56 protein-coding genes and 4 tRNA genes (1 of these 60 cut by a window edge) are annotated in these 56,464 nt (G+C 63.5%); 55 read left to right on the plus strand and 5 right to left on the minus strand.

Annotated elements, in window-relative coordinates; all coding sequences use genetic code 11:
* The first annotated feature begins 100 nt into the window (after positions 1-100).
* The 50 genes from birA (at position 101) to bfr (ending at position 36,849) form a co-directional block, all read left to right on the plus strand.
* A complete protein-coding gene (gene birA / locus M6E97_RS00005; protein ID WP_033939918.1) occupies positions 101-1,039 on the plus strand; it encodes a bifunctional biotin--[acetyl-CoA-carboxylase] ligase/biotin operon repressor BirA in 939 nt (312 codons plus the stop codon).
* Positions 1,036-1,782, plus strand: coding sequence for a pantothenate kinase (locus M6E97_RS00010; RefSeq protein WP_003093768.1), 747 nt, complete (start codon positions 1,036-1,038; stop codon positions 1,780-1,782). The genes birA and M6E97_RS00010 overlap by 4 nt, the downstream gene beginning before the upstream one ends.
* Before the next feature lie 8 nt (positions 1,783-1,790).
* Entirely contained in the window at positions 1,791-2,495 is a 705-nt protein-coding gene (locus tag M6E97_RS00015) for an SPOR domain-containing protein (protein WP_034005953.1), read from the plus strand.
* Positions 2,496-2,642: 147 nt separating this feature from the next.
* Positions 2,643-2,727, plus strand: a tRNA-Tyr gene (locus tag M6E97_RS00020).
* Positions 2,728-2,753: 26 nt separating this feature from the next.
* Positions 2,754-2,827 (plus strand) — tRNA-Gly (locus tag M6E97_RS00025).
* Positions 2,828-2,846: 19 nt separating this feature from the next.
* Positions 2,847-2,922: transfer RNA gene (locus tag M6E97_RS00030), tRNA-Thr, on the plus strand.
* Positions 2,923-3,006: 84 nt separating this feature from the next.
* Complete coding sequence (tuf, locus tag M6E97_RS00035; protein WP_003115146.1) at positions 3,007-4,200, plus strand: elongation factor Tu; 1,194 nt, start codon at positions 3,007-3,009, stop codon at positions 4,198-4,200.
* A gap of 55 nt (positions 4,201-4,255) precedes the next feature.
* Positions 4,256-4,331 (plus strand) — tRNA-Trp (locus tag M6E97_RS00040).
* Positions 4,332-4,376: 45 nt separating this feature from the next.
* Entirely contained in the window at positions 4,377-4,745 is a 369-nt protein-coding gene (gene secE, locus M6E97_RS00045; RefSeq protein ID WP_003108030.1) for a preprotein translocase subunit SecE, read from the plus strand.
* A 9-nt stretch (positions 4,746-4,754) separates the two neighbouring features.
* On the plus strand, positions 4,755-5,288 hold the full coding sequence (nusG, locus tag M6E97_RS00050) for a transcription termination/antitermination protein NusG (RefSeq protein ID WP_003108028.1): 534 nt from the start codon (positions 4,755-4,757) through the stop codon (positions 5,286-5,288).
* Positions 5,289-5,404: 116 nt separating this feature from the next.
* Positions 5,405-5,836 carry a 50S ribosomal protein L11 gene (gene rplK / locus M6E97_RS00055; protein ID WP_003093751.1) on the plus strand — a complete coding sequence of 144 codons (432 nt, stop codon included), beginning with the start codon at positions 5,405-5,407 and terminating at the stop codon, positions 5,834-5,836.
* Entirely contained in the window at positions 5,836-6,531 is a 696-nt protein-coding gene (rplA, locus tag M6E97_RS00060) for a 50S ribosomal protein L1 (protein WP_003093749.1), read from the plus strand. The genes rplK and rplA overlap by 1 nt, the downstream gene beginning before the upstream one ends.
* Positions 6,532-6,729: 198 nt before the next feature.
* A complete protein-coding gene (gene rplJ / locus M6E97_RS00065) occupies positions 6,730-7,230 on the plus strand; it encodes a 50S ribosomal protein L10 (RefSeq protein WP_003093748.1) in 501 nt (166 codons plus the stop codon).
* Positions 7,231-7,308: 78 nt separating this feature from the next.
* Positions 7,309-7,677, plus strand: coding sequence for a 50S ribosomal protein L7/L12 (rplL, locus tag M6E97_RS00070; protein ID WP_003093747.1), 369 nt, complete (start codon positions 7,309-7,311; stop codon positions 7,675-7,677).
* A 221-nt stretch (positions 7,678-7,898) separates the two neighbouring features.
* Complete coding sequence (gene rpoB / locus M6E97_RS00075; RefSeq protein ID WP_033939783.1) at positions 7,899-11,972, plus strand: DNA-directed RNA polymerase subunit beta; 4,074 nt, start codon at positions 7,899-7,901, stop codon at positions 11,970-11,972.
* Between the two features lie 65 nt (positions 11,973-12,037).
* Complete coding sequence (gene rpoC, locus M6E97_RS00080; protein WP_003093745.1) at positions 12,038-16,237, plus strand: DNA-directed RNA polymerase subunit beta'; 4,200 nt, start codon at positions 12,038-12,040, stop codon at positions 16,235-16,237.
* A gap of 151 nt (positions 16,238-16,388) precedes the next feature.
* Positions 16,389-16,760 (plus strand): 30S ribosomal protein S12, encoded by a 372-nt coding sequence (rpsL, locus tag M6E97_RS00085; RefSeq protein ID WP_003093744.1) that lies wholly within the window; start codon positions 16,389-16,391, stop codon positions 16,758-16,760.
* Between the two features lie 99 nt (positions 16,761-16,859).
* Complete coding sequence (gene rpsG, locus M6E97_RS00090; RefSeq protein WP_003093742.1) at positions 16,860-17,330, plus strand: 30S ribosomal protein S7; 471 nt, start codon at positions 16,860-16,862, stop codon at positions 17,328-17,330.
* A gap of 30 nt (positions 17,331-17,360) precedes the next feature.
* Positions 17,361-19,481 (plus strand): elongation factor G, encoded by a 2,121-nt coding sequence (gene fusA / locus M6E97_RS00095; protein WP_003093741.1) that lies wholly within the window; start codon positions 17,361-17,363, stop codon positions 19,479-19,481.
* A gap of 30 nt (positions 19,482-19,511) precedes the next feature.
* Positions 19,512-20,705 carry an elongation factor Tu gene (gene tuf, locus M6E97_RS00100; protein ID WP_003115146.1) on the plus strand — a complete coding sequence of 398 codons (1,194 nt, stop codon included), beginning with the start codon at positions 19,512-19,514 and terminating at the stop codon, positions 20,703-20,705.
* 155 nt (positions 20,706-20,860) lie between these two features.
* Positions 20,861-21,172, plus strand: a complete 312-nt coding sequence (rpsJ, locus tag M6E97_RS00105) for a 30S ribosomal protein S10 (RefSeq protein ID WP_003103876.1) — start codon at positions 20,861-20,863, stop codon at positions 21,170-21,172.
* A gap of 82 nt (positions 21,173-21,254) precedes the next feature.
* On the plus strand, positions 21,255-21,890 hold the full coding sequence (gene rplC / locus M6E97_RS00110; RefSeq protein WP_003103877.1) for a 50S ribosomal protein L3: 636 nt from the start codon (positions 21,255-21,257) through the stop codon (positions 21,888-21,890).
* A 13-nt stretch (positions 21,891-21,903) separates the two neighbouring features.
* Positions 21,904-22,506 (plus strand): 50S ribosomal protein L4, encoded by a 603-nt coding sequence (gene rplD / locus M6E97_RS00115; RefSeq protein WP_003093737.1) that lies wholly within the window; start codon positions 21,904-21,906, stop codon positions 22,504-22,506.
* Entirely contained in the window at positions 22,503-22,802 is a 300-nt protein-coding gene (gene rplW / locus M6E97_RS00120) for a 50S ribosomal protein L23 (RefSeq protein WP_003093736.1), read from the plus strand. The genes rplD and rplW overlap by 4 nt, the downstream gene beginning before the upstream one ends.
* Positions 22,803-22,813: 11 nt before the next feature.
* Positions 22,814-23,635, plus strand: a complete 822-nt coding sequence (gene rplB, locus M6E97_RS00125) for a 50S ribosomal protein L2 (protein WP_003103878.1) — start codon at positions 22,814-22,816, stop codon at positions 23,633-23,635.
* 16 nt (positions 23,636-23,651) lie between these two features.
* Positions 23,652-23,927 (plus strand): 30S ribosomal protein S19, encoded by a 276-nt coding sequence (rpsS, locus tag M6E97_RS00130; RefSeq protein WP_003093734.1) that lies wholly within the window; start codon positions 23,652-23,654, stop codon positions 23,925-23,927.
* Between the two features lie 12 nt (positions 23,928-23,939).
* On the plus strand, positions 23,940-24,272 hold the full coding sequence (gene rplV, locus M6E97_RS00135) for a 50S ribosomal protein L22 (RefSeq protein WP_003103908.1): 333 nt from the start codon (positions 23,940-23,942) through the stop codon (positions 24,270-24,272).
* Positions 24,273-24,284: 12 nt separating this feature from the next.
* A complete protein-coding gene (gene rpsC, locus M6E97_RS00140) occupies positions 24,285-24,971 on the plus strand; it encodes a 30S ribosomal protein S3 (RefSeq protein WP_003093727.1) in 687 nt (228 codons plus the stop codon).
* An 11-nt stretch (positions 24,972-24,982) separates the two neighbouring features.
* Positions 24,983-25,396, plus strand: coding sequence for a 50S ribosomal protein L16 (rplP, locus tag M6E97_RS00145; protein WP_003093723.1), 414 nt, complete (start codon positions 24,983-24,985; stop codon positions 25,394-25,396).
* Positions 25,396-25,587, plus strand: a complete 192-nt coding sequence (gene rpmC, locus M6E97_RS00150; RefSeq protein WP_003093720.1) for a 50S ribosomal protein L29 — start codon at positions 25,396-25,398, stop codon at positions 25,585-25,587. Before rplP ends, rpmC begins: the two co-directional genes overlap by 1 nt.
* A 2-nt stretch (positions 25,588-25,589) precedes the next feature.
* On the plus strand, positions 25,590-25,856 hold the full coding sequence (rpsQ, locus tag M6E97_RS00155) for a 30S ribosomal protein S17 (protein WP_003093717.1): 267 nt from the start codon (positions 25,590-25,592) through the stop codon (positions 25,854-25,856).
* A gap of 23 nt (positions 25,857-25,879) precedes the next feature.
* The gene (gene rplN, locus M6E97_RS00160) at positions 25,880-26,248 is read left to right on the plus strand and encodes a 50S ribosomal protein L14 (protein WP_003093714.1); all 369 of its coding nucleotides are present in this window, start codon (positions 25,880-25,882) and stop codon (positions 26,246-26,248) included.
* A 12-nt stretch (positions 26,249-26,260) separates the two neighbouring features.
* Complete coding sequence (gene rplX, locus M6E97_RS00165) at positions 26,261-26,575, plus strand: 50S ribosomal protein L24 (RefSeq protein WP_003093711.1); 315 nt, start codon at positions 26,261-26,263, stop codon at positions 26,573-26,575.
* Between the two features lie 19 nt (positions 26,576-26,594).
* Positions 26,595-27,134 carry a 50S ribosomal protein L5 gene (gene rplE / locus M6E97_RS00170; protein WP_003093703.1) on the plus strand — a complete coding sequence of 180 codons (540 nt, stop codon included), beginning with the start codon at positions 26,595-26,597 and terminating at the stop codon, positions 27,132-27,134.
* A 13-nt stretch (positions 27,135-27,147) separates the two neighbouring features.
* Positions 27,148-27,453, plus strand: a complete 306-nt coding sequence (gene rpsN, locus M6E97_RS00175) for a 30S ribosomal protein S14 (RefSeq protein WP_003093701.1) — start codon at positions 27,148-27,150, stop codon at positions 27,451-27,453.
* A 189-nt stretch (positions 27,454-27,642) separates the two neighbouring features.
* A complete protein-coding gene (gene rpsH / locus M6E97_RS00180) occupies positions 27,643-28,035 on the plus strand; it encodes a 30S ribosomal protein S8 (protein WP_003093700.1) in 393 nt (130 codons plus the stop codon).
* An 11-nt stretch (positions 28,036-28,046) separates the two neighbouring features.
* Positions 28,047-28,580 (plus strand): 50S ribosomal protein L6, encoded by a 534-nt coding sequence (gene rplF, locus M6E97_RS00185; protein ID WP_003093699.1) that lies wholly within the window; start codon positions 28,047-28,049, stop codon positions 28,578-28,580.
* A gap of 10 nt (positions 28,581-28,590) precedes the next feature.
* On the plus strand, positions 28,591-28,941 hold the full coding sequence (gene rplR / locus M6E97_RS00190) for a 50S ribosomal protein L18 (RefSeq protein WP_003093698.1): 351 nt from the start codon (positions 28,591-28,593) through the stop codon (positions 28,939-28,941).
* A 3-nt stretch (positions 28,942-28,944) separates the two neighbouring features.
* Positions 28,945-29,445 carry a 30S ribosomal protein S5 gene (gene rpsE, locus M6E97_RS00195; RefSeq protein ID WP_003093697.1) on the plus strand — a complete coding sequence of 167 codons (501 nt, stop codon included), beginning with the start codon at positions 28,945-28,947 and terminating at the stop codon, positions 29,443-29,445.
* A 2-nt stretch (positions 29,446-29,447) separates the two neighbouring features.
* Positions 29,448-29,624 (plus strand): 50S ribosomal protein L30, encoded by a 177-nt coding sequence (gene rpmD / locus M6E97_RS00200; protein ID WP_003093696.1) that lies wholly within the window; start codon positions 29,448-29,450, stop codon positions 29,622-29,624.
* 3 nt (positions 29,625-29,627) lie between these two features.
* Positions 29,628-30,062, plus strand: coding sequence for a 50S ribosomal protein L15 (rplO, locus tag M6E97_RS00205; protein ID WP_003093695.1), 435 nt, complete (start codon positions 29,628-29,630; stop codon positions 30,060-30,062).
* Positions 30,063-31,391, plus strand: coding sequence for a preprotein translocase subunit SecY (secY, locus tag M6E97_RS00210; protein ID WP_003093694.1), 1,329 nt, complete (start codon positions 30,063-30,065; stop codon positions 31,389-31,391).
* A gap of 28 nt (positions 31,392-31,419) precedes the next feature.
* Positions 31,420-31,536, plus strand: coding sequence for a 50S ribosomal protein L36 (rpmJ, locus tag M6E97_RS00215; protein WP_003093693.1), 117 nt, complete (start codon positions 31,420-31,422; stop codon positions 31,534-31,536).
* 130 nt (positions 31,537-31,666) lie between these two features.
* Positions 31,667-32,023, plus strand: a complete 357-nt coding sequence (gene rpsM / locus M6E97_RS00220; protein WP_003093692.1) for a 30S ribosomal protein S13 — start codon at positions 31,667-31,669, stop codon at positions 32,021-32,023.
* 18 nt (positions 32,024-32,041) lie between these two features.
* The gene (gene rpsK / locus M6E97_RS00225; RefSeq protein WP_003093689.1) at positions 32,042-32,431 is read left to right on the plus strand and encodes a 30S ribosomal protein S11; all 390 of its coding nucleotides are present in this window, start codon (positions 32,042-32,044) and stop codon (positions 32,429-32,431) included.
* 16 nt (positions 32,432-32,447) lie between these two features.
* Positions 32,448-33,068, plus strand: a complete 621-nt coding sequence (gene rpsD, locus M6E97_RS00230; RefSeq protein WP_003093678.1) for a 30S ribosomal protein S4 — start codon at positions 32,448-32,450, stop codon at positions 33,066-33,068.
* A 22-nt stretch (positions 33,069-33,090) separates the two neighbouring features.
* Positions 33,091-34,092: a DNA-directed RNA polymerase subunit alpha gene (locus M6E97_RS00235; RefSeq protein WP_003093675.1), complete on the plus strand. Its 1,002-nt coding sequence runs from the start codon at positions 33,091-33,093 to the stop codon at positions 34,090-34,092.
* A 43-nt stretch (positions 34,093-34,135) separates the two neighbouring features.
* A complete protein-coding gene (gene rplQ / locus M6E97_RS00240) occupies positions 34,136-34,525 on the plus strand; it encodes a 50S ribosomal protein L17 (protein WP_003093672.1) in 390 nt (129 codons plus the stop codon).
* Between the two features lie 280 nt (positions 34,526-34,805).
* The gene (gene katA / locus M6E97_RS00245; RefSeq protein WP_003103909.1) at positions 34,806-36,254 is read left to right on the plus strand and encodes a catalase KatA; all 1,449 of its coding nucleotides are present in this window, start codon (positions 34,806-34,808) and stop codon (positions 36,252-36,254) included.
* A 130-nt stretch (positions 36,255-36,384) separates the two neighbouring features.
* Positions 36,385-36,849, plus strand: coding sequence for a bacterioferritin (gene bfr / locus M6E97_RS00250; RefSeq protein ID WP_003093668.1), 465 nt, complete (start codon positions 36,385-36,387; stop codon positions 36,847-36,849).
* Between the two features lie 71 nt (positions 36,850-36,920).
* Here bfr and uvrA read toward each other — a convergent pair whose 3' ends face one another.
* Positions 36,921-39,758 (minus strand): excinuclease ABC subunit UvrA, encoded by a 2,838-nt coding sequence (gene uvrA, locus M6E97_RS00255; RefSeq protein WP_267262498.1) that lies wholly within the window; start codon positions 39,756-39,758, stop codon positions 36,921-36,923.
* Positions 39,759-39,971: 213 nt separating this feature from the next.
* Between uvrA and M6E97_RS00260 the strand changes: the two genes are divergently transcribed.
* Both M6E97_RS00260 and ssb read left to right on the plus strand, forming a co-directional pair.
* Positions 39,972-41,360, plus strand: coding sequence for an MFS transporter (locus M6E97_RS00260; protein ID WP_003103910.1), 1,389 nt, complete (start codon positions 39,972-39,974; stop codon positions 41,358-41,360).
* A gap of 16 nt (positions 41,361-41,376) precedes the next feature.
* Positions 41,377-41,874, plus strand: coding sequence for a single-stranded DNA-binding protein (ssb, locus tag M6E97_RS00265; RefSeq protein WP_003114685.1), 498 nt, complete (start codon positions 41,377-41,379; stop codon positions 41,872-41,874).
* Positions 41,875-41,962: 88 nt separating this feature from the next.
* Here the strand turns inward: ssb and pchA are convergent, their stop codons facing one another.
* The 4 genes from pchA to pchD are packed head-to-tail and all read right to left on the minus strand — an operon-like array spanning position 41,963 to position 46,090.
* Positions 41,963-43,393, minus strand: coding sequence for an isochorismate synthase PchA (pchA, locus tag M6E97_RS00270; protein ID WP_023099164.1), 1,431 nt, complete (start codon positions 43,391-43,393; stop codon positions 41,963-41,965).
* A complete protein-coding gene (gene pchB, locus M6E97_RS00275) occupies positions 43,390-43,695 on the minus strand; it encodes an isochorismate lyase PchB (protein WP_003106950.1) in 306 nt (101 codons plus the stop codon). Before pchB ends, pchA begins: the two co-directional genes overlap by 4 nt.
* Positions 43,695-44,450 (minus strand): pyochelin biosynthesis editing thioesterase PchC, encoded by a 756-nt coding sequence (gene pchC / locus M6E97_RS00280; RefSeq protein ID WP_023091007.1) that lies wholly within the window; start codon positions 44,448-44,450, stop codon positions 43,695-43,697. Before pchC ends, pchB begins: the two co-directional genes overlap by 1 nt.
* Complete coding sequence (gene pchD / locus M6E97_RS00285) at positions 44,447-46,090, minus strand: pyochelin biosynthesis salicyl-AMP ligase PchD (protein WP_023091008.1); 1,644 nt, start codon at positions 46,088-46,090, stop codon at positions 44,447-44,449. Before pchD ends, pchC begins: the two co-directional genes overlap by 4 nt.
* Before the next feature lie 229 nt (positions 46,091-46,319).
* On the opposite strand from pchD, the gene pchR reads away from it, so the two are divergent.
* From pchR to pchF, 3 genes are all read left to right on the plus strand, one after another.
* Complete coding sequence (pchR, locus tag M6E97_RS00290) at positions 46,320-47,210, plus strand: pyochelin biosynthesis transcriptional regulator PchR (RefSeq protein WP_003110567.1); 891 nt, start codon at positions 46,320-46,322, stop codon at positions 47,208-47,210.
* Between the two features lie 193 nt (positions 47,211-47,403).
* Entirely contained in the window at positions 47,404-51,720 is a 4,317-nt protein-coding gene (pchE, locus tag M6E97_RS00295) for a pyochelin non-ribosomal peptide synthetase PchE (RefSeq protein WP_033938963.1), read from the plus strand.
* Positions 51,717-56,464: the 5' portion of a pyochelin non-ribosomal peptide synthetase PchF gene (gene pchF, locus M6E97_RS00300; protein WP_023094437.1), read on the plus strand. It continues 682 nt past the right edge of the window; the window shows 4,748 of its 5,430 coding nt (coding positions 1-4,748); the start codon lies at positions 51,717-51,719; the stop codon falls past the right edge of the window. Before pchE ends, pchF begins: the two co-directional genes overlap by 4 nt.

Below are 56,464 nucleotides of genomic sequence, written 5' to 3' on the forward strand. Positions count from 1 at the left end.
CTGCGAAAATCCGGGGAAAAGGCAGCTATACGGCAGGGCTTTTCGTAGGCAAAGCGCAAGTGCCTCTATATGATGCGTGCCTGGCTAGTGTGGGGCGTCTATGCAGACCTTGCTGAAACTACTTCAAGACGGGCGATTCCACTCCGGTGAGGAGTTGGGGGCGGTACTGGGCATCAGTCGCAGTGCAGTCTGGAAACGCTTGCAGCACCTGGAGGCTGAACATGGCCTGCAGTTCCACAAGGTGCGTGGCCGGGGTTACCGCCTGGCGAGTCCCCTCAGTCTCCTGGATCCGCGGAAGATCGACAGCCTCTGGCCTGTCGAGATCATGCCCACCGTCGATTCGACCAATAGCGAGGCCATGCGCAGGCTCGCGGCTGGAGCCTCGACGCCTTTCGTTATCGTCGCCGAGCAGCAGACTGCCGGGCGTGGACGTCGCGGCCGAGCCTGGGTCAGTCCCTATGGAGAGAACCTCTATTATTCTCTGGCCATTACTGTCAGGGGGGGCGCTCGGGAGCTCGAAGGGTTGAGCCTGGTTGTCGGTCTCGCGGTGCTCCGGGCCCTGGAGTCCTTGGGCGTCCGGGACGCCGGGTTGAAGTGGCCGAACGACGTTCTGCAGGGAGGCAAGAAGATCGCCGGAATTCTCCTGGAGCTGAGTGGCGACCCCGCGGATCTGTGTCATGTCGTTATCGGCATAGGGATCAACGTCAACATGAAGACCGTCACTGATATCGGCCAGCCTTGGACCTCCCTGCGCGAAGCGCTGGGGGAGCTGGTGGATCGTTCGCGGCTGCTTTCTGCTCTCAATCGGCAGCTGGCCGATTATCTCGATAGGCATTCGCGCGAAGGCTTTGCTGCAAGTCGCGAGGAGTGGGAGTCCTGCAATCTCTGGCAGGGTGCCCAGGTCATTCTCTCGACTGCCCTGAGTTCCATCGAGGGTCGTGTGCTGGGTGTCGATAGCCGAGGAGCGCTGCGTCTCGAGGTGGATGGCGTGGAGCAAGGGTTCAGTGGAGGGGAGCTTAGTTTGAGGTTGCGTCAATGATTCTTGAGCTCGACTGTGGAAACTCGCTGATCAAGTGGCGGGTCATCGAGGGGGCGGCACGGTCGGTCGCCGGTGGCCTTGCGGAGTCCGATGATGCCCTGGTCGAACAGTTAACGTCGCAGCAAGCGCTGCCAGTGCGAGCCTGTCGCCTGGTGAGCGTTCGCAGCGAGCAGGAAACCTCGCAACTGGTCGCACGGTTGGAGCAGCTGTTCCCGGTTTCGGCGCTGGTTGCATCATCCGGCAAGCAGTTGGCGGGAGTGCGCAACGGCTATCTCGACTACCAGCGCCTGGGGCTCGACCGCTGGTTGGCCCTCGTCGCGGCTCATCACCTGGCTAAGAAGGCCTGCCTGGTCATTGATCTGGGGACCGCGGTCACCTCTGACCTGGTCGCGGCGGATGGAGTGCATCTGGGGGGCTACATATGCCCGGGCATGACCCTGATGAGAAGCCAGTTGCGCACCCATACCCGACGTATCCGCTACGACGATGCAGAGGCCCGGCGGGCGCTTGCCAGTCTCCAGCCAGGGCAGGCCACGGCCGAGGCGGTTGAGCGGGGTTGTCTGCTCATGCTCAGGGGGTTCGTTCGTGAGCAGTACGCCATGGCGTGCGAGCTGCTCGGTCCGGATTGTGAAATATTCCTGACGGGTGGGGATGCCGAACTGGTTCGCGACGAACTGGCTGGCGCCCGGATCATGCCGGACCTGGTTTTCGTAGGGCTGGCACTGGCTTGCCCGATTGAGTGAGAGGATCTATGCGCTGGTTCTTCCTGTTTCTCCTGGCCCTGAACGTCTTCTACTACGTCTGGCACCAGCAGCAATCCCCGCTACGGGCCAAGGAAATCGCACCGCTGGAACTCTATAAGGATGGGCAGAAGAACATTCTGCTGTTGGCCGAGAGCAACCTTGCTTCCAGGGCGCGCTCGGGGTCGCAGGTGCCGGCGCCGAGTGTACCTTCGGCTGCCGAAGAGTCGATCGCATCCGAGTCGGCCTGTCTCTATCTTGGCGGAGGCGGTGAGGAGGCGGATGCCCGAAGGTTGCAGCAGCGCCTGCTGGGCCTGGATATCGAGACGGAGGTCGAGGCCCGTGGGGAGATGAGCGTCGATTACTGGGTCTATCTTCCTCCGCTAGCCTCGCGGGAGGCTGCGCTTCGTCAGTTGAAGGAGCTTCAGGCGCGCAATATCGACAGCTACCTGATTGGCGAGGGAGTGCTGGCCAATGGCATTTCTTTGGGGATGTTTTCCGCGCGGGATTCGGCTGAAAGTGCGCAGGTGCGTCTCAAGACGGCAGGTTACGAGGCGGAGTTGAAGGAATTGCCCCGCGGGCAGCGTGATTTCTGGGTAAGGGTGGCCCCCGGCAGCCGGCGCCTGGTGGATGAGCAACTGCTCCAGGAGCTGGCTCGGGACTTCAAGGGATTGCAGCATCAAATAATGTCGTGCAAAGGTGTTGCATCCCCCTGATGGTTTGCATAGAATGGCGCCCGCTTCGTAGGGGGAAGGCTGAAAGACTCCTACCATGAAGTTGCTGTTGAAACCTAAGTTCAGGTTTTTTAAGAGAAAACTCTTGACAGCAAGGTGGCAGACGTAGAGAATGCCGCCCACCAGTTTGGAGGGATTCCCGAGTGGCCAAAGGGATCAGACTGTAAATCTGACGTCATAGACTTCGAAGGTTCGAATCCTTCTCCCTCCACCAGTTTAAAAGCGTGAGCTTCGGGCTCCGCGGGTATAGTTCAGTGGTAGAACCTCAGCCTTCCAAGCTGATGATGCGGGTTCGATTCCCGCTACCCGCTCCAGTCAAGTTGCTTGTGTTTCGCTCATGTAGCTCAGTTGGTAGAGCACACCCTTGGTAAGGGTGAGGTCAGCGGTTCAAATCCGCTCATGAGCTCCATTTATCCAGGGGCAGATATGAAAATATCTGCCCTTGTTCTAATGGTAGCGTGATCCGCTCAATTCCTTGAAGGGGATGGTCTCCATGGCTAAAGAAAAATTTGAACGGAACAAGCCGCACGTCAACGTCGGCACCATCGGTCACGTTGACCATGGCAAGACCACTCTGACCGCTGCACTGACCAAGGTCTGCTCCGACACCTGGGGTGGTTCCGCTCGTGCTTTCGATCAGATCGACAACGCGCCGGAAGAAAAGGCCCGCGGTATCACCATCAACACCTCGCACGTTGAATACGATTCCGCTGTTCGTCACTACGCCCACGTTGACTGCCCCGGTCACGCCGACTACGTGAAGAACATGATCACCGGTGCTGCCCAGATGGACGGCGCGATCCTGGTTTGCTCGGCTGCCGACGGCCCCATGCCGCAGACCCGCGAGCACATCCTGCTGTCCCGCCAGGTAGGCGTTCCCTACATCGTCGTGTTCCTGAACAAGGCCGACATGGTTGACGACGCCGAGCTGCTGGAACTGGTCGAGATGGAAGTTCGCGATCTGCTGAACACCTACGACTTCCCGGGCGACGACACTCCGATCATCATCGGTTCCGCGCTGATGGCGCTGGAAGGCAAGGATGACAACGGCATCGGCGTAAGCGCCGTGCAGAAGCTGGTAGAGACCCTGGATTCCTACATTCCGGAGCCGGTTCGTGCCATCGACCAGCCGTTCCTGATGCCGATCGAAGACGTGTTCTCGATCTCCGGCCGCGGTACCGTGGTAACCGGTCGTGTAGAGCGCGGCATCATCAAGGTCCAGGAAGAAGTGGAAATCGTCGGCATCAAGGCGACCACCAAGACCACCTGCACCGGCGTTGAAATGTTCCGCAAGCTGCTCGACGAAGGTCGTGCTGGTGAGAACGTTGGTATCCTGCTGCGCGGCACCAAGCGTGAAGACGTAGAGCGTGGCCAGGTTCTGGCCAAGCCGGGCACCATCAAGCCGCACACCAAGTTCGAGTGCGAAGTGTACGTGCTGTCCAAGGAAGAAGGTGGTCGTCACACCCCGTTCTTCAAGGGCTACCGTCCGCAGTTCTACTTCCGTACCACCGACGTGACCGGTAACTGCGAACTGCCGGAAGGCGTAGAGATGGTAATGCCGGGCGACAACATCAAGATGGTTGTCACCCTGATCGCTCCGATCGCCATGGAAGATGGCCTGCGCTTCGCGATCCGCGAAGGCGGCCGTACCGTTGGCGCCGGCGTGGTTGCCAAGATCATCGAATAATATCGGTTGATCTTCCCCTCTCGGGCCGGCATAATGGTCGGCCTGATTTTGCTTCAGGCCAGTAGCTCAATTGGCAGAGCGGCGGTCTCCAAAACCGCAGGTTGGGGGTTCGATTCCCTCCTGGCCTGCCAGATTTCCCAAGTAAATCTGGCTTTTCTTCACGAGATTCCTAACAGATGAATGCCAAGGCAGAAGCCAAAGAATCACGTTTTGATCTCTTGAAATGGCTCTTGGTTGCCGTTCTGGTTGTGGTTGCCGTTGTGGGCAATCAGTACTTTTCGGCTCAACCAATCCTGTATCGCGTTCTCGGTATTCTCGTTCTGGCGGTGATCGCTGCCTTCCTGGCTCTGCAAACGGCCAAGGGGCAGGCCTTCTTTAGTCTTGCTAAGGAAGCGCGCGTCGAGATTCGCAAGGTCGTATGGCCGAGTCGTCAAGAAACAACTCAGACCACGCTGATCGTGGTCGCGGTAGTGCTGGTAATGGCGCTGCTGCTGTGGGGGCTCGATTCCCTGCTGGGTTGGTTGGTTTCCATGATTGTAGGTTAAGGGTGCGCCGTGGCTAAGCGTTGGTACGTTGTGCATGCATACTCGGGCTACGAGAAGCATGTCATGCGCTCGCTGATCGAGCGTGTCAAGCTTGCTGGCATGGAAGAAGAGTTCGGCGAGATTCTGGTTCCCACCGAAGAAGTGGTGGAGATGCGGAACGGCCAGAAGCGCAAGAGCGAGCGCAAATTCTTCCCTGGCTATGTGCTGGTTCAGATGGAAATGAACGAAGGTACCTGGCACCTGGTGAAAGATACCCCGCGTGTCATGGGCTTCATCGGCGGGACTGCCGACAAGCCGGCTCCGATCACCGATCGTGAGGCTGATGCAATCCTGCGTCGCGTGGCCGATAGCGGCGACAAGCCCAAGCCGAAGACCCTGTTCGAGCCGGGCGAGACCGTTCGTGTCATCGATGGTCCTTTCGCCGACTTCAATGGTGTCGTCGAAGAAGTTAACTACGAGAAGAGCCGGATCCAAGTGGCCGTGCTCATCTTTGGCCGCTCTACCCCGGTGGAGCTGGAGTTCAGTCAGGTCGAAAAGGTCTAGCTGAAAACGCATCCCTCACCCCGCAGCCCAAGGCTGCGGGGTTTTGTCGTCACTGGGATAAACGCGAAAGCAACCGGGGAGCCTTCAGGCGCTTGTACCCGAATTTGGAGTAGCAAATGGCTAAGAAAATCCAGGCTTATATCAAGCTGCAAGTAAAGGCCGGTCAGGCCAACCCGTCGCCGCCGGTCGGCCCTGCCCTGGGTCAGCACGGCGTGAACATCATGGAATTCTGCAAGGCGTTCAACGCCAAGACCCAAGGCCAAGAGCCGGGCCTGCCGACTCCTGTGATCATCACCGTTTACAGCGACCGTAGCTTCACCTTCGAAACCAAGAGCACCCCGGCTGCCGTCCTGCTGAAAAAAGCAGCTGGCATCACCAGCGGCTCCGCTCGTCCGAACTCCCAGAAAGTCGGCACCGTTACCCGTGCCCAGCTGGAAGAGATCGCCAAGACCAAGCAGGCTGACCTGACCGCTGCTGATCTGGACGCTGCTGTACGTACCATCGCTGGCTCCGCGCGCAGCATGGGCCTGAACGTGGAGGGTGTGTAATGGCTAAGCTGACCAAGCGCCAGAAGGCGATTGCCGAGAAAGTAGTTGCCGGCAAGCAGTACAGCTTCGAAGAGGCCGCCAAGCTGCTGGCCGAGCTGTCCACCATCAAGTTCAAGGAGTCCGTGGACGTTGCCGTGAACCTCGGCGTCGATCCGCGTAAATCCGACCAGGTCGTTCGTGGCGCCACCGTCCTGCCGAACGGCACCGGCAAGAGCGTCCGCGTTGCCGTCTTCACCCAGGGTCCGGCTGCCGAAGCCGCTCTGGCTGCCGGCGCCGACAAGGTGGGTATGGACGAGCTGGCTGCCGAAATGAAAGGCGGCGACCTGAACTACGACGTCGTCATCGCTTCCCCGGATGCCATGCGTGTCGTCGGTCAGCTGGGCCAGATCCTCGGCCCGCGTGGTCTGATGCCGAACCCGAAAGTCGGCACCGTGACTCCGGACGTCGCTACCGCCGTGAAGAATGCCAAGGCTGGTCAGGTACGTTTCCGTACCGACAAGAACGGCATCATCCACAGCTCCGTCGGTAAGGTCGATTTCGAACCGGCCAAGCTGCAGCAGAACGTTGAAGCACTGCTGGCTGACCTGAAGCGCCTGAAACCGTCCTCGTCGAAAGGCGTGTACGTCAAGCGCGTGACCCTGAGCACCACCATGGGTCCGGGCCTGCAGATCGACCTGGCTTCCCTGGAAGCCTAAGTGAAATCGTGCAGCGGGTTCTGCCCGCTGCACAGGTATTGGGGTCCCTGCCTGGCGGGGGCTATCCAAGACCGTAGGTGGCGCAAGCCTTAAACCACAAGCCTACGCAGATGGTGCTCCCGATTCGGTTACCGAATCAGACACCAAAACGACGTCCGGCCCCGGCTGGACGAAACGGTAACATCCAGGAGTAAACCCGTGGCAATTAAACTCGAAGACAAGAAGGCCATCGTCGCTGAAGTCAACGAGGCTGCCAAAGCTGCCCTGTCCGCTGTCGTGGCCGATGCCCGTGGCGTGACCGTAGGCGCCATGACCGGACTCCGTAAAGAGGCCCGCGAAGCTGGTGTGTACGTGAAAGTCGTACGTAACACCCTGCTCAAGCGCGCCGTTGAAGGCACCCAGTTCGACGTGCTCAACGACGTGTTCAAAGGCCCGACCCTGATCGCTTTCTCCAACGAACATCCGGGCGCTGCCGCTCGTATCTTCCGTGAGTTCGCCAAGGGTCAGGACAAGTTCGAGATCAAGGCGGCTGCCTTCGAGGGTCAGTTCCTCGCAGCCAATCAGATCGACGTACTGGCAAGCCTGCCGACCTACGACGAAGCCGTATCGCAGCTGATGAGCGTGATTCAGGGCGCTACCAGCAAGCTGGCTCGTACTCTGGCGGCCATTCGCGACCAGAAAGAAGCTGCTGCCGCCTAAGTCGGCTCGCAAGCGCTTTCAATCTTATTTGTTTAATACGATGGCCGCAGGCCGTCCCCCAATACAGGAATTAGAGTCATGGCTCTGACCAACGAAGACATCATCAACGCCGTATCCGAAATGTCCGTCATGCAAGTGGTCGAACTGATCAAGGCGATGGAAGAGAAGTTCGGCGTTACCGCTGCTGCCGCTACCGTTGCCGCTGCTGGCCCGGCTGCTGCCGCTGCCGAAGAGCAGACCGAGTTCACCATCGTCCTGGCCGAAGCTGGCGACAAGAAAGTGAACGTGATCAAGGTCGTTCGCGAACTGACCGGTCTGGGTCTGAAAGAAGCCAAGGCTGTCGTAGACGGCGCTCCGGGCGTGGTGAAGGAAGGCGCTTCGAAAGAAGAAGCCGAAGCCGCCAAGAAAGCCCTGGAAGAAGCAGGCGCCAAAGTCGAGCTCAAGTAAGCGACGACCTTGCGTCTACAGCCCGAGCGTCAAGCGAAAGGCTGATGGCTGGTGGCTTTTGCCACCGGCCTTTTTCCGTTCTGGGTGGACTCGCCTCGGGCGTTCCACCCAAGACGTGAAAGTGCCCCGAGTGGGCAATGCAGGCCAAGGGGTCTGCAAGATTTTCCGGCTGCTCCCGTCGGAGACGCCAAACAAGCAGGTGACCAAGCTGGGGAACGCTGATGGCTTACTCATACACTGAGAAAAAACGTATCCGCAAGGACTTTAGCAAGTTGCCGGACGTCATGGATGTGCCGTATTTGCTGGCCATCCAGCTGGATTCCTATCGCGAATTCCTGCAGGCTGGCGCAACCAAGGAGCAGTTCCGCGATATCGGTCTGCACGCGGCCTTCAAGTCCGTTTTCCCGATTATCAGCTATTCCGGCAATGCTGCCCTGGAATACGTCGGCTACCGTCTGGGTGAGCCGGCATTCGATGTCAAGGAGTGCGTGCTGCGCGGCGTGACCTTCGCCGTACCGCTGCGCGTGAAAGTTCGCCTGATCATCTTCGACCGCGAGTCGTCGAACAAGGCGATCAAGGACATCAAGGAACAAGAAGTCTACATGGGGGAAATCCCCCTGATGACCGAGAACGGTACCTTCATCATCAACGGTACCGAGCGTGTCATCGTCTCCCAGCTGCACCGTTCCCCGGGCGTGTTCTTCGACCACGACCGTGGCAAGACCCACAGCTCCGGCAAGCTGCTGTACTCCGCGCGGATCATTCCTTACCGCGGTTCCTGGCTGGACTTCGAGTTCGATCCGAAGGACTGCGTGTTCGTCCGTATCGACCGTCGCCGCAAGCTGCCGGCCTCGGTACTGCTGCGCGCGCTCGGCTACAGCACCGAAGAGATCCTCAACGCCTTCTACGCGACCAACGTCTTCCACATCAAGGGCGAGACCCTGAACCTGGAACTGGTCCCGCAGCGTCTGCGCGGTGAAGTCGCGAGCATCGACATCAAGGATGGCAGCGGCAAGGTGATCGTGGAGCAGGGGCGTCGTATCACTGCCCGCCACATCAACCAGCTGGAAAAGGCTGGCGTGAGCCAGCTGGAAGTGCCGTTCGACTACCTGATCGGCCGTACCATCGCCAAAGCGATCGTGCATCCGGCTACCGGCGAGATCATCGCCGAGTGCAACACCGAGCTGACCCTCGACCTCCTGGCCAAGGTGGCCAAGGCCCAGGTCGTGCGCATCGAGACCCTGTACACCAACGACATCGACTGCGGTCCGTTCATCTCCGACACCCTGAAGATCGACAACACCAGCAATCAACTGGAAGCCCTGGTCGAGATCTACCGGATGATGCGTCCGGGCGAGCCGCCGACCAAGGAAGCTGCCGAGACCCTGTTCGGCAACCTGTTCTTCAGCGCCGAGCGTTACGACCTGTCGGCCGTGGGCCGGATGAAGTTCAACCGCCGTATCGGTCGTACCGAGATCGAAGGTCCGGGCGTCCTGAGCAAGGAAGACATCATCGATGTGCTCAAGACCCTCGTCGACATCCGTAACGGCAAGGGCATCGTCGATGACATCGACCACCTGGGCAACCGTCGTGTCCGTTGCGTCGGCGAAATGGCCGAGAACCAGTTCCGCGTGGGCCTGGTGCGCGTCGAGCGCGCGGTCAAGGAACGCCTGTCCATGGCCGAAAGCGAAGGCCTGATGCCGCAGGACCTGATCAACGCCAAGCCGGTGGCTGCCGCGATCAAGGAGTTCTTCGGTTCGAGCCAGCTGTCGCAGTTCATGGACCAGAACAACCCGCTTTCCGAGATCACCCACAAGCGCCGCGTCTCCGCGCTCGGCCCGGGCGGTCTGACCCGTGAGCGTGCGGGCTTCGAGGTTCGTGACGTACACCCGACCCACTACGGCCGCGTGTGCCCGATCGAAACCCCTGAAGGTCCGAACATCGGTCTGATCAACTCCCTGGCGACCTACGCCCGCACCAACAAGTACGGCTTCCTCGAGAGCCCGTACCGCGTAGTCAAGGACAGCCTGGTAACCGACGAGATCGTGTTCCTGTCGGCGATCGAAGAAGCCGACCACGTCATCGCCCAGGCTTCGGCGACCCTCAACGAGAAGGGTCAACTGGTGGACGAACTGGTGGCCGTGCGTCACCTGAACGAATTCACCGTGAAGGCGCCGGAAGACGTGACCCTGATGGACGTGTCGCCGAAGCAGGTCGTTTCCGTAGCTGCCTCGCTGATTCCGTTCCTCGAGCACGATGACGCCAACCGCGCACTCATGGGCTCGAACATGCAGCGTCAGGCCGTGCCGACCCTGCGTGCCGACAAGCCGCTGGTGGGTACCGGCATGGAGCGCAACGTGGCGCGCGACTCCGGCGTCTGCGTCGTGGCTCGCCGTGGTGGTGTGATCGACTCGGTCGATGCCAGCCGTGTCGTGGTTCGCGTGGCGGATGACGAGGTCGAGACCGGCGAAGCGGGTGTCGACATCTACAACCTGACCAAGTACACCCGTTCCAACCAGAACACCTGCATCAACCAGCGTCCGCTGGTGAGCAAGGGTGACGTGGTTGCGCGCGGCGACATCCTGGCCGACGGTCCGTCCACCGACATGGGCGAACTGGCCCTGGGCCAGAACATGCGCGTAGCGTTCATGCCCTGGAACGGCTTCAACTTCGAAGACTCCATCTGCCTGTCCGAGCGCGTGGTCCAGGAAGATCGTTTCACCACGATCCACATCCAGGAACTGACCTGCGTCGCTCGTGACACCAAGCTCGGCCCAGAGGAAATCACCGCGGACATCCCGAACGTGGGCGAGGCCGCGCTGAACAAGCTGGACGAAGCCGGTATCGTCTACGTCGGCGCCGAAGTGCAGGCCGGCGACATCCTGGTCGGCAAGGTCACTCCGAAAGGCGAGACCCAGCTGACTCCGGAAGAGAAGCTGCTGCGCGCGATCTTCGGTGAGAAGGCGTCCGACGTGAAGGACACCTCCCTGCGTGTGCCGACCGGCACCAAGGGTACCGTCATCGACGTTCAGGTCTTCACCCGCGACGGCGTCGAGCGCGACTCCCGCGCTCTGTCCATCGAGAAGATGCAACTCGACCAGATCCGCAAGGACCTGAACGAAGAGTTCCGCATCGTCGAAGGCGCGACCTTCGAGCGTCTGCGTGCCGCCCTGGTCGGTGCCAAGGCTGAAGGTGGCCCGGCGCTGAAGAAGGGTACGGAGATCACCGACGACTACCTCGACGGCCTCGAGCGCGGCCAGTGGTTCAAGCTGCGCATGGCCGACGACGCCCTGAACGAACAGCTGGAGAAGGCCCAGGCCTACATCAGCGATCGTCGCCAGCTCCTGGACGACAAGTTCGAGGACAAGAAGCGCAAGCTGCAGCAGGGCGACGACTTGGCTCCGGGCGTGCTGAAGATCGTCAAGGTCTACCTGGCGATCAAGCGTCGCATCCAGCCGGGCGACAAGATGGCCGGCCGTCACGGTAACAAGGGTGTGGTCTCGGTGATCATGCCGGTGGAAGACATGCCGCACGATGCCAACGGCACCCCGGTCGACATCGTCCTCAACCCGTTGGGCGTACCGTCGCGTATGAACGTCGGCCAGATCCTCGAAACCCACCTGGGCCTCGCGGCCAAGGGGCTGGGCGAGAAGATCAACCGCATGCTCGAAGAGCAGCGCAAGATCGCCGAACTGCGTAAGTTCCTGCACGAGATCTACAACGAGATCGGCGGTCGCGAGGAAAACCTCGACGAGCTGGGCGACAACGAGATCCTCGCGCTGGCCAAGAACCTGCGCGGTGGCGTACCGATGGCGACCCCGGTGTTCGATGGCGCCAAGGAACGCGAGATCAAGGCCATGCTGAAGCTGGCCGACCTGCCGGAAAGCGGCCAGATGCGTCTGTTCGACGGCCGTACCGGCAACCAGTTCGAGCGTCCGACCACCGTCGGCTACATGTACATGCTCAAGCTGAACCACCTGGTGGACGACAAGATGCACGCCCGTTCCACCGGCTCGTACAGCCTGGTTACCCAGCAGCCGCTGGGTGGTAAGGCACAGTTCGGTGGTCAGCGCTTCGGTGAGATGGAGGTGTGGGCGCTGGAAGCCTATGGCGCGGCGTACACCCTGCAGGAAATGCTGACGGTCAAGTCGGACGACGTGAACGGCCGGACCAAGATGTACAAGAACATCGTGGACGGCGATCACCGCATGGAGGCCGGCATGCCCGAGTCCTTCAACGTTCTGATCAAAGAGATCCGTTCGCTCGGCATCGACATCGAACTGGAAACCGAATAACACGTGACGCTAGACGGTGCGGCTGGTCAAGGCCGGTCGCACCGGGTCCGTGAGGAGGAAAGGCCTTGAAAGACTTGCTTAATCTGTTGAAAAACCAGGGTCAAATCGAAGAGTTCGATGCCATCCGTATTGGCCTGGCTTCGCCCGAGATGATTCGTTCCTGGTCTTTCGGCGAAGTTAAAAAGCCGGAAACCATCAACTACCGTACCTTCAAGCCGGAGCGCGACGGCCTGTTCTGCGCCAAGATCTTCGGCCCGGTGAAGGACTACGAGTGCCTGTGCGGCAAGTACAAGCGCCTCAAGCACCGCGGTGTGATCTGCGAGAAGTGCGGCGTGGAAGTCGCCCTGGCCAAGGTGCGCCGCGAGCGCATGGGCCACATCGAGCTGGCTTCGCCGGTTGCCCACATCTGGTTCCTGAAGTCGCTGCCGTCCCGTATCGGCCTGCTGCTGGACATGACCCTGCGCGATATCGAGCGCGTGCTCTATTTCGAGAGCTACGTGGTGATTGATCCGGGCATGACCACCCTGGAAAAGGGCCAGCTGCTGAACGACGAGCAATACTTCGAGGCCCTCGAAGAGTTCGGTGACGATTTCGATGCTCGCATGGGCGCCGAAGCCGTTCACGAACTTCTCAACGCCATCGACTTGGAGCACGAGATCGGCCGCCTGCGCGAAGAGATTCCGCAGACCAACTCGGAAACCAAGATCAAGAAGCTGTCCAAGCGCCTGAAGCTGATGGAAGCCTTCCAGGGCTCCGGCAACAAGCCTGAGTGGATGGTCCTGACCGTCCTGCCGGTGCTGCCGCCGGACCTGCGTCCGCTGGTTCCGCTGGATGGCGGTCGCTTCGCGACTTCCGACCTGAACGACCTGTATCGTCGGGTGATCAACCGTAACAACCGTCTGAAGCGCCTGCTCGACCTGGCCGCTCCGGACATCATCGTGCGCAACGAAAAGCGCATGCTGCAGGAAGCCGTCGACGCCCTGCTCGACAACGGCCGTCGCGGTCGCGCCATCACCGGCTCGAACAAGCGTCCGCTGAAGTCGCTGGCCGACATGATCAAGGGCAAGCAAGGTCGCTTCCGTCAGAACCTGCTCGGCAAGCGCGTGGACTACTCCGGTCGTTCCGTGATCACCGTGGGCCCGACCCTGCGCCTGCACCAGTGCGGTCTGCCGAAGAAGATGGCCCTGGAGCTGTTCAAGCCGTTCATTTTCGGCAAGCTGGAAGGTCGTGGTATGGCCACCACCATCAAGGCCGCCAAGAAAATGGTCGAGCGCGAGCTGCCCGAGGTCTGGGACGTTCTCGCCGAAGTCATCCGCGAGCATCCGGTTCTCCTGAACCGTGCGCCGACCCTGCACCGTCTGGGCATCCAGGCGTTCGAGCCGGTCCTCATCGAAGGCAAGGCGATCCAGCTGCACCCGCTGGTCTGCGCCGCGTACAACGCCGACTTCGACGGTGACCAGATGGCCGTCCACGTTCCGCTGACCCTCGAGGCCCAGCTGGAAGCGCGCGCGCTGATGATGTCCACCAACAACATCCTGTCGCCCGCCAACGGCGAGCCGATCATCGTTCCGTCGCAGGACGTGGTAATGGGTCTGTACTACATGACCCGTGAAGCGATCAACGCGAAGGGCGAGGGCATGGCCTTCGCCGACCTGCAGGAAGTCGACCGCGCCTACCGCAGCGGCCAGGCGTCCCTGCACGCTCGCGTAAAAGTGCGCATCAACGAAAAGATCAAGGGTGAAGACGGCCAACTGACCGCCAATACCCGTATCGTCGACACCACCGTCGGCCGCGCGCTGCTGTTCCAGGTCGTTCCGGCCGGCCTGCCGTTCGACGTGGTCAACCAGTCGATGAAGAAGAAGGCGATCTCCAAGCTGATCAACCACTGCTATCGCGTGGTGGGTCTGAAGGACACCGTCATCTTCGCCGACCAGCTGATGTACACCGGTTTCGCCTACTCGACCATTTCCGGCGTGTCCATCGGCGTCAACGACTTCGTCATCCCGGACGAGAAGGCGCGGATCATCAACGCCGCCACCGACGAAGTGAAGGAGATCGAGAGCCAGTACGCCTCCGGCCTGGTAACTCAGGGCGAGAAGTACAACAAGGTGATCGACCTGTGGTCGAAGGCCAACGACGAAGTGTCCAAGGCGATGATGGCCAACCTCTCGAAAGAGAAGGTCGTCGATCGCGAGGGCAAGGAAGTCGACCAGGAGTCCTTCAACTCCATGTACATGATGGCTGACTCGGGTGCGCGGGGCTCCGCGGCCCAGATCCGTCAGCTGGCAGGTATGCGTGGCCTGATGGCCAAGCCGGACGGCTCGATCATCGAGACCCCGATCACCGCGAACTTCCGTGAAGGCCTGAACGTACTCCAGTACTTCATCTCCACCCACGGTGCTCGTAAGGGTCTGGCGGATACCGCGCTGAAGACCGCGAACTCCGGTTACCTGACCCGTCGTCTGGTCGACGTGGCCCAGGATCTGGTAGTGACCGAGATCGATTGCGGTACCGAGCACGGCCTGCTGATGTCGCCGCACATCGAAGGCGGCGACGTGGTCGAACCGCTCGGCGAGCGCGTGCTCGGCCGTGTGATCGCGCGCGACGTGTTCAAGCCGGGCAGCGACGAGGTCATCGTGCCGGCCGGCACCCTGATCGACGAGAAGTGGGTCGATTTCCTCGAAGTGATGAGCGTCGACGAAGTGGTGGTGCGTTCCCCGATCACCTGCGAAACCCGTCATGGCATCTGCGCCATGTGCTACGGCCGCGACCTGGCCCGTGGCCATCGCGTCAACATCGGTGAGGCGGTCGGTGTCATCGCTGCCCAGTCCATCGGTGAGCCGGGCACCCAGCTGACCATGCGTACCTTCCACATCGGTGGTGCGGCCAGCCGGACCTCCGCGGCCGACAACGTCCAGGTGAAGAACGGCGGTACCATCCGCCTGCACAACCTGAAGCATGTGGTTCGTGCCGACGGCGCGCTGGTCGCGGTTTCCCGTTCCGGCGAACTGGCGGTTGCCGACGACTTCGGTCGCGAGCGCGAGCGCTACAAGCTGCCGTACGGTGCGGTGATCTCGGTCAAGGAAGGTGACAAGGTCGACCCGGGCGCCATCGTCGCCAAGTGGGACCCGCACACCCACCCGATCGTCACCGAGGTGGACGGTACCGTGGCCTTCGTGGGCATGGAAGAGGGCATCACCGTCAAGCGTCAGACCGACGAACTGACCGGCCTGACCAACATCGAAGTGATGGATCCGAAGGACCGTCCGGCTGCCGGCAAGGACATCCGTCCGGCCGTGAAGCTGATCGATGCCGCGGGCAAGGACCTGCTGCTGCCGGGTACCGACGTACCGGCGCAGTACTTCCTGCCGGCCAACGCCCTGGTCAACCTGACCGACGGCGCCAAGGTGAGCATCGGTGACGTTGTCGCGCGTATCCCGCAGGAAACCTCGAAGACCCGTGACATCACCGGTGGTCTGCCGCGCGTTGCCGACCTGTTCGAGGCTCGTCGTCCGAAAGAGCCTTCGATCCTGGCGGAAATCAGCGGCACCATCTCCTTCGGCAAGGAGACCAAGGGCAAGCGCCGCCTGGTCATCACGCCGAACGATGGCAGCGATCCGTACGAGGAGCTGATTCCGAAGTGGCGTCACCTGAACGTGTTCGAAGGCGAACAGGTGAACCGCGGCGAAGTCATCTCCGACGGTCCGAGCAACCCGCACGACATCCTGCGCCTGCTGGGCGTGAGCTCGCTGGCGAAGTACATCGTCAACGAGATCCAGGACGTCTACCGTCTGCAGGGCGTGAAGATCAACGACAAGCACATCGAGACCATCCTGCGTCAGATGCTGCGCAAGGTCGAAGTCAGTGAGTCCGGCGACTCCAGCTTCATCAAAGGCGACCAGGTGGAACTCACCCAGGTGCTGGAAGAGAACGAACAGCTCGGTACCGAGGACAAGTTCCCGGCCAAGTACGAGCGGGTTCTGCTGGGTATCACCAAGGCCTCCCTGTCGACCGAGTCGTTCATTTCCGCGGCGTCGTTCCAGGAGACCACCCGCGTCCTCACCGAGGCGGCGGTCACCGGCAAGCGCGACTTCCTGCGTGGTCTGAAAGAGAACGTGGTCGTGGGTCGCCTGATCCCGGCCGGTACCGGTCTGGCTTACCACAGCGAGCGCAAGCGTCAGCGCGACCTCGGCAAGCCGCAGCGTGTGAGTGCCAGCGAGGCGGAAGCCGCACTGACCGAAGCGCTGAACTCGAGCGGTAACTAAGCATCAACGACAAGCCCCGGCTATCCCGATAGCCGGGGCTTTGTCTTGACGGTGTACAAGAACCTCTTTACTATTTTGTACCCCGAAAATTGGCAGGGCGCACGCTCTGTCATTTCGTTTGTGTGTCGTAAGACAATCAGTGGAGCTATAGATGGCAACTATCAACCAGCTGGTGCGTAAGCCGCGCAAGCGCATGGTCGACAAGAGCGACGTGCCTGCGCTGCAAAACTGCCCGCAACGTCGTGGCGTATGCACCCGCGTATACACCACCACGCCGAAAAAGCCGAACTCGGCACTGCGTAAGGTATGCCGTGTACGTCTGACCAACGGTTTCGAGGTTTCCTCGTACATCGGTGGTGAAGGTCACAACCTGCAAGAGCACAGCGTAGTGCTGATCCGTGGCGGTCGTGTAAAGGACCTTCCGGGTGTGCGTTACCACACCGTGCGCGGTTCGCTGGACACCTCGGGTGTCAAAGACCGTAAGCAGGGTCGTTCGAAGTACGGCGCCAAGCGTCCGAAGTAATAGCGTTTTTATATTTATCTGAGTCGATAAGAGTAAGGTCGGGCGTAACTTGACTGTTATGGTCCCGGGCTAACCTGAAGACCGTTTGAGGGCTTATCAATGCCAAGACGTCGTGTAGCGGCCAAGCGTGAAGTGCTGGCTGATCCGAAATACGGAAGCCAGATCCTGGCCAAGTTCATGAACCACGTGATGGAAAGCGGCAAGAAAGCCGTAGCCGAGCGTATCGTTTACGGTGCGCTGGACAAGGTGAAGGAACGCGGCAAGGCCGATCCCCTGGAAACCTTCGAAAAAGCTCTCGATGCCATCGCTCCGCTGGTCGAAGTGAAGTCCCGCCGCGTAGGTGGTGCGACTTACCAGGTTCCGGTCGAAGTCCGTCCGTCCCGTCGTAATGCCCTGGCCATGCGTTGGCTGGTGGACTTCGCCCGCAAGCGTGGCGAGAAGTCCATGGCTCTGCGCCTGGCTGGCGAGCTGCTGGATGCCGCTGAAGGCAAGGGCGCAGCAGTCAAGAAGCGTGAAGACGTGCACCGTATGGCAGAGGCCAACAAGGCCTTCTCGCACTACCGGTTCTAATCGCGCTGCCCAACCCCCGAGGACCTTATTGTGGCCCGTACTACACCCATCAACCGCTACCGTAATATCGGTATCTGTGCCCACGTTGACGCGGGCAAGACCACCACCACGGAGCGGGTTCTGTTCTATACCGGCGTCAACCACAAGCTGGGCGAAGTGCATGACGGCGCTGCGACCACCGACTGGATGGTGCAGGAGCAGGAGCGCGGTATCACCATTACCTCCGCTGCCGTTACCACCTTCTGGAAGGGCTCGCGCGGTCAGTACGACAACTATCGCGTAAACGTCATCGACACCCCCGGCCACGTAGACTTCACCATCGAGGTGGAACGTTCCCTGCGTGTGCTGGATGGCGCTGTCGTGGTGTTCTGTGGCACCTCCGGCGTAGAGCCGCAGTCGGAAACCGTATGGCGTCAGGCCAACAAGTACGGCGTACCGCGCATCGTCTACGTCAACAAGATGGACCGCCAGGGCGCGAACTTCCTGCGCGTCGTCGAGCAGATCAAGAAGCGCCTGGGTCATACCCCGGTTCCGGTCCAGCTCGCCATCGGCGCTGAAGAGAACTTCGTCGGTCAGGTCGACCTGATCAAGATGAAGGCCATCTACTGGAACGATGACGACAAGGGCATGACCTACCGCGAGGAAGAAATTCCTGCGGAGCTCAAGGACCTGGCCGAAGAGTGGCGTTCCAGCATGGTCGAGGCTGCGGCCGAAGCCAACGAAGAGCTGATGAACAAGTACCTCGAAGAGGGCGAGCTCTCCGAAGCCGAGATCAAGGAAGGCCTGCGTCTGCGCACCCTGGCGTGCGAGATCGTTCCGGCCGTCTGCGGTTCCTCGTTCAAGAACAAGGGCGTTCCGCTGGTTCTCGATGCCGTCATCGACTACCTCCCGGCTCCGACCGAGATCCCTGCGATCAAAGGCGTCAGCCCGGACGACGAGACCGTCGAAGACGAGCGTCATGCCGACGACAACGAACCGTTCTCGTCCCTGGCGTTCAAGATCGCTACCGACCCGTTCGTCGGTACCCTGACCTTCGCCCGCGTTTACTCCGGCGTCCTGAGTTCCGGCGACTCCGTCCTGAACTCGGTGAAGGGCAAGAAAGAGCGCGTCGGTCGGATGGTGCAGATGCACGCCAACCAGCGTGAAGAGATCAAGGAAGTGCGCGCAGGCGACATCGCTGCCCTGATCGGCATGAAGGACGTCACCACCGGTGACACCCTGTGCTCGATCGAGAAGCCGATCATCCTCGAGCGCATGGACTTCCCCGAGCCGGTAATCTCGGTCGCTGTAGAGCCGAAGACCAAGGCTGACCAGGAGAAGATGGGTATCGCCCTCGGCAAGCTGGCCCAGGAAGACCCGTCGTTCCGTGTCAAGACCGACGAAGAGTCCGGTCAGACCATCATCTCCGGCATGGGCGAGCTGCACCTGGACATCATCGTCGACCGCATGAAGCGCGAGTTCGGCGTCGAGGCCAACATCGGCAAGCCGCAGGTTGCCTACCGTGAGACCATCACCAAGGACAACGTGGAGATCGAAGGCAAGTTCGTTCGCCAGTCCGGTGGTCGCGGTCAGTTCGGTCATTGCTGGATCCGTTTCTCGGCCGCGGACGTGGACGAGAAGGGCAACATCACCGAAGGCCTGGTGTTCGAGAACGAAGTCGTGGGCGGTGTGGTTCCGAAGGAATACATCCCGGCGATCCAGAAGGGTATCGAAGAGCAGATGAAGAACGGCGTCGTTGCCGGCTATCCGCTCATCGGCCTGAAGGCTACCGTTTTCGATGGTTCCTACCATGACGTCGACTCCAACGAGATGGCGTTCAAGATCGCTGCTTCCATGGCGACCAAGCAGCTGGCCCAGAAGGGCGGCGGCAAGGTGCTCGAGCCGATCATGAAGGTAGAGGTGGTGACTCCTGAGGACTACATGGGTGACGTGATGGGCGACCTGAACCGTCGTCGTGGTCTGATTCAGGGGATGGAGGACACGGTTTCCGGTAAGGTTATTCGTGCCGAGGTTCCGCTGGGTGAGATGTTCGGTTATGCGACCGACGTGCGTTCCATGTCCCAGGGTCGCGCGAGCTACTCCATGGAATTCTCCAAATACGCCGAAGCTCCGTCGAACATCGTCGAAGCGCTGGTTAAAAAACAAGGTTGATTCAGCCCTTTAAGTAAGAGGTTTACTGTCGTGGCTAAGGAAAAATTCGAACGTAACAAACCGCACGTCAACGTCGGCACCATCGGTCACGTTGACCATGGCAAGACCACTCTGACCGCTGCACTGACCAAGGTCTGCTCCGACACCTGGGGTGGTTCCGCTCGTGCTTTCGATCAGATCGACAACGCGCCGGAAGAAAAGGCCCGCGGTATCACCATCAACACCTCGCACGTTGAATACGATTCCGCTGTTCGTCACTACGCTCACGTTGACTGCCCCGGTCACGCCGACTACGTGAAGAACATGATCACCGGTGCTGCCCAGATGGACGGCGCGATCCTGGTTTGCTCGGCTGCCGACGGCCCCATGCCGCAGACCCGCGAGCACATCCTGCTGTCCCGTCAGGTGGGCGTTCCCTACATCGTCGTGTTCCTGAACAAGGCTGACATGGTCGACGACGCCGAGCTGCTGGAACTGGTCGAGATGGAAGTTCGCGATCTGCTGAACACCTACGACTTCCCGGGCGACGACACCCCGATCATCATCGGTTCCGCGCTGATGGCGCTGGAAGGCAAGGATGACAACGGCATCGGCGTAAGCGCCGTGCAGAAGCTGGTAGAGACCCTGGACTCCTACATTCCGGAGCCGGTTCGTGCCATCGACCAGCCGTTCCTGATGCCGATCGAAGACGTGTTCTCGATCTCCGGCCGCGGTACCGTGGTAACCGGTCGTGTAGAGCGCGGCATCATCAAGGTCCAGGAAGAAGTGGAAATCGTCGGCATCAAGGCGACCACCAAGACCACCTGCACCGGCGTTGAAATGTTCCGCAAGCTGCTCGACGAAGGTCGTGCTGGTGAGAACGTTGGTATCCTGCTGCGCGGCACCAAGCGTGAAGACGTAGAGCGTGGCCAGGTTCTGGCCAAGCCGGGCACCATCAAGCCGCACACCAAGTTCGAGTGCGAAGTGTACGTGCTGTCCAAGGAAGAAGGTGGTCGTCACACCCCGTTCTTCAAGGGCTACCGTCCGCAGTTCTACTTCCGTACCACCGACGTGACCGGTAACTGCGAACTGCCGGAAGGCGTAGAGATGGTAATGCCGGGCGACAACATCAAGATGGTTGTCACCCTGATCGCTCCGATCGCCATGGAAGATGGCCTGCGCTTCGCGATCCGCGAAGGCGGCCGTACCGTTGGCGCCGGCGTGGTTGCCAAGATCATCGAGTAATCGCTGATCCTGCCATCAGAAAAGGGGCCCTTCGGGGCCCCTTTTTCGTTCGTTGGTTAAATATTGACACCCTGTGGGGGCATCCGTACAATTGCGCCTCCTTTTAACGGGCGTAGTCCGTCCGTTGGGAATGGTAAATTGGAGTCTGAGGTCAAATGCAAAACCAACAAATCCGGATTCGGTTGAAGGCTTTTGACCATCGCCTGATCGATCAATCAACCCAGGAAATCGTGGAAACCGCGAAACGTACTGGTGCTCAGGTGCGTGGTCCAATCCCTCTGCCGACCCGCAAGGAACGTTTCACCGTGCTGATCTCTCCGCACGTCAACAAAGATGCGCGTGATCAGTACGAAATTCGTACACATAAGCGTGTACTGGACATCGTCCAGCCGACGGATAAAACCGTCGATGCGCTGATGAAGCTCGATCTTGCTGCAGGCGTTGAAGTACAGATCAGCCTCGGCTAATGCCTTCGGCATTGGTCGTGTAACGCTCTGAAATGGGCGGCCATAGCGGGTGAAAGCCCCGTACACTCAAGAGGTTTACAACATGACAATTGGTGTTGTCGGTCGTAAATGCGGCATGACCCGCATTTTCACCGAGGAAGGTGTCTCTATTCCGGTTACGGTCATCGAGGTCGAGCCGAATCGCGTCACCCAGTTCAAGACTGAAGAAACCGATGGCTACCGTGCAGTGCAAGTCACCGCCGGCGAGCGTCGTGCTTCTCGCGTTACCAAAGCGCAAGCTGGTCACTTTGCCAAGGCGAATGTCGCCGCCGGTCGCGGCGTATGGGAATTCCGTCTGGGCGAAGAGCAGTATGCCGCTGGTGACCAGATCACTGTCGATCTGTTCCAGGCAGGCCAGATGGTAGACGTTACCGGCGAGTCCAAGGGTAAGGGCTTTGCGGGCACCATCAAGCGCTGGAACTTCCGTGGTCAGGATAACACCCACGGTAACTCCGTTTCCCACCGCGTCCCGGGTTCCATCGGCCAGTGCCAGACTCCTGGTCGAGTGTTCAAGGGCAAGAAAATGTCCGGTCATCTGGGTGCGGAGCGGGTAACCGTTCAATCCCTGGAGATCGTGCGCGTCGATGCTGAACGCAATCTGCTGCTGGTCAAGGGTGCCGTTCCCGGCGCTACTGGCGGTGATGTGATCGTGCGTCCGGCAGCCAAGGCTCGCGGTTAAGGGGGAAGCTGAGATGCAATTGAATGTGAACGGCGCTCAGGCTATCGAAGTCTCCGAGCGTACCTTTGGTGGCGAATTCAACGAGACCCTGGTGCACCAGGCAGTCGTGGCCTACATGGCTGGCGGCCGTCAGGGCAGCAAGGCGCAGAAGACTCGCTCCGAAGTCTCTGGTGGTGGCAAGAAGCCGTGGCGTCAGAAGGGCACCGGTCGTGCTCGCGCTGGCACCATCCGTAGCCCCATCTGGCGTGGGGGCGGCACCACTTTCGCCGCTAAACCGCGTAGCCACGAACAGAAGCTAAACAAGAAGATGTACCGCGCAGCACTGCGCTCCATCCTTGCCGAGCTCGTTCGTCTGGACCGTCTGGTCGTCGTTGCCGACTTCGCTGTCGATGCACCGAAAACCAAGGGCCTGGTTGCCAAGCTGGACACCCTGGGTCTGAAAGACGTGCTGATCGTGACCGATGGTGTCGACGAGAACCTGTACCTCGCTGCGCGCAACCTGGCGCACGTCGATGTACGTGATGTCCAAGGTTCCGACCCCGTCAGCCTGATCGCCTACGACAAGGTGCTGGTCACCGTGTCCGCCGTGAAGAAGTTCGAGGAGCTGCTGGGATGAACCAGGAACGCGTATTCAAAGTGCTGCTTGGTCCGCACATCTCCGAGAAAGCCACGGGTCTCGCGGACGGCAAGAGCCAATTCGTTTTCAAGGTTGCCACCGATGCAACCAAGCTGGAAATCAAGAAGGCCGTAGAAAGCCTGTTCAGCGTGAAGGTACAGCGCGTCACTACCCTGAACGTCAAGGGTAAGACCAAGCGCACCGCTCGCGGTCTGGGCAAGCGTAACGACTGGAAAAAAGCGTACATCGCTCTCCAGCCGGGCCAAGATCTCGATTTCGCCACCAGCGCTGAGTAAAGGGGTGCATCATGGCAATCGTTAAGTGCAAACCGACTTCCGCTGGTCGTCGCTTTGTCGTCAAGGTGGTGAATCAGGAGCTGCACAAAGGCGCTCCCTACGCACCGCTGCTGGAAAAGAAATCCAAGTCTGGCGGCCGTAACAACAACGGTCGTATCACCACCCGTCATATCGGTGGTGGTCACAAGCAGCACTACCGTCTGGTCGACTTCCGTCGCAACAAGGATGGCATCCCTGCCATCGTTGAACGCGTCGAATACGATCCGAACCGCACTGCACACATCGCTCTGCTGAAGTATGCAGACGGCGAGCGTCGCTACATCATCGCCCCCAAGGGCGTTGCTGCAGGTGACCAGCTGATCTCCGGTATCGGTGCGCCGATCAAGGCAGGCAACAGCATGCCTCTGCGCAACATCCCGGTGGGTAGCACTGTTCATGGTATCGAGCTGAAGCCGGGTAAAGGCGCTCAGATCGCTCGCTCCGCTGGCGCTTCCGCCCAGCTGGTCGCGCGTGAAGGTGCGTACGTAACCCTGCGTCTGCGCTCCGGTGAAATGCGTAAAGTCCTGGCTGAGTGCCGTGCGACCCTGGGCGAAGTCTCGAACTCCGAGCACAGCCTGCGTTCGCTGGGTAAAGCCGGTGCTACGCGCTGGCGTGGTGTTCGCCCGACCGTTCGCGGCGTGGCGATGAACCCGGTCGACCACCCGCATGGTGGTGGTGAAGGCCGTACCTCTGCTGGTCGTCATCCGGTATCGCCGTGGGGTCTTCAGACCAAGGGTAAGAAGACTCGCTCGAACAAGCGTACCGATAACATGATCGTCCGCCGCCGCAAGTAAATAGAGGGATACCACAGTGCCACGTTCACTGAAAAAAGGTCCGTTTATCGATCTTCACCTGTTGAAGAAGGTCGAAGTCGCGGTGGAAAAGAACGACCGCAAGCCGATCAAGACCTGGTCGCGTCGTTCGATGATTCTGCCGCATATGGTTGGTCTGACCATCGCCGTGCACAACGGCCGTCAACACGTACCGGTTCTCGTCAACGAGGACATGGTCGGCCACAAACTGGGCGAGTTCGCCGCTACCCGCACCTACCGCGGGCATGCTGCGGACAAGAAAGCCAAGCGTTAAGGGGTAAGGAAGATGGAAGTAGCCGCTAAGCTGTCGGGCGCTCGTATCTCCGCCCAGAAAGCCCGCTTGGTCGCCGACCAGATCCGCGGGAAGAAGGTGGGCGAAGCGCTCAACCTCCTGGCTTTCAGCAGTAAGAAAGCCGCCGAGATCATGAAGAAAGTGCTGGAGTCGGCCGTTGCCAACGCTGAGCACAACGAAGGCGCCGATGTGGATGACCTGAAGGTCTCCACCGTCTTCGTCAACGAAGGTCGTTCGCTCAAGCGCATCATGCCGCGTGCCAAAGGCCGTGCTGATCGCATCGTGAAGCGGTCTTGCCATATCACGGTCAAGGTTGCGGACAAGTAACGGAGTCGACAGATGGGTCAGAAAGTACATCCCAATGGCATTCGCCTGGGTATCGTCAAGGAGCACACCTCCGTTTGGTACGCAGACCGCAAGAACTATGCGGATTACCTGTTTGCCGATCTGAAGGTGCGTGAGTACCTCCAAGACAAACTAAAAAGCGCGTCCGTAAGCCGTATCGATATTCATCGTCCGGCTCAAACCGCACGCATCACCATCCACACCGCTCGTCCCGGCATCGTGATCGGCAAGAAAGGTGAAGATGTTGAGAAACTGCGCCAGGACCTGACCAAGCAAATGGGTGTGCCCGTGCACATCAACATCGAGGAAATCCGCAAGCCGGAACTCGATGCCATGCTGGTTGCGCAGAGCGTAGCCCAGCAGCTGGAGCGTCGCGTAATGTTCCGTCGCGCCATGAAGCGCGCCGTACAGAACGCCATGCGCATTGGTGCCAAGGGCATCAAGATTCAGGTCAGCGGTCGTCTGGGTGGGGCTGAAATCGCCCGTACCGAATGGTATCGCGAAGGTCGTGTGCCCCTGCACACCCTGCGCGCCGATATCGACTATGCCACCTACGAAGCGCACACCACTTACGGTGTGATCGGTGTCAAGGTTTGGATCTTCAAGGGCGAGGTCATCGGTGGCCGCCAGGAAGAGCTGAAGCCGGTAGCACCCGCTCCTCGTAAAAAAGCTGCTAGGTAAGGAGTACGCAAATGCTGCAACCCAAGCGTACGAAGTTCCGCAAACAAATGACCGGCCACAACCGTGGTCTGGCTCATCGTGGTAGTAAGGTCAGCTTCGGTGAGTACGCACTGAAGGCCACTAGCCGTGGCCGCCTTACTGCTCGTCAGATCGAGTCCGCGCGTCGTGCGCTGACCCGTCACGTGAAGCGTGGCGGCAAGATCTGGATCCGCGTATTCCCTGACAAGCCTGTCACCAAGAAGCCCCTCGAAGTTCGTATGGGTAAAGGTAAGGGTGGGGTCGAGTACTGGGTAGCCCAGATCCAGCCGGGCAAAGTCCTGTACGAGATCGAGGGTGTTTCCGAAGAGCTGGCGCGTGAGGCTTTCGCCCTGGCTGCTGCAAAGCTGCCCCTCGCCACCTCCTTTGTTAAGCGGACGGTGATGTGATGAAAGCGAATGAACTTCGTGAAAAATCCGTTGAGCAGCTGAACGAGCAACTGCTCGGCCTGCTGCGCGACCAGTTCAATCTGCGCATGCAGAAAGCAACTGGCCAGTTGGGGCAGTCTCACCTGCTCTCGCAGGTTAAGCGCGACATCGCTCGCGTTAAAACTGTGCTCAATCAGCAAGCAGGTAAGTGATCATGGCTGAAGCTCAGAAAACCGTCCGTACGCTGACCGGCCGCGTCGTCAGCGACAAAATGGACAAGACCGTCACCGTACTGATCGAGCGTCGCGTCAAGCACCCGATCTACGGCAAATACGTCAAGCGTTCGACCAAACTGCACGCACACGACGAATCCAATCAGTGCCGCATTGGTGACCTGGTCACCATTCGCGAAACCCGTCCGCTGGCCAAGACCAAGGCCTGGACCCTGGTTGATATCGTTGAACGCGCGGTGGAAGTCTAAGGACTAGGGGTCGGAGAAATTATATGATTCAGACTCAATCCATGCTCGATGTCGCTGACAACAGCGGCGCGCGTCGTGTGATGTGCATCAAGGTGCTCGGCGGTTCCCACCGCCGTTACGCCGGCATCGGCGACATCATCAAGGTCACCGTCAAGGAAGCGATTCCGCGCGGCAAAGTGAAGAAGGGCCAGGTCATGACTGCCGTGGTCGTTCGCACCAAGCACGGCGTGCGTCGTACCGACGGTTCCATCATCCGCTTCGACGGCAACGCCGCCGTCCTGCTGAACAACAAGCAGGAGCCGATCGGCACCCGTATCTTTGGGCCAGTGACTCGTGAACTCCGTACCGAGAAGTTCATGAAGATCGTCTCGCTCGCCCCCGAAGTGCTGTAAGGAGTAGCCGTCATGCAAAAGATTCGTCGTGACGACGAAGTAATCGTCATTGCCGGCAAGGACAAGGGCAAGCGTGGCAAGGTGCTGAAGGTTCTCGCTGACGACCGTCTGGTCGTCGGCGGGGTGAACCTGATCAAGCGCCACACCAAGCCCAATCCGATGCTCGGCCAACAGGGCGGTATCGTCGAGAAGGAGGCGCCTCTGCACGTCTCCAACGTCGCCATCTTCAATACTGAAACCAGCAAGGCTGACCGCGTTGGCTTCAAGGTAGAAGACGGTAAGAAAATTCGTGTCTTCAAGTCGACCCAGAAACCGGTTCAGGCTTGAGGCTGCTAGGTAGATCACCATGGCACGATTGAAAGAAATTTATCGGAAGGAAATCGCGCCCAAGCTGAAAGAAGAGCTTCAGCTGGCGAACGTGATGGAAGTTCCGCGCGTTACCAAAATCACCCTGAACATGGGTCTTGGCGAGGCGGTCGGTGACAAGAAGATCATCGAGAACGCCGTAGCCGATCTGGAAAAGATCACTGGTCAGAAGCCGGTCGTGACTTACGCTCGTAAGTCCATCGCTGGCTTCAAGATCCGTGAAGGCTGGCCGATCGGCGTCAAGGTCACCCTGCGTAGCGACCGGATGTACGAGTTCCTGGATCGTCTGCTGTCCATCTCCCTGCCGCGCGTGCGTGACTTCCGCGGCCTGAATGCCAAGTCCTTCGATGGTCGCGGCAACTACAGCATGGGCGTGAAAGAGCAGATCATCTTCCCGGAAATCGATTACGACAAGATCGATGCGCTGCGTGGCCTGGACATCACCCTGACCACCACCGCTCGTACGGATGACGAAGGTCGCGCCCTGCTGCGTGCTTTCAAATTCCCGTTCCGTAACTGATTGGAGTAGGAACATGGCTAAAGAGAGCATGAAGAACCGCGAGCTGAAGCGTCAGCTGACGGTAGCCAAGTACGCCAAGAAGCGTGCCGAGCTGAAAGCGATCATCGCTAATCCGAACTCCTCTGCGGAAGAGCGTTGGAATGCCCAGGTCGCCCTGCAGAAGCAACCGCGTGACGCCAGCGCCAGCCGCCTGCGTAACCGTTGCCGCCTGACCGGTCGTCCGCACGGCTTCTACCGCAAGTTCGGCCTGAGCCGTAACAAGCTGCGCGAAGCCGCCATGCGCGGCGACGTACCGGGTCTGGTGAAAGCCAGCTGGTAATCGCAGCGAACGGTGTCGCCAGTCGGCACCGTTGATCGCGACATCGAATCAAGCCCCTCATGGGGCTTGATTCGTTTTGGCGTGATCTCTAGAATACCCGGCTCCCCTGAGCCTGGGTTTGTTTCGCCTGGCGTTTATGGGCGAATTGAAGTTGAAGGCTTATTCTTTTGTATCAGGAGCGTTAAGCCCATGAGTATGCAGGACCCGTTAGCAGACATGCTAACTCGCATCCGTAATGCCCAGATGGCTGAAAAGACCGTCGTAAGCATGCCGTCCTCGAAACTGAAAGCGGCGGTAGCCAAAGTCCTGAAGGACGAAGGCTATATTGCGGATTTCCAGATCAGCTCGGAAGTAAAACCCCAGCTGTCCATCGAACTGAAGTACTTCGAAGGCAAGCCTGTCATCGAAGAGGTCAAGCGCATCAGCCGTCCTGGCCTGCGTCAGTACAAATCCGTTGAGCAACTGCCGAAAGTTCGTGGCGGCCTCGGTGTGTCGATCGTCTCCACCAACAAAGGTGTGATGACCGATCGTGCTGCCCGTGCTGCTGGTGTTGGCGGCGAAGTGCTCTGCACTGTGTTCTAAGGGGAATCAGCATGTCTCGCGTTGCTAAGAACCCCGTCAAGCTGCCTGCCGGCGTTGAAATCAAACTGGCTGGTCAGCAACTGTCCATCAAGGGCGCCAAAGGTGCTCTGGAGCTCAAGGTCCATCCTTCGGTCGAAGTGATCCAGGACAGCGGTGAGCTGCGTTTTGCTGCGCGTAACGGCGACCAGCAGACTCGCGCCATGGCTGGTACCACCCGTGCTCTGGTGAACAACATGGTAGTCGGCGTCAGCCAGGGCTTCGAGCGCAAGCTCCAGCTGGTCGGCGTTGGTTACAAAGCGCAGGCCAAGGGCCAAGTGCTGTCCCTGTCCCTCGGCTTCTCCCATCCGGTTGATTACGAACTGCCGGCCGGCATCGTCGCTGAGACCCCCAGCCAGACCGATATCCTGATCAAGGGTATCGACAAGCAGCTGGTCGGTCAGGTTGCTGCCGAAATTCGCGACTTCCGTCCGCCGGAGCCTTACAAAGGCAAGGGCGTGCGTTACGCCGACGAAGTCGTCCGTCGTAAAGAAGCCAAGAAGAAGTAGGGCATAGCAAATGAGCGTCAAGAAAGAAACCCGTCTGCGTCGCGCTCGCAAGGCACGCCTGAAGATGCGCGAGCTGGAAACCGTACGCCTCTGCGTGTACCGCTCTTCCCAGCACATTTACGCCCAGGTCATTGCGGCCGACGGCGGCAAGGTCCTGGCCAGCGCCTCGACCCTGGACAAAGACCTGCGCGAAGGTGCCACCGGCAACATCGATGCAGCCAAGAAAGTTGGTCAACTGGTCGCCGAGCGCGCCAAAGCGGCCGGCGTCACCCAGGTGGCGTTCGATCGTTCTGGCTTCAAGTACCACGGCCGTGTGAAAGCGCTGGCTGATGCCGCTCGTGAAGGCGGACTGGAGTTCTAAGTTATGGCAAACAACGAGCAAAAGCGCGACGAAGGCTACATCGAGAAGCTGGTTCAGGTTAACCGCGTCGCCAAAACCGTAAAAGGTGGCCGTATCTTCGCTTTCACCGCACTGACCGTGGTGGGTGATGGCAAGGGTCGCGTTGGTTTCGGTCGTGGCAAGGCGCGTGAAGTGCCGGCCGCCATCCAGAAAGCAATGGAAGCCGCTCGCCGCAACATGATCCAAGTCGATCTGAACGGCACCACCCTGCAGTATCCGACCAAGTCCGCCCATGGCGCCTCCAAGGTGTACATGCAGCCGGCTTCGGAAGGTACCGGCATCATCGCCGGCGGCGCCATGCGTGCCGTTCTGGAAGTGGCTGGTGTGCAGAACGTCCTGGCCAAGTGCTATGGCTCCACCAATCCGGTGAACGTGGTTTACGCCACCTTCAAGGGCCTGAAGAACATGCAGGCTCCGGAAGCAGTAGCGGCCAAGCGTGGCAAGAGCGTCGAGGAGATTCTCTAACCATGGCAACTGTCAAAGTCACTCTGGTCAAGAGCCTGAACGGCCGTCTGGCCAACCACAAGGCTTGCGTCAAGGGTCTCGGCCTGCGTCGCATCAATCATACCGTCGAAGTTCAGGACACTCCTGAGAACCGCGGCATGATCAACAAGGCCTACTACCTGCTGCGTGTGGAGGGTTAATCCATGCAACTGAACGATCTGCGTTCCGCGCCGGGTGCCCGTCGCGAAAAGCACCGTCCGGGCCGTGGCATCGGTAGCGGTCTGGGCAAGACCGGTGGCCGTGGTCACAAAGGTCTGACCTCCCGCTCCGGTGGCAAGGTCGCTCCGGGCTTCGAGGGTGGTCAACAGCCTCTGCACCGTCGCCTGCCGAAGTTCGGCTTCGTTTCCCTGAAGGCCATGGATCGTGCTGAAGTGCGCACCTCCGAACTGGCCAAGGTCGAAGGCGACGTCGTCAGCCTGCAGACCCTGAAGGATGCCAACCTGATCAACCAGCACGTACAGCGCGTCAAAGTCATGCTGTCCGGCGAAGTTGGTCGTGCGGTCACCCTGAAAGGTATCGCCGCCACCAAGGGTGCGCGTGCGGCTATCGAAGCAGCTGGCGGTAAATTCGAGGACTAAATGGCTAAGCAAGGTGCTCTCTCTGCGCTAAGCAACGGCGGTCTGTCCGAGCTCTGGGCACGTCTGCGTTTCCTGTTCCTGGCGATCATCGTCTATCGGATCGGCGCGCACATCCCAGTTCCGGGCATCAACCCCGATCGCTTGGCGGCACTGTTCCGGCAGAACGAGGGGACCATTCTTAGCCTCTTCAACATGTTTTCCGGCGGCGCGCTGGAGCGCATGAGTATCTTTGCACTGGGGATCATGCCGTACATCTCGGCATCGATCATCATGCAGCTCATGACCGCTATCAGCCCGCAGCTGGAGCAGTTGAAGAAAGAGGGTGAGTCTGGGCGTCGCAAGATCAGCCAGTACACCCGCTACGGTACTGTAGTCCTGGCACTGGTCCAGGCCATCGGCATGTCCGTTGGCCTGGGCAGCCAGGGCGTAGCCTTCTCCAACGACTTCGGCTTCTACTTCGTGGCTGTCACCACCTTCGTGGCTGGTGCCATGTTCATGATGTGGCTGGGCGAGCAGATCACCGAGCGCGGTGTCGGCAACGGCATCTCGATGTTGATCTTCGCTGGTATCGTTGCAGGCCTGCCGCGCGCCATCGGTCAGTCTTTCGAGTCTGCCCGTCAAGGTGACATCAACATCTTCGCTCTGATCGGCGTCGGCCTGCTGGCCGTGGCGATCATCGCGTTCGTGGTGTTCATCGAGCGTGGCCAGCGTCGCATCGCGGTGCATTACGCCAAGCGCCAGCAAGGCCGCAAGGTGTTTGCAGCGCAGACCAGCCATCTGCCGTTGAAGGTGAACATGGCGGGTGTGATTCCCGCGATTTTCGCCAGCAGTATCCTGCTGTTCCCGGCGTCCCTGGGCTCCTGGTTCGGTCAGTCGGAAGGCTTGGGTTGGTTGCAGGACGTCGCGCAAGCGATCGCTCCGGGGCAGCCGCTGAACATCTTGCTGTTCACTGCAGGGATCGTTTTCTTCTGCTTCTTCTATACAGCGCTGATGTTCAACCCGAAGGACGTGGCGGAGAACCTCAAGAAGTCCGGTGCATTTATTCCGGGCATCCGTCCGGGCGAACAGTCCGCTCGCTACATCGATGGCGTGCTGACCCGTTTGACCATGTTCGGTGCTCTGTACATGACGGCTGTCTGCCTGCTGCCCCAGTTCCTGGTGGTTGCGGCGCACGTGCCGTTCTATCTTGGCGGGACCTCGCTGTTGATCGTGGTCGTGGTTGTCATGGACTTTATGGCCCAGGTGCAATCTCACCTCGTTTCTCACCAGTATGAATCCCTGATGAAGAAAGCCAACCTGAAGGGCTACGGCAGCGGCATGCTGCGCTGATAGACCCGTAAGGTTCGAGGAGTTGGTGATGAAAGTTCGTGCATCGGTCAAGAAGCTGTGCCGTAACTGCAAAATCATCCGTCGCGATGGCATCGTGCGGGTGATCTGCAGCGCGGAACCGCGTCACAAGCAGCGCCAAGGCTGATTGTGATCCACGCGTGATAACCCGGCAGCTAGTGTGCTGCCGGGTTGATTATTTGCTATTACAGCGCTAATATCCGCGCCCTTTCTTGGCTTCCTGGGCGCAGGGTAGCTGTCAATTGGAGTTTTTCTGAATGGCCCGTATTGCAGGCGTCAACATTCCGGATAACAAGCACACTGTTATCTCGCTGACCTACATCTATGGTGTTGGTCGCACTACTGCTCAGAGCATCTGCGCAGCCACCGGCGTAAACCCGGCTGCCAAGATCAAGGACCTGAGCGACGAGCAGATCGATCAGCTGCGTAACGAAGTCGCGAAGATCACCACCGAAGGTGACCTGCGTCGCGAAATCAACATGAACATCAAGCGTCTGATGGACCTCGGTTGCTACCGCGGTCTGCGTCATCGTCGCGGTCTGCCGGTTCGCGGTCAGCGTACCAAGACCAACGCGCGTACCCGCAAGGGCCCGCGTAAGCCGATCCGCAAGTAATCGCGTAGGAATCTAGTCATGGCAAAACCTGCTGCTCGTCCCCGTAAGAAAGTCAAAAAGACAGTGGTCGATGGGATCGCCCATATCCACGCGTCTTTCAACAACACCATCGTGACCATCACCGACCGTCAGGGCAACGCACTGTCCTGGGCGACCTCCGGTGGTTCCGGTTTCCGCGGCTCGCGTAAGAGCACCCCGTTCGCTGCCCAGGTAGCGGCCGAGCGTGCCGGCCAGGCTGCCCTGGAATACGGTCTGAAGAACCTGGACGTCAACGTCAAGGGCCCGGGCCCGGGCCGCGAGTCCGCCGTTCGCGCTCTGAATGCTTGCGGCTACAAGATCGCCAGCATCACCGACGTAACCCCGATCCCGCATAACGGCTGCCGTCCGCCGAAAAAGCGTCGCGTGTAATAGGAGACAGTGAGAAATGGCTCGTTACATTGGTCCCAAGTGCAAACTGTCTCGCCGTGAAGGCACCGACCTGTTCCTGAAGAGCGGCGCCCGCGCCCTCGACTCGAAGTGCAAGGCTGAAAACGTTCCTGGCCAGCATGGCCAGCGTCGTGGCCGTCTGTCCGACTACGGTCTGCAGCTGCGTGAAAAGCAGAAAGTACGTCGCATCTACGGCGTGCTGGAGCGTCAGTTCCGCGGTTACTACCAGGAAGCTTCCCGTCGCAAGGGTTCTACCGGTGAGAACCTGCTGCAACTGCTCGAGTGCCGCCTGGACAACGTCGTATACCGCATGGGCTTCGGTTCCACTCGTTCGGAATCCCGCCAGCTGGTATCCCACAAGGCCATCACCGTCAACGGTCAGACCGTCAACATCCCTTCCTACCAAGTGAAGGCCGGTGACGTCGTAGCTGTTCGCGAAAAATCGAAGAACCAGCTGCGTATCGCTCAGGCTCTGGAACTCTGTGGCCAGCGCGGTCGCGTCGAGTGGGTCGAAGTCGACCTCGACAAGAAGGCTGGTACCTTCAAGAGTGCTCCGGCTCGCAGCGACCTGTCCGCTGATATCAACGAAAACCTGATTGTCGAGCTCTACTCCAAGTAAGGGCTAGAAAATAGGTGCATCCATGCAGAGTTCGGTAAATGAGTTCCTGACCCCCCGCCACATCGATGTGCAGGTGGTCAGTCAAACCCGCGCCAAGATCACGCTCGAGCCTCTCGAGCGTGGTTTTGGTCACACCCTGGGCAACGCGCTGCGTCGCATCCTGTTGTCCTCCATGCCTGGCTGCGCAGTGGTCGAGGCCGAGATCGACGGCGTACTCCACGAGTACTCGGCGATCGAAGGTGTGCAGGAAGATGTAATCGAGATCCTGCTGAACCTGAAAGGTCTGGCCATCAAGCTGCACGGTCGTGATGAAGTGACGCTGACCCTGGCTAAGAAGGGCTCGGGTGTTGTGACTGCTGCCGATATTCAGCTGGATCACGATGTTGAGATCATCAACGGTGACCACGTTATCGCCAACCTGGCAGACAACGGCGCGCTGAACATGAAGCTGAAGGTAGCTCGTGGCCGTGGCTACGAGCCTGCCGACGCACGTCAGAGCGATGAAGACGAAAGCCGCAGCATCGGCCGTCTGCAGCTCGACGCATCGTTCAGCCCGGTCCGTCGTGTCTCCTACGTGGTGGAAAACGCCCGTGTCGAGCAGCGCACCAACCTGGACAAACTGGTCCTGGACCTGGAAACCAACGGCACTCTGGATCCCGAAGAGGCTATCCGTCGCGCCGCTACCATCCTGCAACAGCAGCTGGCAGCGTTCGTGGACCTCAAGGGCGACAGCGAACCCGTCGTTGAAGAGCAGGAAGACGAGATCGATCCGATCCTCCTGCGCCCGGTCGATGACCTGGAACTGACCGTACGTTCGGCCAACTGCCTGAAGGCGGAAAACATCTACTACATCGGTGACCTGATCCAGCGCACCGAAGTGGAACTGTTGAAAACGCCGAACCTGGGCAAGAAGTCCCTGACCGAAATCAAGGACGTTCTGGCTTCCCGTGGTCTGTCCCTCGGTATGCGCCTCGATAACTGGCCGCCGGCAAGTCTTAAGAAAGACGACAAGGCCACTGCCTGATCGTCGTAACTACCGAACGTAAAGTTTGGAAAGGAATTGAACCATGCGCCATCGTAAAAGTGGTCGTCACCTGAGCCGCACCAGCGCGCACCGCAAGGCTATGTTCCAGAACATGGCGGTGTCGCTGTTCGAACACGAACTGATCAAAACCACCCTGCCCAAGGCCAAGGAACTGCGTCGCGTTGCCGAGCCGCTGATCACCCTGGCCAAGGAAGACAGCGTCGCCAACCGTCGCCTGGCTTTCGACCGTACCCGTTCGAAAGCTGCCGTTGGCAAGCTGTTCAACGACTTGGGCAAGCGCTACGCCAACCGTCCGGGCGGCTACCTGCGCATCCTGAAGTGCGGTTTCCGCGCTGGCGACAACGCCCCCATGGCGTACGTCGAGCTGGTTGATCGTCCTGTCGGCGGTGAAGTCGTAGAAGCTGCCGAATAAGGCATCTGCTGCACAAGAAACCGGGCCCAGGCCCGGTTTTTTATTACCTGCCTTAAAGTTTTTATCTATCGGCTCGCTGTCTTTAATAAATTGGATTGTGGGAGGGCTGTCATTTATCCTTAACCTGCTTTTACGAAAAGCTACGTTCGGATAAGCGAGATCAATGCAAAGGGCGCTTGGTTCAGCCGACAGGTTGTCCTCCGCCAATCCCTGGTCCACGCTGATGATTTCCGTGTAGCCGCTTCGCTTCATAGCACGTTAGCCGTTGAGGAGAGAGTAAATGGAAGAGAAGACCCGCCTGACCACTGCCGCTGGCGCACCGGTGGTCGATAACCAGAACGTGCAGACCGCCGGTCCGCGTGGCCCGATGTTGCTGCAGGACGTGTGGTTCCTCGAGAAGCTCGCCCACTTCGATCGCGAAGTGATCCCCGAGCGACGCATGCATGCGAAAGGCTCCGCGGCCTACGGCACCTTCACCGTCACCCATGACATCACCCCCTACACCCGGGCGAAGATCTTCTCCCAGGTCGGCAAGAAGACCGATATGTTCCTGCGCTTCTCCACCGTCGCCGGTGAGCGTGGCGCGGCGGATGCCGAGCGAGACATCCGCGGCTTCTCCATGCGTTTCTACACCGAGCAGGGCAACTGGGACCTGGTCGGCAACAACACCCCGGTGTTCTATCTGCGCGACCCGCTCAAGTTCCCCGATCTCAACCACGTGGTGAAGCGTGACCCGCGCACCAACCTGCGCAATGCGACCTTCAAGTGGGACTTTTTCTCTCACCTCCCCGAGTCGCTGCATCAGTTGACCATCGACTTCAGCGACCGCGGCCTGCCGAAGAGCTATCGGCACATCCATGGTTTCGGCAGCCATACCTTCAGCTTCATCAATGCGAACAACGAGCGCTTCTGGGTCAAGTTCCACTTCAAGACCCAACAGGGCATCGAGAACCTGACCAACGCCGAGGCCGCCGAAGTGATCGCCCAGGACCGCGAGAGTTCGCAGCGCGACTTGTACGAGAGCATCGAGAAAGGCGACTTCCCGCGCTGGAAGATGTACGTGCAGATCATGCCCGAGAAGGAAGCGGCCACCTATCGCTACAACCCGTTCGACCTGACCAAGGTTTGGCCCCACGGTGACTACCCGTTGATCGAAGTGGGCTTCTTCGAGCTGAACCGTAACCCGGACAACTACTTCGCCGAGGTCGAGCAGGCCGCTTTCACGCCGGCCAACGTGGTGCCCGGTATCGGTTTCTCGCCGGACAAGATGCTCCAGGGCCGTCTGTTCTCCTACGGCGACGCCCATCGCTATCGCCTGGGCGTCAACCACCACCAGATCCCGGTGAACGCCGCGCGTTGCCCGCACCAGGTCTACCACCGCGATGGCGGCATGCGGGTGGACGGCAACAACGCCCATCAGCGCGTCACCTACGAGCCGAACAGCTTCAACCAGTGGCAGGAGCAGCCTGACTTCTCCGAGCCGCCGCTGAGCCTGGAGGGCGCGGCGGACCACTGGAACCACCGGGTGGACGACGACTACTACAGCCAGCCCGCCGCGCTGTTCCATCTGTTCACCGACGAGCAGAAGCAGCGGTTGTTCGCCAACATCGCCGAAGACATCCGCGATGTACCGGAACAGATCCAGCGTCGCCAGATCGGCCTGTTCCTCAAGGTCGATCCGGCCTACGGCAAAGGCGTCGCCGACGCCCTCGGCCTGAAGCTGGACTGATGGCCTGATGAGGCCCCCGGCCCCCTTCCTAGGAAGGGGGCTTTTTTATCTGCATTGGCTTGACCCGGATCAGGCGGAGCCGGGAGCATATGCGGCTAGATTCCTAGTTTTCTCCAGGGAGAGCCCCCCGATGCAAGGCCATCCGGAAGTCATCGATTACCTCAACACGCTGCTGACCGGCGAGCTGGCCGCGCGCGACCAGTACTTCATCCACTCGCGCATGTACGAGGACTGGGGCTTCAGCAAGCTCTACGAGCGCCTCAACCACGAGATGGAGGAGGAGACCCAGCATGCCGACGCCCTGCTGCGCCGTATCCTCCTGCTCGAAGGTACGCCGCGCATGCGTCCCGACGATATCCACCCGGGCACCACGGTGCCGGAGATGCTCGAGGCCGACCTCAAGCTCGAGCGCCATGTCCGCGCCGCGCTGGCCAAGGGCATCGCCCTCTGCGAGCAGCACAAGGACTTCGTCAGCCGCGACATCCTCAAGGCCCAGTTGGCCGACACCGAGGAAGACCACGCCTACTGGTTGGAGCAACAGCTTGGCCTGATCGCCAGGATGGGCCTGGAGAACTACCTGCAATCGCAGATCTGACCCTACCCCGCGGATACGAAAAAGCCCCTGCGCCTCACGGTCGCAGGGGCTTTTTCATGAGCGCCCGGCAATCAGGCGCGATCGCGTTCCAGCAGCGGCTTGAGGAAGTGGCCGGTGTGCGACTGGGGCATCTCGGCCACCTGCTCTGGCGTGCCGTTGGCGATGATCTGGCCACCCTTGGAGCCGCCCTCGGGGCCGAGGTCGACCAGCCAGTCGGCGGTCTTGATCACGTCCAGGTTGTGCTCGATCACCACCACGGTGTTGCCGTGGTCGCGCAGGCGGTGGAGCACGTCGAGCAGTTGCTGGATGTCGGCGAAATGCAGGCCGGTGGTCGGTTCGTCGAGGATGTACAGGGTCTTGCCGGTGTCGCGCTTGGACAGCTCGCGGGACAGCTTGACCCGCTGTGCCTCGCCGCCCGAGAGGGTGGTCGCGCTCTGGCCCAGCTTGATGTAGGACAGGCCGACGTCCATCAGTGTCTGCAGCTTGCGCGCCAGGGTGGGGACGGCGTCGAAGAACTCGCGGGCTTCCTCGATGGTCATCTCCAGCACCTCGTGGATGCTCTTGCCCTTGTAGCGGATCTCCAGGGTCTCGCGGTTGTAGCGCTTGCCCTTGCAGACGTCGCAGGGAACGTAGATGTCCGGCAGGAAGTGCATCTCCACCTTGATCACGCCGTCGCCCTGGCAGGCCTCGCAACGGCCGCCCTTGACGTTGAACGAGAAGCGGCCGGGACCGTAGCCGCGCGAGCGGGCCTCCGGCACGCCGGAGAACAGTTCGCGGATCGGCGTGAACAGGCCGGTATAGGTCGCCGGGTTGGAGCGCGGGGTACGACCGATCGGGCTCTGGTCGATGTCGACCACCTTGTCCAGGTGCTGCAGGCCGTCGAACGAGTCGTACGGCGCCACTTCCAGGGTAGTCGCGCCGTTCAGCGCGGTGGCGGTGATCGGGAACAGGGTGTTGTTGATCAGCGTCGACTTGCCGGAGCCCGAGACCCCGGTGATGCAGGTGAACAGGCCGACCGGGATTTCCAGGTTGACGTTCTGCAGGTTGTTGCCGCGGGCGCCTTTCAGCTTCAGCAGCTTCTTCTTGTCGCGCGGGGTGCGCTTGGCCGGAACCGCGATTTTCTTGCGCCCGGAAAGGTACTTGCCGGTCAGCGAGTCGGGGTGGTTCATCACCTGGTCGGGCGTACCTTCCGCCACTACCTGGCCGCCGTGCACGCCGGCCCCCGGACCGATGTCGACGACGTAGTCGGCGAGTCGGATCGCGTCCTCGTCGTGCTCGACCACGATCACCGTGTTGCCGAGGTTGCGCAGGTGGGTGAGGGTGCCGAGCAGGCGTTCGTTGTCGCGTTGGTGCAGGCCGATCGAGGGTTCGTCGAGGATGTACATCACTCCCACCAGGCCGGCGCCGATCTGGCTGGCCAGGCGGATGCGCTGGGCTTCGCCGCCGGACAGGGTGTCGGCGCTGCGGTCGAGGGTCAGGTAGTCGAGGCCGACGTTGACCAGGAATTGCAGGCGGTCGCGGATTTCCTTGAGGATCTTCGCCGCGATCTCGCCACGGCGGCCGGTCAGGCTGAGTCCGGCGGCATACTCGCAGGCCTCGCCGACCGGCATCGCGGTGATCGCCGGCAGCGTCCGGTCGCCGACCCACACATGCCGCGCCTCGCGGCGCAGGCGGGTACCGTGGCAATCCGGGCAGGGCTGGGTGCTGAGGAACTTGGCCAGCTCCTCGCGGACCGTGGCCGACTCGGTCTCGCGGTAGCGCCGCTCAAGGTTCGGCAGGATGCCTTCGAAGGGATGCGAACGCTTGACGATGTCGCCGCGGTCGTTGAGATAGCGGAAGTCGACGTTTTCCCGGCCGGAGCCGTAGAGCACCACCTTCTGGTGCTCGGCGCCGAGTTCGTCGAAGGGTTCTTCCAGGCTGAAGCCGTAATGCTGGGCCAGCGAGCCGAGCATCTGGAAGTAATAGACGTTGCGCCGCTCCCAGCCGCGGATCGCGCCCTCGGCCAGGGTCAACTCGCCATTGACCACCCGGCGCGCGTCGAAGAATTGCTTCACGCTGAGGCCGTCGCAGGTCGGACAGGCGCCGGCCGGGTTGTTGAAGGAGAACAGCTTGGGTTCCAGCTCGCTGATCGAGTGGCCGCAGACCGGGCAGGCGAAGCGCGCCGAGAAGATGATCTCCTCGACATCCTCGTCCTCGTCCATCGGTGCTACCAGGGCGATACCGTCGGCCAGGGACAGGGCGGTCTCGAACGACTCGGCCAGGCGTTGCTGGAGGTCCGCGCGAACCTTGAAGCGGTCCACCACCACATCGATGCTGTGCTTCTTCTGCTTGTCCAGCTTCGGCACTTCGTCGAGTTCGTAGAGCTTGCCGTCGACCCGGGCGCGGACGAAACCCTGCGCGCGCATCTCGTCGAACACCGCCAGGTGCTCGCCCTTGCGCTCGCGGATCACCGGCGCCAGCAGCATCAGCTTGCTGCCTTCCGGCAGGGCCAGGACCTGGTCGACCATCTGGCTGACGGTCTGCGCCTCCAGCGGGATGTCGTGGTCCGGGCAGCGCGGGGTACCGACGCGGGCATAAAGCAGGCGCAGGTAGTCGTAGATCTCGGTGATCGTACCCACGGTGGAGCGTGGGTTGTGGGAAGTGGACTTCTGTTCGATGGAAATCGCCGGCGACAGCCCTTCGATGGTGTCCACGTCCGGCTTCTCCATCATCGACAGGAACTGCCGGGCGTAGGCCGAGAGGGATTCCACGTAGCGCCGCTGGCCTTCCGCATAGAGCGTGTCGAAAGCCAGGGAAGACTTGCCGGAACCGGAAAGACCGGTGATCACGATCAGTTTGTCGCGTGGCAGTGTGAGGTCGACGTTCTTCAGGTTGTGGGTACGCGCCCCACGAATCAGGATCTTATCCACAGCGGCCTCGCATGGCGGGCGAAAACCGCTGATTATACGGCTGGCCGCTAGCGCGCGGCAAAGTGGCGCGCCTGTGCCGCGAGGGGGCGGACTGGTAGAATGCGCGGCATTTTTCCGGCGCGGGCATTGCCCCGGCCGCCCAGGAGCGGGCGGCGGCGCCATCGGCAGGGGCATGAGGCCTTGCCCTGCAGCGGTTTCTTCCATGAGGGTGTTATGCACGACTCACATACTGAGCGGATGAGCGGTACCGAAACGCGAGCGGCCGTCGGGCTGTCACTGGTATTCGCCTTCCGCATGCTCGGCATGTTCATGGTCCTGCCGGTGCTGGCCACCTACGGCCAGGACCTGGCCGGCGCGACCCCGGCGCTGATCGGCCTGGCCATCGGCGCCTATGGCCTGACCCAGGCGATCCTGCAGATTCCCTTCGGGACCATTTCCGACCGCATCGGCCGGCGCCCGGTGATCGTCGTCGGGCTGCTGATCTTCGCCGCCGGCGCGGCCCTCGCGGCCAATGCCGACTCCATCTGGGGGGTGATCGCTGGCCGCGTCCTGCAGGGCGCCGGGGCGATCTCGGCGGCGGTGATGGCACTGCTCTCCGACCTCACCCGCGAGCAGCACCGGACCAAGGCGATGGCGATGATCGGCATGAGCATCGGCGTCTCCTTCGCCGTGGCCATGGTGCTCGGCCCGGTGCTGACCCATCTGTTCGGCCTGCATGGGCTGTTCTGGTTCACCGCCGGGATGGCGCTGGTCGGCCTGCTGCTGATCCTGTTCTTCGTCCCACAGCCGGACCACATGACCCAGCACCGCGAATCCAGCGTGGCGCGCCAGGCCCTGCTGCCGACCCTGAAGCACGGCGACCTGCTGCGCCTGGACGCCGGCATCCTGATCCTCCACGCCATCCTCATGGCCAGCTTCGTCGCCTTGCCGCTGGCGCTGGTGCACGAGGGTGGCCTGCCCAAGGAGCAGCACTGGTGGGTCTACCTGACCGCGCTGCTGGTCGGTTTCTTCGGCATGGTGCCGTTCATCATCTACGCCGAGAAGAAGCGTCGCATGAAGCGCGTGCTGACCGGCGCGGTGGCGACCCTGCTGGCCTGCGAACTGTTCTTCCTGGTCTTCGGTCACAGCCTGGCCATGCTGGTGGTCGGCACGGTGGTGTTCTTCACTGCCTTCAACCTGCTCGAAGCCTCGTTGCCGTCGCTGGTCAGCAAGGTCTCGCCGGCCGGCGGCAAGGGCACGGCGATGGGGGTGTATTCCACCAGCCAATTCCTCGGCGCGGCGCTGGGCGGCATCCTCGGCGGCTGGATGTTCCAGCACGGCGGGCTGAGCATGGTGTTCATCGGATGCGCGGTGCTCGCTGCCCTCTGGCTGGCGATTGCTGTTACCATGCGCGAACCGCCTTATGTGACCAGCATTCGCCTGCCGCTCGCGCCCGCCGCGCTGCAGGACGCGGTGCTGGTCCAGCGATTCAGGGCGTTGCCCGGTGTGGCAGACGCCGTGGTGGTGGCCGAGGAGGCCGCCGCCTATGTCAAAGTGGATACCCAACAAGTGGATCGCACCGCCCTCGAGCGCCTGGCCCAGGCCGCGCCGGGCGGATGCTGAACCTTAGGAGAACGTCATGGCCCGTGGGGTTAACAAAGTCATTCTGGTTGGTAACGTCGGTGGTGACCCGGAAACCCGCTACATGCCCAACGGCAATGCGGTGACCAACATCACCCTCGCCACCAGCGAGAGCTGGAAGGACAAGCAGACCGGCCAGCAACAGGAGCGCACCGAATGGCACCGCGTGGTGTTCTTCGGCCGCCTGGCGGAGATCGCCGGCGAGTACCTGCGCAAGGGTTCCCAGGTCTACGTCGAAGGCAGCCTGCGCACCCGCAAGTGGCAGGGCCAGGATGGTCAGGATCGCTACACCACCGAGATCGTGGTCGACATCAACGGCAACATGCAGTTGCTCGGCGGCCGCCCCTCCGGCGACGATTCGCAGCGCGCCCCGCGCGAGCCCATGCAGCGCCCGCAGCAGGCCCCGCAGCAACAGTCGCGTCCGGCCCCGCAGCAGCAACCGGCGCCGCAACCGGCCCAGGACTACGACAGCTTCGACGACGACATTCCGTTCTAAGCGACGCCCTTGCGGCGCGGCCCGTCCGCGCCACGGGCAGACCTTCGAAGACCCCCTGCCGCCCTCGGGCCGCAGGGGGTCTTCGTTTTCAGGCGACGCCGCGCTGCAAGGGCACTTCGTCCAGGCCGCCTATGGCGGACAGAGCGTCCCGCATGGCACTGAGCTTAAGGCAGGTTTCGCGATACTCGTGGGCCGGTTCCGAATCGCCTACCAGACCGCAGCCGGCGAACAGGTAGCCCCGGCCCGGCGTGAGCAGGGCCGAGCGCAGCGCCACCAGGAAATCGCCGTTGCCTTCGCCGTCGAGCCAGCCCAGCGGCGCGGCGTACCAGCCACGATCCATCCCTTCGTGCTGGCGGATGTAGTCCAGCGCCGCGCTGCGTGGGTAGCCGCCCACCGCGGGGGTCGGATGCAGCGCCTGCAGCAGCCGCAGGATGCCGCCTGCGTCGGCGAGGCGGGCGCGGATCGGCGTGTTCAGGTGCTGGACTCGCGCCAGTCGTTTCAGGCCAGGCGCATCGGGGATTTCCAGCGCCTCGCTGAAGGGTTCCAGGGCCGTACGGATCGCCTCCACCACCAACTGGTGTTCGTGCCTGTCCTTGGCGCTGTCCAGCAGGGCCTGTCCGAGCCGCGCATCTTCCTGGGCATCGCCGCCGCGGGCGATGGTCCCGGCCAGGGCATGGGTGAGCGCCTCGCCGGCGCGAATGCGGACCAGGCGTTCCGGGGAGGCGCCGAGGAAGCAGGCGTTGCCGCGGCGACAGGCGAACAGCTGGGCGTCGGCATGTTGCAGGCGCAGGTGTTCGATGACCTGCCACGGCTCGATGTCGCCGAGAGGCCGGGCTTGGGTGCGGGCCAGCACGACCTTGCCGAAGCGTCCCTGGCGGACACTGCTTACCGCGTCGCTCACCTTGGCTTCCCATTGCCTGCGCTCCTGCGCCGAAGCGTCGCCCTGCGCGCCAGCGGTCGGCCCCGAGGGCCGGCGCCTGGCCGGCTGCCTCAGGCGCAGTAGCGCCGAGCAGTGGTAGGCGGCCAGGGCCAGGGCATCTTCGCCGGGCTTGGCCAGGTGTTGGCAGAGTACCCGGTAGCGTTCGCCCTCGCGCAGCACGGTGATGCCGGCGAGCATCAGGCTGGCATCGGCGAAGGCTTGCCAGTGTTCCTCGCGCGGGCCGCGCGGATCGAAGCGGAATCCGCCGCACAGGCGCGGCGCCAGCGGGCCCTCGACCACGGCGTCGGCGCAGAGCAATTGCCAGTTTTCCTCGATCCGGGCGAAGCGCTGTTCGCCGTGGCCTTGCAGCTCCAGGGCGCAGCCCCAGGCGAAGAACGCCAGCTCGGGCTGTTCCCAGTACAGGCAGGGCGTTTGCCGGTCGTCCCAGGCACCGAATACCTGCAGCGGGTCCAATGGGTCGATCTCGAACGACGCCGCCACCAGCACCGGACGATCGAGCGCCTGCGCCTGGCCGATGGCGCGCTCGAAGGTGCCGCGCAAGGCGTGCAGGCACTGGCTCAGGGGCGCCAGCCGGCTCATGCGGCACCCCGTGTCTGGCGCCAGTACTTGATCTGCTCGGCGATGTACCAGTGGATGATCTGCGCGAACAGTCCCTCGACGAAGGGCGCGTCGAGTCCGTTTTCCTCGGCCCAGCGGGCGCGCTCGGGGAGCATCGCGGCGACCCGCTCGGGCGCCGGAATCGCCGCTTCGCTGGCCTTGAAGCGCGACGCCGCCTTGACGTAGTCCATGCGGCGGCCGAGGGCCTGGACGATATCCAGGTCGATCCGGTCGATGGCCTCGCGGATGTCCGCCAGGCCGGTGCAGTCTTCGGGAGTTTTCATCATGCAACCTCTCGGGAAAGGGCGTCGGGATGTGCGAGGCGGCGCAGCAGGTGCTCGATCACCGCGTCGCGCCTCTCGCTCAGGTAGAAGTGGCCGCCAGGAAAGCGCCGCAGCCTGGCGGGAGTCCGGCTGGCGTCGCTCCAGGCCTGCGCCTCGGCGGCGCTGACTTCCTCGTCGTGCTCGCCGAGGAGGACGTCGAGGGCGCAGGCCAGGGCGATGGGCTGCGCCCGTCGGTAGGTCTCGATTGCCTGGTAGTCGGCGCGCAGGATCGGCAGGAACAGCGCGCGCAGGTCGGCGTCCTCGAGTAGCTCGCTGGCGCCACCCTGGCGGCGGACGTCCTCCAGCAGCGCCGCCTCGTCGCCGCGGTGCAACGCGCCGCCGCGTTGCCGGTGCGGTGCCGGATGGGCGGAGACGAACAGGTGGCGCAGCGGCGCGCCGGCGCTTTCCAGGCGCAGGGCGGTTTCGTAGGCCAGCGCCGCGCCGAGACTGTGGCCGAACAGCGCCAGGGGCGCGTCGGCGAAATCGCGCAGGGCGAGGGCGGCGCCGTCGGCGAGGTCCTCCAGGCGGGTGGCCGGCGCCTCGTTGAAGCGGTCCTCGCGACCCGGGTACTGCAGGGCAAGCAGGTCGATGTCTGGCGGCAGGCGTTCGCTCCAGCTACGGAAGAAGCTGGCGCTGCCGCCTGCATGGGGGAAGCAGGCCAGGCGCAGGCGCGGCATCGGCGTCAGGCGGAACGGCCGGACCCAGGCGGCGCTCATGCGCGGGCCTCCAGCTCGCGGCGCAGGCGCTCGCGCAGGTCCTTCTTGCTGATCTTGCCGATGCCGGTCTGGGGGAAGGCCGGGACCAGCTCGATGCGGTCCGGCACCTTGAACGCGGCCAGCCCGCAGGCGTGCAGGTATTGCTTCAGCTTCAGCGCCGAGGGCGCCGGCTGGCGCGGGATGACGAAGGCGCAGGTGCGCTCGCCGAGCAGGCTGTCGGGCATCGCCACGACGGTGGCGTCGTGCACCTGCGGATGGGCGATCAGCAGGTTCTCCACCTCTTCTGCGGCGATCTTCTCGCCGCCGCGGTTGATCTGGTCCTTGTCGCGGCCCTCCACCACCAGGTAGCCGTCCTTGTCGCGGCTGACCCGGTCGCCGGTGCGGTAGAAGCCGTCCGCGCTGAAGGCCTTGGCGTTGTGTTCGGGCAGGCGGTAGTAGCCGCGGATGGTGTAGGGACCGCGCACGGTCAGTTCGCCGACCTCGCCGGGGCCGACCTCGCGGCCCTCGGCGTCGACCACCCGCACTTCGTCGTCCGGCGACAGCGGCCGGCCCTGGGTATGCAGCACGCGTTCGGGCGGATCGTCCAGGCGGGTGTAGCAGATCAGCCCCTCGGCCATTCCCAGCACCTGTTGCAACTGGCAGCCGAGCACCGGTGCGACGCGTTGCGCGGCACTGCTGCCGAGCCTGGAACCGCCGACCTGGAGCAGACGCAGGCTGGATAGATCGGCGCGGCGGCTTTCCTGGGCATCCAGCCAGAGCATCGCCAGCGGCGGTACCAGGGCGGTGTGGGTGACCCGTTCACGGGCGATCAGGGCGAAGCAATGCTCGGGATCGGCGCGCTGGCTGACCACCACGCGGCCGCCGGCCAGCAGCGTGCCGATCACTCCGGGGCAGCAGAGGGTGAAGTTGTGCGCCATCGGCAACCCGGTGAGGTACACCGTGTGCTCGTCGAAGCCGCAGACCTCGGCGCTGGCGCGGACGTTGTAGAGATACTCGCGATGACGCCGGGGAATCAGCTTCGGCGTGCCGGTGGTGCCGCCGGACAACTGGAAGCAGGCGATATCCTCTGCGCGGGCGGCGCAGTCTTCCAGCGCGTCGGCCTGGTACAGCGGTGCCAGCGCTTGCAGCGGCGCCTCGGCCTCGCCGTGGATCAGCGCCATCCGGCAGGCGCCGCTGGCGAGCAGCTCACGGGCCATCGGCCGTGGGTCGAAGCCGTCGATCCGTTCGGCGCCGATGTAGGCCTTGGCCTCGGCGAAGCGGCAGAAACCGCTGATCTCATGCTGGCGATGGGCGGGGAGGGCGAGCACCGGGCGTACGCCGAGCTGGAACAGGGCGAAGCAGGTCTCGACGAAGGCGATGCCGTTGGGCAGGTGCAGCACCACCGTGTCGCCATGTGCGAGGCCGGCCTGGCGCAGTCCGGCTGCCAGGCGGCGGCAGCGCTGGAGCAGGTCGGCATAGCTGAGCCGCTGGTCGTCGTCGCAGAGCGCGATCCGCCGCGGATGGCGCGCGGCGCTGGCGGCCAGGGCTTCGGCGAAGCTCCGGTCCTGCCAGTGGCCGGCGTCGAGATAGCGGCGGACGAAGGCGGCGGGCCAGTCGGGGGCGTCGTCGACGGCCGATGGGGTGACGGGCGAGGAAGTCATGCGATCTCCGTGGATGCGGTCGATTGCCATTGCTGGGAAATGAGATTTATTATCATTGGCGGGCGGCAGGGACCGCGCAAGCCCGCGCCTTTCGATTGCGGGGCTTTTTCATTCGCTGCAGGGGCGGAGTGCAGGGCGCTTTGTCCATCTCCGCTAAAAAGTCCCCCTGCCCCCACGTATCCAGGAAGGCGTCGCCGCGTCGGCAGCGCCCGGGCTACAGGAAAACCTGATGACCATCACCATCATTGCTCCGCCACAGGCCGATGCCGCCGCGCCGGCACCGGGCAACCGGCCCGGCATCGCGCACATCGATCCGAACATGAAGCTGGTGACCGGAACCTTCTGTTCGGCCAGCGAGGACTGGTTCGAGGAACCGCTGGAGCGCGGCCTGCGCCTGATCCTCGTGCAGAGCGGCCAGTTGCGCTGCCGGATCCCCGGCCAGCCCGAGCACCTCATCGAGGGGCCGAGCCTGTGCACCATCGCCAACGACGGCGACTTCACCTCGGCGCAGATCTACGGCACCGACAAGCCGTTGCGCTACACCATCGTCCAGCTCGGCGTCGAAGCCCTGGACAGCCGCCTCGGCTGGCTGCCCGAGCAACTGATACGCCGTCCCGGCGGCGATCCGCGGATCATGAGCTGCCCGGCGCCGCGGGCGATGCAGGCGTTGGCCTCGCAGATCGCCACCTGCCAGATGCTCGGTCCGACCCGCGATCTCTACCTCGGCGGCAAGGCCCTGGAGTTGGCCGCGCTCAGCGCCCAGTTCCTTTCCGGCGAGGGGCGCCCCGTCGAGGAGCCGCGCATCACCTGCTCGGAGGTCGAGCGCATCCACGCCGCCCGCGACCTGCTGGTCGGCGCCTTGCAGGAACCACCGTCGCTGGACACGCTGGCCAGCCGCGTGGGCATGAACCCGCGCAAGCTGACCGCCGGCTTCCGCAAGGTGTTCGGCGCCAGCGTATTCGGCTACCTGCAGGAATACCGCCTGCGCGAGGCGCACCGGATGCTCTGCGACGAAGAGGCGAACGTCTCCACGGTGGCCTACCGGGTGGGCTACAGCCCGGCGCATTTCTCCATCGCTTTCCGCAAGCGCTACGGCATCTCCCCCAGCGAGATCCGCTGAGTCTCCGCGACGACCCCCGACCCGGCCACGGGAGGGGTGTCGCCGCTGCGGGATGACGCTGCATCTAACGAAACAGTCCGGCTGTCTAAAGCATTGCCGGCCAGGCCTCCCAGTCAAGTGAGATAAGGTCGCATTTGATAATCGTTGCCAGGAACTGGCAACCGACCTCAGATGCTTGCCCTAGGGAGCCCCCATGGATCTGCCCCCCGATTCCCGTACCGCCCTGCGCGACTGGCTGACCGAGCAGCTCGCCGACCTGCTCGGTGAACCGCTTGCCGACGTGCGCGCCCTGGCGGACGACGACGACCTGCTGGGCTGCGGCCTCGACTCGATCCGCCTGATGTACCTGCAGGAACGCCTGCGCGCGCGTGGCTCGACGCTGGACTTCGCCCAGTTGGCGCAGCGCCCCTGCCTGGGGGCCTGGCTCGACCTGCTGGCCTGCGCGGACCGGCTGTCCGCCCCGGCAACGGTCGCGCTGCCGACGGCGCAGGATCGCGACCAGCCGTTCGAGCTGTCTTCCGTGCAGCAGGCCTACTGGCTGGGACGTGGCGCCGGCGAGGTGCTGGGCAACGTCAGCTGCCATGCCTTCCTGGAATTCCGCACGCGGGATGTCGACCCGCAGCGCCTGGCCGCGGCGGCAGAGTGCGTGCGTCAACGCCACCCGATGTTGCGGGCGCGCTTCCTCGACGGTCGCCAGCAGATCCTTCCGACTCCGCCGCTGTCCTGCTTCGACATGCAGGACTGGCGCACCTTGCAGGTGGACGAGGCCGAGCGCGACTGGCAGGCGCTGCGCGACTGGCGCGCCCATGAATGCCTGGCGGTGGAGCGTGGCCAGGTGTTCCTGCTCGGGCTGGTGCGCATGCCGGGCGGCGAGGATCGCCTCTGGCTGAGTCTCGACCTGCTTGCCGCCGATGTCGAAAGCCTGCGCCTGCTGCTGGCCGAACTGGGCGTTGCCTACCTGGCGCCGGAGCGCCTGGCGGAGCCGCCGGCGCTGCATTTCGCCGACTACCTGGCGCGCCGTGCGGCGCAACGCGCCGAGGCTGCGGCGCGGGCCCGCGACTACTGGCTGGAACGCCTGCCGCGCTTGCCGGACGCGCCGGCCCTGCCGTTGGCCTGCGCGCCGGAAAGCATCCGCCAGCCGCGCACCCGGCGCCTGGCATTCCAGCTTTCCGCCGGCGAGAGCCGGCGCCTGGAGCGTCTTGCCGCGCAGCATGGCGTGACCTTGTCCAGCGTGTTCGGCTGCACCTTCGCGCTGGTCCTGGCGCGCTGGAGCGAAAGCGCGGAATTTCTCCTCAACGTGCCGTTGTTCGATCGGCATGCCGACGACCCGCGTATCGGCGAAGTGATCGCCGACTTCACCACCCTCTTGCTGCTGGAGTGCCGGATGCAGGCCGGGGTGTCCTTCGCCGAGGCGGTGAAGAGCTTCCAGCGCAACCTCCACGGAGCCATCGACCACGCCGCATTCCCCGCCCTGGAGGTGCTCCGCGAGGCGCGCCGGCGGGGCCAGCCGCGCTCGGCGCCGGTGGTGTTCGCCAGCAACCTGGGCGAGGAGGGCTTCGTCCCGGCGGCCTTCCGCGACGCTTTCGGCGATCTCCACGACATGCTCTCGCAGACCCCGCAGGTCTGGCTCGACCACCAGCTCTACCGGGTGGGCGACGGTATCCTGCTGGCCTGGGACAGCGTCGTCGGCCTGTTCCCCGAAGGCCTGCCGGAAACCATGTTCGAAGCCTACGTGGGGCTGCTCCAGCGTCTCTGCGACAGCGCCTGGGAGCAGCCCGCCGATCTGCCGTTGCCCTGGGCGCAGCAGGCGCGCCGGGCCCTGCTCAACGGCCAGCCGGCATGCGCCACGGCGCGCACCCTGCATCGCGACTTCTTCCTTCGCGCCGCCGAGGCGCCGGATGCTGACGCGCTGCTCTATCGCGACCAACGTGTCACCCGCGGCGAACTGGCCGAGCGTGCGCTGCGCATCGCCGGCGGCCTGCGCGAAGCCGGGGTGCGCCCCGGCGACGCGGTCGAGGTCAGCCTGCCGCGCGGACCGCAGCAGGTCGCGGCGGTATTCGGTGTGCTCGCCGCAGGCGCCTGCTACGTGCCGCTGGACATCGACCAGCCGCCCGCACGGCGGCGCCTGATCGAAGAGGCCGCCGGGGTATGCCTGGCGATCACCGAGGAGGACGATCCGCAGGCCTTGCCGCCGCGCCTGGATGTCCAGCGCCTGCTGCGCGGCCCGGCGCTGGCCGTCCCCGTGCCGCTGGCGCCGCAGGCCAGCGCCTATGTGATCTACACCTCGGGCTCCACCGGGGTGCCCAAGGGCGTCGAGGTCAGCCACGCGGCGGCGATCAATACCATCGACGCGCTGCTCGACCTGCTGCGGGTGGACGCAGCGGACCGCTTGCTGGCGGTCTCCGCGCTGGACTTCGATCTGTCGGTCTTCGACCTGTTCGGCGGCCTCGGCGCCGGTGCCAGCCTGGTCCTGCCGGCCCAGGAACAGGCGCGCGATGCCGCCGCCTGGGCGGAGGCTATCCAGCGGCATGCGGTGAGCCTGTGGAACTCGGCGCCGGCCTTGCTGGAGATGGCCCTCAGCCTGCCGGCGAGCCAGGCCGACTATCGCAGTCTGCGGGCGGTGCTGCTGTCCGGCGACTGGGTGGCCCTGGACCTGCCCGGCCGCCTGCGCCCACGTTGTGCCGAAGGCTGCCGCCTGCATGTGCTGGGTGGCGCTACCGAAGCGGGCATCTGGTCGAACCTGCAGAGCGTCGATACGGTGCCGCCGCACTGGCGTTCGATTCCCTACGGCCGGCCATTGCCGGGACAGGCCTACCGGGTGGTCGACGCCCACGGGCGCGACGTGCCGGACCTGGTGGTCGGCGAGTTGTGGATCGGCGGCGCCAGCCTGGCCCGCGGTTATCGCAACGATCCCGAACTCAGCGCCCGGCGCTTCGTCCACGATGCCCAGGGCCGCTGGTATCGCACCGGCGATCGCGGTCGCTACTGGGGCGACGGTACCCTGGAATTCCTCGGTCGGGTCGACCAGCAGGTGAAAGTGCGCGGCCAGCGCATCGAGTTGGGCGAGGTGGAGGCCGCGCTGTGCGCCCAGGCTGGCGTGGAGAGCGCCTGCGCGGCGGTGCTCGGCGGTGGCGTGGCGAGCCTCGGTGCGGTGCTGGTACCGCGCCTGGCGCCACGGGCCGAAGGCTCCATGGAACTGCCGGCCGCACAGCCCTTCGCCGGCCTGGCAGAGGCCGAGGCGGTACTCACCCGGGAAATCCTCGGCGCGCTGCTGGAGGCGCCGCTGGAGCTAGACGACGGTTTGCGCCGGCGCTGGCTGGACTGGCTGGCGGACTCCGCCGCCAGCGCGCTGCCGACGCTCGACGAGGCGTTGCGCCGGCTCGGCTGGCAGGCCGCGGGGCTGACCGCGATGGGCAACGCTCTGCGCGGCCTGCTCGCCGGCGAACAGGCGCCGGCCGCGCTGCTCCTCGATCCCTGGCTGGCGCCGCAGGCGGTGGCCGCGCGCCTGCCGGACGGCCGCGAGGCCCTGGCGCGCCTGCTCGAAGCGCTGCCGACGCCGGCTGCCGGCGAACGCCTGCGGGTGGCGGTGTTGGATACCCGCGCCGGGCTCTGGCTCGACCAGGGCATGGCCTCGCTGTTGCGCCCGGGGCTGGAACTGACCCTCTTCGAACGCAGCCGCGTCCTCCTCGACGCCGCCGCCACCCGCTTGCCGGAACGGATCGTGGTGCAGGCGCTGGACGACGGCCTGCTACCTGCCGAGCACCTCGGTCGCTACGACCGGGTGATCAGCTTCGCCGCGCTGCACGCCTACGAGGCCAGCCGCGAAGGCCTGGCGCTGGCGGCGGCGCTGCTGCGCCCGCAGGGCCGCCTGTTGCTGGTGGACCTGCTATGCGAGTCGCCACTGGCGCTGCTCGGTGCGGCCTTGCTCGACGACCGGCCGCTGCGCCTGGCGGAGTTGCCGAGCCTGTTGGCCGATCTCGCCGCTGCGGGACTGGCGCCGCGTTGCCTGTGGCGCAGCGAACGGATCGCCCTGGTCGAGGCGCTGGCGCCGGGACTCGGGCTCGACGCCGCCGCGCTCCAGGCCGGCCTGGAGCAACGCCTGCCCCAGGCGATGCGGCCCGAACGCCTGTGGTGCCTGCCAAGCCTGCCGTTGAACGGCAATGGCAAGGTCGATCGTCGCCGCCTGGCCGAGAGCATGACCCGCGCACTCGGCGAGTGTCGTGACGAGCCCTCGGCGGAGGAGCCGCTGGAAGCCCATGAGCAGGCGCTGGCCGAGTGCTGGGAAGCGGTCCTCAAACGCCCGGTGCGTCGTCGCGAGGCGAGCTTCTTCAGCCTCGGCGGCGACAGCCTGCTGGCGACCCGCCTGCTGGCCGGCATACGTGAGCGTTTCGGCGTACGCCTGGGCATGGCCGACTTCTATCGCCAGCCGACCCTGGCCGGTCTTGCCCGCCACTTGCAGGCGCAGACCGTCGAAATCGAGGAAACCCAACTGGAAGAGGGCGTGCTATGAGCCTCGGCGAACTGCTGGAAACCTGCCGCAGCCGGCGCATCGAACTCTGGAGCGAGGCGGGCCGCCTGCGCTATCGCGCCCCCCAGGGCGCCCTCGACGCCGGCCTCGCCGAGCGCCTGCGGGCCGAGCGCGAGGCTCTGCTGGAACACCTGGAGGGCGGCCCTGGCTGGCGCGCCGAACCCGACCTGGCCCACCAGCGCTTCCCGCTGACCCCGGTGCAGGCCGCCTACGTGCTGGGCCGCCAGGCGGCCTTCGACTACGGCGGTAACGCCTGCCAGCTGTACGCCGAGTACGACTGGCCGGCCGACACCGATCCGGCGCGCCTGGAGGCGGCCTGGAACGCCATGGTCGAGCGCCACCCGATGCTGCGCGCGGTGATCGAGGACAACGCCTGGCAGCGCGTGCTGCCCGAGGTGCCCTGGCAGCGGCTGACCGTACATGCCTGCGCGGGGCTCGACGAGGCCGCTTTCCAGGCGCACCTGGAGCGGGTCCGCGAACGCCTCGACCACGCCTGCGCGGCGCTCGACCAGTGGCCGGTCCTGCGCCCCGAGCTGAGTATCGGCCAGGATGCCTGCGTGCTGCACTGCTCGGTGGATTTCACCCTGGTCGACTACGCCAGCCTGCAATTGCTGCTTGGCGAATGGCGCCGCCGCTATCTCGATCCGCAATGGACGGCGGAACCGCTGGAGGCGACCTTCCGCGACTATGTCGGCGTCGAGCAGCGTCGACGCCAGTCGCCGGCCTGGCAGCGCGACCGCGACTGGTGGCTGGCGCGCCTCGACGCGCTGCCGGGGCGTCCCGACCTGCCGCTGCGGGCGCAGCCGGACACCCGGTCCACGCGCTTCCGGCACTTCCACGCGCGCCTCGACGAGGCCGCCTGGCAGGCGCTCGGCGCGCGCGCCGGCGAACACGGCCTGAGCGCTGCCGGCGTGGCCCTGGCAGCCTTCGCCGAGACCATCGGTCGCTGGAGCCAGGCACCGGCGTTCTGTCTCAACCTGACGGTACTCAACCGGCCGCCGCTGCATCCGCAGCTGGCGCAGGTGCTCGGTGACTTCACCGCGCTCAGCCTGCTGGCGGTGGACAGCCGCCACGGCGACAGTTTCGTCGAGCGTGCCCGACGCATCGGCGAGCAGATGTTCGACGACCTCGACCACCCGACCTTCAGCGGCGTCGACCTGCTGCGCGAACTGGCGCGCCGGCGCGGTCGCGGCGCCGACCTGATGCCGGTGGTGTTCACCAGTGGCATCGGCAGCGTGCAGCGCCTGCTCGGCGATGGCGAGGCGCCGCGCGCGCCACGCTACATGATCAGCCAGACCCCGCAGGTCTGGCTGGACTGCCAGGTCACCGACCAGTTCGGCGGCCTGGAGATCGGCTGGGACATACGCCTCGGGTTGTTCCCCGAGGGCCAGGCTGAAGCCATGTTCGACGACTTCGTCGGGCTGCTCCGGCGCCTGGCGCAGAGCCCGCGCGCCTGGACCGACGGTGATGCCACGGAACCCGTCGAGGCGCCGCCGCAGGCGTTGCCCGGTAGTGCCCGGAGCATCGCCGCCGGTTTCGCCGAGCGTGCCCTGCTGTCCCCCGACGCCACGGTGATCCACGATGCCGCCGGCAGCTACAGCTACCGCCAGGTCGCCCAGCACGCCAGCGCCCTGCGCCGTGTCCTGGAAGCGCACGGCGCGGGCCGTGGCCGGCGGGTCGCGGTGATGCTGCCGAAAAGCGCCGCGCAACTGATCGCGGTGATCGGCATCCTCCAGGCCGGTGCCGCCTATGTGCCAGTGGACATCCGCCAGCCGTTGCTGCGGCGCCAGGCGATCCTCGCCAGCGCCGAAGTGGTCGCGCTGGTCTGCCTGGAAAGCGATGTCCCGGACGCCGGCTGCGCCTGCGTGGCCATCGACCGGCTGGCCGCCGACAGCGCCTGGCCGCCACCGCCCGCGGCGGAGGTGGCGGCGGACGACCTCGCCTACGTGATCTACACCTCCGGCTCCACCGGCACGCCCAAGGGCGTGATGCTCAGCCATGCGGCGGTGAGCAACACGCTGCTCGACATCAACCAGCGCTACGGCGTCGACGCCAACGACCGCGTCCTCGGCCTAGCCGAGCTGAGCTTCGACCTCTCGGTCTACGACTTCTTCGGCGCCACCGCGGCGGGGGCCCAGGTGGTCCTGCCGGACCCGGCGCGCGGCAGCGATCCATCGCACTGGGCGGAACTGCTGGAACGCCACGCCATCACCCTGTGGAACTCGGTGCCGGCCCAAGGCCAGATGCTCATCGATTACCTGGAGAGCGAGCCGCAACGCCACCTGCCGGGACCGCGCTGCGTGCTCTGGTCCGGTGACTGGATTCCGGTCAGCCTGCCGACCCGCTGGTGGCGGCGCTGGCCGGACAGCGCGCTGTTCAGCCTGGGCGGCGCCACCGAGGCGGCGATCTGGTCGATCGAGCAGCCGATCCGCCCGCAGCACACCGAGCTGGCCAGCATCCCTTATGGCCGCGCCCTGCGCGGGCAGAGCGTGGAAGTCCTGGATGCCCGCGGGCGGCGCTGCCCGCCGGGCGTGCGCGGCGAGATCCATATCGGCGGGGTGGGCCTGGCGCTCGGCTACGCCGGCGATCCGCAGCGCACCGCCGAACGCTTCGTCCGTCACCCCGATGGCCGTCGCCTGTATCGCACCGGCGACCTCGGCCGCTACCTGGCCGACGGCAGCATCGAGTTCCTCGGTCGCGAGGACGACCAGGTGAAGATTCGCGGCCACCGCATCGAACTGGCCGAGCTGGACGCCGCGCTGTGCGCCCATCCGCAGGTCAACCTGGCGGCCACCGTGGTGCTCGGCGAGACCCACGAGCGCAGCCTGGCCAGCTTCGTCACCCTGCATGCGCCGGCGGAGGCTGGCGAGGACCCGCGCACGGCGCTCGACACGGTGCGCCAGCGGGCGGCCCAGGCCTTGCGCCGCGACTGGGGCAGCGAGGAGGGCATCGCCGCGGCGGTGGCCGCACTCGACCGTGCCTGCCTCGCCTCGTTGGCCGCCTGGCTGGCCGGCAGCGGTCTGTTCGCCAGTGCGACGCCGCTGGACTTCGCCACCCTGTGCCAGCGCCTGGGTATCGCCGAGGCGCGCCAGCGCCTGCTGCGCCACTGGTTGTGCCAGCTGGAGGAGGGCGGCTACCTGCGCGCCGAGGGCGAGGGCTGGCTGGGCTGCGCCGAGCGTCCCGCACAGAGTCCGGAGGACGCCTGGACGGCGTTCGCCGGCTGCGCGCCGGCGGCGCTCTGGCCGGCCGAGCTGGTCGCCTACCTGCGTGACAGCGCGCAATCCCTCGGCGAGCAACTGGCCGGGCGGATCAGCCCGGCGGCGCTGATGTTCCCGCAGGGCTCGGCGCGCATCGCCGAGGCCATGTACAGCCAGGGCCTGCATGCCCAGGCGCTGCACGAGGCGATGGCCGAGGCCATCGCTGCCATCGTCGAGCGCCAGCCGCAACGGCGCTGGCGCCTGCTGGAGCTTGGCGCCGGCACCGCCGCCGCCAGCCGCGCGGTGATAGCCCGGTTGGCGCCGCTGGTGCAGCGAGGGGCGGAGGTGGACTACCTGTTCACCGACGTTTCCAGCTACTTCCTCGCCGCCGCCCGCGAGCGCTTCGCCGACCAGCCGTGGGTACGCTTCGGCCGCTTCGACATGAACGGCGATCTTCTCGACCAGGGCGTGGCGCCGCATTCGGTGGATATCCTGCTTAGCTCCGGGGCCTTGAACAACGCGCTGGACACCCCGGCGCTGCTGGCCGGCCTGCGCGAGTTGCTGAGCGCCGACGCCTGGCTGGTGATCCAGGAACTGACGCGCGAGCACAACGAGATCAGCGTCAGCCAGAGCCTGATGATGGAAAACCCGCGCGACCTCCGCGACGAGCGCCGCCAACTGTTCGTCCACACCGGGCAATGGCTGGAGTGGCTGGCGGCACAGGGCGGCGACCTGGCTTGCGGGGTGGTGCCGCCGGGCAGCGCTCTCGACCTGCTTGGCTACGATGTCCTGCTGGCCCGCTGCAAGACCGACCGCGCCCGCCTGGAGCCGGCCGAGCTGCTGGCCTTCGTCGAAGCGCGGGTGCCGCGCTACATGCTCCCGGCGCAGTTGCGCGTGCTCGAACGCCTGCCGGTCACCGGCAACGGCAAGATCGACCGCAAGGCCCTGACCGGCTTTGCCCGCCAGCCCCAGGCGGACCTTCGGCATGGCGTCGCGCAGGCACCGGCCGACGAACTGGAGAATGCGCTGCTGGCACTCTGGAGGGAGGTGCTGGACAACCCGTCGCTGGGCGTCGAGCAAGACTTCTTCGGGGCTGGCGGCGACTCGCTGTTGATCGCCCAGTTGATCGCCCGTTTGCGCGAACGCCTGGAAAGCGCCCGCCGGCATCCGTTCGATCGCCTGCTACGCTGGGCGCTCAGCCAGCCGACGCCGCGCGGCCTGGCCGAACGCCTGCGCAGCGCGCCGGAAGAGGGCCGTGGGCCAGCCCTGGCCGCGGCGCGCGGCGTCGCCCCGGCGCCGGCCGGCATGTCGCGCGCACCGCTCGCCGAGGGCGCGGTGGCGCTCGACCCGCTGGTGCGCCTGGTGCCCGGCGAGGGCGTGCCGAGGGTGCTGGTCCACGAAGGCCTCGGCACGCTGCTGCCGTACCGCCCGCTGCTTCGCGCCCTGGGTGAGGGGCGGCCGTTGCTGGGCCTGGCCGTGCATGACAGCGACGCCTACCTGGCGATCCCCGCCGAGCATCTCAACGCCTG

The sequence above is a fragment of the Pseudomonas sp. B111 genome, assembly GCF_026428275.1.
Classification (GTDB): Bacteria; Pseudomonadota; Gammaproteobacteria; order Pseudomonadales; family Pseudomonadaceae; genus Pseudomonas; species Pseudomonas aeruginosa.

Coding starts and splice junctions, on each gene's coding strand:
- birA (WP_033939918.1), top strand. CDS start 101: ATGCAGACCTTGCTGAAACTACTTCAAGACGGGCGATTCCACTCCGGT.
- M6E97_RS00010 (WP_003093768.1), top strand. CDS start 1,036: ATGATTCTTGAGCTCGACTGTGGAAACTCGCTGATCAAGTGGCGGGTC.
- M6E97_RS00015 (WP_034005953.1), top strand. CDS start 1,791: ATGCGCTGGTTCTTCCTGTTTCTCCTGGCCCTGAACGTCTTCTACTAC.
- tuf (WP_003115146.1), top strand. CDS start 3,007: ATGGCTAAAGAAAAATTTGAACGGAACAAGCCGCACGTCAACGTCGGC.
- secE (WP_003108030.1), top strand. CDS start 4,377: ATGAATGCCAAGGCAGAAGCCAAAGAATCACGTTTTGATCTCTTGAAA.
- rplK (WP_003093751.1), top strand. CDS start 5,405: ATGGCTAAGAAAATCCAGGCTTATATCAAGCTGCAAGTAAAGGCCGGT.
- rplA (WP_003093749.1), top strand. CDS start 5,836: ATGGCTAAGCTGACCAAGCGCCAGAAGGCGATTGCCGAGAAAGTAGTT.
- rplL (WP_003093747.1), top strand. CDS start 7,309: ATGGCTCTGACCAACGAAGACATCATCAACGCCGTATCCGAAATGTCC.
- rpoB (WP_033939783.1), top strand. CDS start 7,899: ATGGCTTACTCATACACTGAGAAAAAACGTATCCGCAAGGACTTTAGC.
- rpsL (WP_003093744.1), top strand. CDS start 16,389: ATGGCAACTATCAACCAGCTGGTGCGTAAGCCGCGCAAGCGCATGGTC.
- rpsG (WP_003093742.1), top strand. CDS start 16,860: ATGCCAAGACGTCGTGTAGCGGCCAAGCGTGAAGTGCTGGCTGATCCG.
- rpsJ (WP_003103876.1), top strand. CDS start 20,861: ATGCAAAACCAACAAATCCGGATTCGGTTGAAGGCTTTTGACCATCGC.
- rplC (WP_003103877.1), top strand. CDS start 21,255: ATGACAATTGGTGTTGTCGGTCGTAAATGCGGCATGACCCGCATTTTC.
- rplD (WP_003093737.1), top strand. CDS start 21,904: ATGCAATTGAATGTGAACGGCGCTCAGGCTATCGAAGTCTCCGAGCGT.
- rplW (WP_003093736.1), top strand. CDS start 22,503: ATGAACCAGGAACGCGTATTCAAAGTGCTGCTTGGTCCGCACATCTCC.
- rplB (WP_003103878.1), top strand. CDS start 22,814: ATGGCAATCGTTAAGTGCAAACCGACTTCCGCTGGTCGTCGCTTTGTC.
- rplV (WP_003103908.1), top strand. CDS start 23,940: ATGGAAGTAGCCGCTAAGCTGTCGGGCGCTCGTATCTCCGCCCAGAAA.
- rpsC (WP_003093727.1), top strand. CDS start 24,285: ATGGGTCAGAAAGTACATCCCAATGGCATTCGCCTGGGTATCGTCAAG.
- rplP (WP_003093723.1), top strand. CDS start 24,983: ATGCTGCAACCCAAGCGTACGAAGTTCCGCAAACAAATGACCGGCCAC.
- rpmC (WP_003093720.1), top strand. CDS start 25,396: ATGAAAGCGAATGAACTTCGTGAAAAATCCGTTGAGCAGCTGAACGAG.
- rpsQ (WP_003093717.1), top strand. CDS start 25,590: ATGGCTGAAGCTCAGAAAACCGTCCGTACGCTGACCGGCCGCGTCGTC.
- rplN (WP_003093714.1), top strand. CDS start 25,880: ATGATTCAGACTCAATCCATGCTCGATGTCGCTGACAACAGCGGCGCG.
- rplX (WP_003093711.1), top strand. CDS start 26,261: ATGCAAAAGATTCGTCGTGACGACGAAGTAATCGTCATTGCCGGCAAG.
- rplE (WP_003093703.1), top strand. CDS start 26,595: ATGGCACGATTGAAAGAAATTTATCGGAAGGAAATCGCGCCCAAGCTG.
- rpsN (WP_003093701.1), top strand. CDS start 27,148: ATGGCTAAAGAGAGCATGAAGAACCGCGAGCTGAAGCGTCAGCTGACG.
- rpsH (WP_003093700.1), top strand. CDS start 27,643: ATGAGTATGCAGGACCCGTTAGCAGACATGCTAACTCGCATCCGTAAT.
- rplF (WP_003093699.1), top strand. CDS start 28,047: ATGTCTCGCGTTGCTAAGAACCCCGTCAAGCTGCCTGCCGGCGTTGAA.
- rplR (WP_003093698.1), top strand. CDS start 28,591: ATGAGCGTCAAGAAAGAAACCCGTCTGCGTCGCGCTCGCAAGGCACGC.
- rpsE (WP_003093697.1), top strand. CDS start 28,945: ATGGCAAACAACGAGCAAAAGCGCGACGAAGGCTACATCGAGAAGCTG.
- rpmD (WP_003093696.1), top strand. CDS start 29,448: ATGGCAACTGTCAAAGTCACTCTGGTCAAGAGCCTGAACGGCCGTCTG.
- rplO (WP_003093695.1), top strand. CDS start 29,628: ATGCAACTGAACGATCTGCGTTCCGCGCCGGGTGCCCGTCGCGAAAAG.
- secY (WP_003093694.1), top strand. CDS start 30,063: ATGGCTAAGCAAGGTGCTCTCTCTGCGCTAAGCAACGGCGGTCTGTCC.
- rpmJ (WP_003093693.1), top strand. CDS start 31,420: ATGAAAGTTCGTGCATCGGTCAAGAAGCTGTGCCGTAACTGCAAAATC.
- rpsM (WP_003093692.1), top strand. CDS start 31,667: ATGGCCCGTATTGCAGGCGTCAACATTCCGGATAACAAGCACACTGTT.
- rpsK (WP_003093689.1), top strand. CDS start 32,042: ATGGCAAAACCTGCTGCTCGTCCCCGTAAGAAAGTCAAAAAGACAGTG.
- rpsD (WP_003093678.1), top strand. CDS start 32,448: ATGGCTCGTTACATTGGTCCCAAGTGCAAACTGTCTCGCCGTGAAGGC.
- M6E97_RS00235 (WP_003093675.1), top strand. CDS start 33,091: ATGCAGAGTTCGGTAAATGAGTTCCTGACCCCCCGCCACATCGATGTG.
- rplQ (WP_003093672.1), top strand. CDS start 34,136: ATGCGCCATCGTAAAAGTGGTCGTCACCTGAGCCGCACCAGCGCGCAC.
- katA (WP_003103909.1), top strand. CDS start 34,806: ATGGAAGAGAAGACCCGCCTGACCACTGCCGCTGGCGCACCGGTGGTC.
- bfr (WP_003093668.1), top strand. CDS start 36,385: ATGCAAGGCCATCCGGAAGTCATCGATTACCTCAACACGCTGCTGACC.
- M6E97_RS00260 (WP_003103910.1), top strand. CDS start 39,972: ATGCACGACTCACATACTGAGCGGATGAGCGGTACCGAAACGCGAGCG.
- ssb (WP_003114685.1), top strand. CDS start 41,377: ATGGCCCGTGGGGTTAACAAAGTCATTCTGGTTGGTAACGTCGGTGGT.
- pchA (WP_023099164.1), bottom strand. CDS start 43,393: ATGAGCCGGCTGGCGCCCCTGAGCCAGTGCCTGCACGCCTTGCGCGGC.
- pchB (WP_003106950.1), bottom strand. CDS start 43,695: ATGAAAACTCCCGAAGACTGCACCGGCCTGGCGGACATCCGCGAGGCC.
- pchC (WP_023091007.1), bottom strand. CDS start 44,450: ATGAGCGCCGCCTGGGTCCGGCCGTTCCGCCTGACGCCGATGCCGCGC.
- pchD (WP_023091008.1), bottom strand. CDS start 46,090: ATGACTTCCTCGCCCGTCACCCCATCGGCCGTCGACGACGCCCCCGAC.
- pchR (WP_003110567.1), top strand. CDS start 46,320: ATGACCATCACCATCATTGCTCCGCCACAGGCCGATGCCGCCGCGCCG.
- pchE (WP_033938963.1), top strand. CDS start 47,404: ATGGATCTGCCCCCCGATTCCCGTACCGCCCTGCGCGACTGGCTGACC.